This window comes from Streptomyces sp. NPDC048389 (assembly GCF_040706335.1).
Taxonomy (GTDB): Bacteria; Actinomycetota; Actinomycetes; order Streptomycetales; family Streptomycetaceae; genus Streptomyces.
This window is the reverse complement of sequence record NZ_JBEZKP010000008.1, coordinates 114,456-168,731: the sequence shown is the minus strand read 5'-3', so window position 1 is coordinate 168,731 and position 54,276 is coordinate 114,456. Positions and strand designations below refer to the sequence as shown.

The window sequence follows — 54,276 nt, the reverse complement described above, 5'->3', positions numbered from 1 at the left end:
CCGAGCCGCAGCGCCGCGTCCAAGAGGCTCCGTGCCCCAGCTGCCGCGCCTTCGCGCTGTTCGAGGAGGACTGGCAGACCTACCTCGACTGCGAGGCATGCGGGCTGCTCCTGACCCCCGCCGAGTACCGCGCGCACCACGCCGCGGTCATGCCCACCCTGTACCGGATCGGCGTCCTCATGGCCGCCGCCACCGCCGAGGAGACACCCCCGTCATGACCAATGCGACAGTGGCCGCCCGTCGCGCGACAGTCGCCCGCATGTCGCGCGACGGTGCATCCCTGCGCGCCATCGCAGCCCACCTGGGCGTCGGCAAGGACACCGTCCGCCGAGACCTGGCCGCAGCCAAGGGAGACACCGTGCGACAGCCTGACCAGCACATAGCAACAGACGAGACGCCGTGCGACACCGGCCGTGCGACAGGTGAGGCACCCGGCGAGACACCGCGGCCGAGCAGGGCCCAGCGCGTTGCTGAGGCAGACGCCGCGATGCGACAGCTCGGCCAGGCCGTCGCCGCGGCCGTCGCCGCCCGACCGTCCCACGTCATCGTGTGCGACACCGTCGCACGCGGCTGGGCCGACGGCTTGCGCCACCACGCGGCCGCCTTGGCGCGTCTCGCCGCAGCGTTCGACGAGTACTACCCGCCGCCGGCGGAACAGAAGAGCATGGACTCGAACAACCGTTCTACTGCATGATCGATGGCCACGGCATCGACTCGCTCGCCAGCAGCTGGCGTACGCGACCTGCCAAGGAGGCCACCATGCCCGATTGGACCCTGCACCACGGAGACGCACTCACGATCCTGCCGACGCTCACCACCCCCATCGACGCGGTGATCGCCGACCCGCCCTACAACAGCGGCGGCCGCACCATGACCGAGCGCACCAGCAAGACCGCCCGGCAGAAGTACCTCACCAGCGGCGGCCGCGAACACGGCTTCGACCTCGGTGACTTCACCGGCGACAACCGCGATCAGCGCAGCTACCTCACCTGGCTCTCTCTCATCCTCGCCGACTGCTACCGCCTCACCCGCCCCGGCGGCGCCGCGCTCGTCTTCACCGACTGGCGACAGCTCCCCACCACCACGGACGCGCTGCAGGCGGCCGGCTACACCTGGCGCGGCGTCGCCGTCTGGCACAAGCCGTCCGCCCGCCCGCAGCCCGGCCGCCTTCGCCAGGACTGCGAGTTCATCGTCTGGGGCAGCAAAGGCGCGATGATCCCCGGGAACGACCCCGTCTACCTGCCCGGGCACTTCACCGGCAGTCAGCCCCGCGGCAAGAACCGGCAGCACATCACGCAGAAGCCGGAAGACGTCATGCGAGAGCTGGTCCGCATCACGCCCAAGGACGGGACCGTACTGGACCCGTTCACCGGCTCCGGCACCACCGGAGCCGCCGCGCTCCTCGAGGGCAGGAACTTCCTCGGCATCGAGAGCTCCGAGCAGTACACAGCCGTCGCCCGGCAGCGCCTGGCAACTGCCGCGTAGGCACCCGGCCGGCCCAGACGTTCGCACACCCGTACGGCAAGCCGCTGGACAAAGATCACGACTTAGCGCAACACTGATGCCAGCGGCACACCTGTGCCCACAGCTACCCAGCGCAGTAACCGCCAGGAGTCGCGCCCTGGCCCGCAGCCCCGGACCACACCAGTCCGGGGCTGCGGCATTCCCCCGGTACCCGGAGGTGACATGGCCGGCCACTACACCACCGCCGAGGCAGCCGAGCAGGCCACCCAGTGGCGACGACTCCTGTCCGCTGGCGCAGCCGAGGTCACCCCCATCACCATCCGGTCATGGGCATTCCGCGGACACCTGCAGCCCTGCGGCCTCGACGAACACGGCCACCCCCTGTACGCGCACACCGACCTCGCCCGCGCCGAACTCGCCACCCGCAGCCGCGCCCTACGCCTCGTCGGCATCCCCGAGCAGACAGGAGCGCCCCGTGCTGCAGCCCACGCCTGACCAGGTCGCCCGCGTACGCGACGCCCAGCGCATCGAGCAGGCCGCGCACGCCGTACTCGCCCAGGCCCAGTACGAGCACACCGTGGCCCAACAGGACCTGTCCCGCGCGATCGAGGCCCTGCTACTCCCGGCCGAGCACGCTAGCGTCACAGCAGCATCACAGGATCTGCATACCGGAGAGCGGGCCCGTCCGCATCCGACACCCTGACCGGATGCGACCCAGACACCTCACCCCGGCCATCACCACAGCGCTGCTCCTCGCGCTCACCGCCTGCAGCAGCGACAGCGAAGGAGCCGAGTTCGTGGGCAAGCCCGCCGCCGACGCGCCGCCGTACAAGGTCGTCAAGCAAGACACCAGCGGCAACAGCCGAGACGTCATCGTCGAAGTCGACAGCACCCAGCGGCTCGAGGACGTCTTCACCGCCGTCGCCGACAGCCTCACCGAAGAGGCCGGCTACCACATCCAGATCAACTGCAGCACCGGCGGCACCGCCAGCGTCGACAACCGGCTCGGCAACGGCAAGAAGGCCGTCGGCAACATGGGCGAGGCCACCACCGGCCTCAAGGACGGCCAGACAGAGTTCAAGGCCAACGAGGGCCGCACCTGCCCCAAGCGCTGACCCACCCCGCACCGAGCCCGGCCCGCACCACGCAGGCCGGGCTCACCTATGCCCCGCCGTCCGGCGATGGGACCGAGGAGGTCTCCTCCGCGGGCGTAACAGCGTTCCCGGAGCGCGCGCAGCGACCGGACGGCGGACCACACCAGGAGAAGCACGTGCCCGAACCCATCGACGTCCAACTGCCCGTGATCCCGGACCACGTCCCCCACGCCGCGCTGCGCACCATCTGTGACGCGCTGGGGCTGCCAGCGCAGTACGTGCGAGAGATCCGCACCAGCTACTGCGAAGTGACCGCCACGCTGTACCTGCACGCCAGCGACGGCCACAAGGTCCGCTACGGGGACGACGCAGCCACCACCACCGTCACTATCCCCATCAGGTAGCCAGGCTTTGGCAGGAGGCACCCATGGCCACTGGCCGTCTGAAGGTCACTGTCGAGTGCCCCGAGTGCCAGCGCCCCATCGAACTCGCCACACGGGCCGTTCAAGAGCCTGGACGCTTGGAGCTCAGGTTCGACACTGCGCCCGTACGCGAGCACGTCGCCGAGTACCACGCCGAGGAGTGACCATGCCGACGCGAGCACCTCGCCGATGTACCACGCCAGGCTGCGCAGGGACCCCCCTCCCCCCTGCCTCCAAGTGCCCCCGGCACGACAAGCGCCGGCCCCGCCGCTCCGCTGCGGCGCAGGGCTACGGCCGCGAGCACGAGCAGCGGTTCCGTGCCGGCGTCCTCGAGCGTGACCCGGTGTGCCGGGTGTGCGGGCAGGCGCCGAGCACTCAGGCCGACCACTGGCCGCTGTCCAAGCGCGAGCTCAAGGCCCGCGGCCTGGACGACCACGACCCCCTCCGGGGCCGCGGCCTGTGCGCACCGTGCCACTCGAGCGAGACCGCCAAGCACCAGCCCGGAGGCTGGGCGGCCGGCCCGCGCTACTGACCGTGAGGGGGAGGGGGGCCTGGATCGCTGGCCCGGGGACCCGCGGAACGCGGGGGGGAGCCCAGCTGCGCTCTGACAGGTAACGGGATCCGCCGTATCGGGGCCCCCGCCGTAACGCACCGTGACCGGAGGTGAGTCCCATGGGCAAGCGCGGACCCGCTCCCAAGCCCACCGCCCTGCGCGTCCTGCACGGCGACCGCAAGGACCGGATCAACACGGCCGAGCCTCAGCCCGCCGAGCTCGATGTCGAGCCGCCGGCCTGGCTCAGCGAGCAGGCCCTCGAGGTCTGGCACGCCCTGGCCGACGACCTGATCGCCAAGGGCGTGCTCACCGCGTGGGACACCGAGGCGTACGCCAACTGGTGCGACGCCGTCGCCCGCCGGCGAGACGCCGCTCAGCACGTCGCTGACGAGGGCGCCGTCGTCGAGCACCCCGTCTACAACAAGAACGGCGACCTGACCGGCCACCGCCTCGGCAAGAACGCGTGGCTCCTGGCGCTCGACGCGGCCGACGCCCAGGTCCAGCGGTACGGCGCGCGGTTCGGTCTGACCCCGAGTGACCGAGCCCAGCTGAAGATCGGCGGCCAGACCGACCCGGCCGGTGCGGAGCGGCTGCTGTCCTGACGTACGGAGGGCGCCATGGCAGCGCGAACAACGGCACGCCCAGTCCGTAGCAAGGCGGCCACCCGCCCGCCCGGCCGCCGCCGCGCGGTCCGGTTCGACCACGCCAAGCGGTGGCGGCCGAACTCCCGCCGCGGCGGCCGCTGCGGGTACACCCTCGACGGCAAGACCTGCGCCCGCTCCGGCGCGCACTACTGCGAGCCGCGCGCCGACCGCGTGGTCAAGTTCTTCGCCGAGCTCCTGGTGCATCCGGCCGGCGCGATGGCGAACCACGCGTTCGTCCTCGCGCCGTGGCAGGAGCATGAGATCATCCGGCCGCTGTTCGGTGAGGTGATCTGGTCCGAGCAGTGGGGCCGGTACGTCCGCCGGTACACCCGTGCGACCGTGGTCATGGCGCGCAAGAACGGCAAGTCCGCGCTGCTGTCCGGCATCGCGCTCTACATGCTGTGCGGCGACGGCGAGGACTCGGCCGAGGTCTACGGTGCGGCCGCCACCACCCGCCAGGCGGGCAAGGTGTTCGAGCCCGCGACCAAGATGGTCAAGCGGTCGCCCATCCTGGCCAAGCGGCTGACGCACATCAAGAACGTGCGGCGCCTGGTCGACGAGCAGACCGGCTCGCACTACGAGATCATCCCGTCCGACGCGGACAACGAGCTGGGCCACAACCCGCACGCGTTCATCCTGGACGAGGTCCTCTCACAGCCGGACGACTCGCTGTGGAAGGCGATGCGTACCGCGGCGGGCGCGCGGCACCAGGCGCTCATGCTGGCGATCACGACCGAGACGAGCGACCAGGTGTCGTTCGGGGCCGACTTCATCGACGAGGCCGACCGCGTCGTGGAGCAGCCGCACCGGGCGCCGCACCACTTCGCGTTCGTCCGCAAGACGCCGCGGACCCAGGACGAGCTGGACCGGCTGCATCGCCTGTTCCCGGGCCGGCCCGATCTGCCGGTGTCCATCGATCCGTGGGACGAGGCGAACTGGTACTGGGCCAACCCTGCGCTGGGATCGTTCCTCTCGGTGCAGTCGCTGCGCGAGGAGGCCGAGGAGGCCCGGACTGATCACAAGGCGGAGAACGGTTTCCGGCAGTTCCGGCTGAACCAGCGGGTCTCGCAGGTGACGCGCTGGATTCCGATGGACCTGTGGGACATGAACGCCCGGGAGATCGCGCCGAGTCCAGGGTGGATCGCCGGCCGCCTCGAGGGCCAGCGCTGCTGGGCGGGGCTGGACCTCTCGAGCAAGCTGGACCTCACTGCCTGGGCGCTGTACTTCCCGGACGGCTCGATGCTCTGGCGGTTCTGGGCGCCGGAGTCCATCGCTCCGGTCCTGGACGAGCACACCAACGGTGCGTTCTCGGAGTGGGCCGACGACGGATGGGTCACCCTCACCGACGGCGACACGATCGACTACGACACGATCTACGACGACGTCGAGACCGACCACCAGCTGTACGGGATCGTCGACATCACGTACGACAAGTGGTGCGGTGAGCCGGTCCGGCAGGAGATCGAGAAGCGGACTCGGCTCAAGACCGTCGAGTCGGACACCACGTACGGGCGGATGACGCCGCCCATGGCCGAGTTCATGCGTGGGCTGAAGTCCAAGGAGTACGCGCACTACGGCAACCCGGTGGCCCGGTGGATGGCCGACAACCTCGAGTGCAAGAGCCCTCGCGACGACCCCGACCGCATCCGGCCGGTCAAGCCTGCCCGCGACAAGACCGGGAAGCGCATCGACGGCATGCCCGCGATGTTCTTCGCCGTCGACGGCGGCATGCGCGGCCTGCCGACCCCGTCCATCTACGAGTCCCAGGGCATGGCCCTGTAACCCCCAAGGAGGTGGCGCGGGTGGACCGCTGGGATGTCCTCGCCCTGCTCGGCATCGGCCTGCTCGGCACAGGCCTCGGCCTGGTCGAGCTCTGGCTGGGCATCGCCGTCGCAGGCCTCGCCCTGCTGACCATCGGCGTCAGCGGCGCGCTCATCGAGGAGCGCACCGCGGTGCCCGAGCCCGAGACCCCGAACGGAGGCGGCTGACATGGGCTTCATTCGCTCCGCAGTACGGGCCACCTCCGGCCCGCTGTCCGGCGTGGCCACCCCCGAGAAGTGGGTGGAGGACTGGTTCACGGGGGGCAGCGCGAACAGCGCCGGCGTCCGGGTCGACCACGAGACCGCGCTCACGTACTCGCCGTTTTTCGCCGGCGTCCGCGTCATCAGCGAGGACCTGGCCGGCCTGCCGCTGCACCTGTACGAGCGGCTCGAGCCCCGCGGCAAACGGCGCGCCAAGGCCCACTCGCTGTACCGGCTGCTGCACGACCAGCCCAACCCCATGATGACCTCGGTCCAGTTCAAGGAGACGATGCAGGGCCACGTCCTGATGTGGGGCAACGCCGTCGCCCAGGCCGTCACGAACAAGCGCACCGGCGCGATCGAGGAACTGTGGCCGCTGCGCCCGGACCGCCTGCAGATCTGCGTGAAGTACCTGGGCCCCGGCCGGTTCCGGCGGTTCTACCGATACCGGGACGACGTCAACGGCATCTACGCCACCCTGCTCGACGACGAGGTCCTGCACATCGGCGGCCTCGGGTTCGACGGGGTCCGCGGCTACTCGGTCGTCGAGCACGCCGCGAACGCCATCGGGCTCGGCCTGGCGACCGAGCACTACGGGGCCAAGTTCTTCAGCAACGGCGGCGCCCCGGGCGGCGCGCTGTCGCACCCGCAGAACCTGTCGCCCGAGGCGCGTAAGCGCATGGCCGACGACTGGGAGAACATCCACAAGGGCATCGACCGTGCGCACCGCGTGGCGATCCTCGAGGAGGGCGTGACCTGGCAGCAGGTCGGCATCCCCAACGACAACGCCCAGTTCCTCGAGACCCGCAAGCTGCAGGTCACCGAGATGGCCCGCTGGCTGCGCATCCCCTCGCACAAGATCAACGACCTCGAGCGGGCCACGTTCTCCAACATCGAGCAGCAGCAGCTGGACTACATCGCGAGCGCGCTGAACATCTGGCTGGTCCGGTGGGAGCAGGCGATCCTCACGCAGCTCCTGCTACCCGAGGAGCGCGAGCAGTACTACGCCGAGCACCTGGTCGACTCGCTGCTGCGCGGCGACACCCTGACCCGCTACCAGGCCTACGCGATCGGCCGGCAGTGGGGCTGGCTGTCCGCGAACGACGTGCGGGACAAGGAGAACGAGAACCCGGTCGACGGCGGCGACGCGTACCTGGTGCCGCTGAACATGGTGCCGGCGGGCCGGAGCGCTCCGGCGCTCGAGACGAAGGCGCGCCTCGAGCTCGAGTCGCCTGCAGGCCGCCTGGCTCGGATGATGCGCGGCCGCGGTTCCGTGCTGCGGGCGACGATCGCCGAGCAGTACGAGCCGAAGATCCGGGAGGCGGTCGCCGAGACGACCGAGCTCGAGGTGCAGCGCGTCACCGAGCTGGTGGCCCAGCACCTCGAGCCGGAGCGGGGCCGGCTGCGGACGCGGTCCGTGTCCTCGTTCATCGCGGCGCTCGGCGCGCTGTACGACCCGGACGGACCGGTCGCCGAGGCGATGTCCGCCCTGTGGGTTCCGCTGTTCACGCTGTTCGCCGCGGACATCGCGGAGGAGGCTGCCGACGAGGTCGGCAGCGAGGAGGAGATCGACCTCTCCGTGTGGGCCCGCGCGTACGCCGTGAGCCACGTCGCCTACCAGATCGCGTCCTCCTTCGGCCAGCTGCGGAACGCGACCGAGAAGGGCGACGACGCGGACGCCATCGTCGCGGAGGTGATGGCCCGGCTGACCAAGTGGCAGGAGGAGAAGCCCGACAAGGTCGCCAGCTGGGAGGGCTCGCAGCTGTCCAACGCCGCCGCGCGGGAGGCGTGGAAAGAGGCCGGCGTCAAGAAGGTGCAGTGGGTCGCCCGCGGCTCCGAGAACTGCCCGTACTGCCGGCGGCTCGACGGCGCGGTGCGGGAGATCGAGGCGCCGTTCATCGCCAAGGGCGACGAGGTCGACGGCGAGGAAGAGGGCGAGAAGTTGGTGGCCAAGCGGAACACCTTCCACCCGCCCGTGCACGCCGGCTGCCTGTGCCAGGTGGTGCCGGTATGAGCCGCGTACGGGACGGCGTGACCGGCTGCCGGTGCTGCGGACTGAAGTGCGTCGAGGAGAACGGCTTCTGCGAGCTGTGCAACAACCGCGGCCATGACGCGGACCCGCGGCCGCCCGCGCCGCCCGAGAGCGATCAGCGTGGGCAGGACGCGCCGCCGCGTGACCGCCAGATACGACACCCAGGGAGGGACCGATGAAGGGCCAGCGTCACTACCTGCGCGGCTACGTCCAGCGCGCCGACGACGGCGATGACGCGGGCAAGCCGCTCACGATCGTCGCCGCCACCGAGGGCCGCAAGGGCGACGGCCTGAACCTCACGATGAAGGGCGCCGAGCTCGGCCGCTTCGACGCCAACCCGGTGGTCGGCTACGGCCACAGCTACTGGGGCCGTGACGGCCTGCCGATCGGCCGGTCCGACAAGACGTGGATCGACGGCGACAAGCTGCGGATGAACATCGTCTTCGACCAGGACGACGACTTCGCAGTGACGGTCGAGCGCAAGTACCGAGCCCGGATGATGAACGCCTTCAGCATCGGGTTCGACGTCTGGAACATCGACGACTCCGGAACGCCGGAAGGCTGGGAGCTGTTCGAGGTGTCCGCGGTACCGCTGCCCATGGACCCCAACGCGATCGTCGAATCGGGCCGCAGCGCCCTCGAGCTCATGCGCGGCCTCGACGTGCGGCAGACCCCGGACGAGTTCGCGCAGGCCGTCATGGCCCAGCTCGCCGAGCTCGAGGCCGCAGGCGCCCGGGCCGGGGCGGTCCTCTCGAAGAAGAACAAGACGCTCGTGCAGAACGCGCGCGACGCGCTGCAGGAGCTCCTCGACGCCGCCGGCGGAAACGAGGACGACGACGAGCGCCAGGCGCCCGTCCCCGACTACGGCCGCAAGCGCCGCCTCGTCGGCATCTGACCCCCTCGCGCCGCGCAGCCGCGCGGGGCAACCCCGTCACACAGAAGGAGAAACCCCGATGCCCAACATCAGGGAGCTGCGCACCAAGCGCACGAAGATCGGCGCCGACGCCTCCGCGATCATGCGCGAGGCCGAGGAGGCTGGCCGCGCCATGACGCCGGAGGAGGAGACGAAGTTCGACCGGCTGATGGACGAGCGCGACCAGATCGACGCCACCATCGAGCGGGCCGAGCGGCTCCGCGAGGACGACCGCGAGGACGCCGAGCGGGACGAGCGGGAGCAGGAGGGGAAGGGCGGCCGCGGCGACGACGCGATGGGTGCCCTGCGCGCGTACTTCCTCGGCGGCCGCGCTGCTCTGTCCCCGGCGCAGGCCCGCGTGCTCAACGCGGGCAACGACCCGGAGGGCGGGTTCCTCGTCACGCCGGAGCAATTCGTCAAGCAGCTGCTCAAGGACGTCGACGACCTGGTCCCGATGCGCGGGCTGGCCACCGTGCAGCAGCTCACCATGGCCGAGTCGCTCGGAATCCCGACGCTCGACACCGACCTCGGTGACGCCGACTGGACCTCGGAGATCGGCACCGGATCGCAGGACGACGCCATGCGGTTCGGTAAGCGGGAGCTGACGCCCAACCCGATCGCCAAGCGGGTCAAGATCTCGCGCAAGCTGCTGCGCCGGAGCACCATGGGCCCGGAGGCCATCGTCCGGGAGCGGATGGCCTACAAGTTCGGCGTGACGCAGGAGAAGGCGTTCATGACCGGCGACGGCAACAAGAAGCCGCTCGGCATCTTCACCGCGTCAGCGGACGGTATCTCGACGGGCCGGGACGTCGACGTGTCCTCGGACGCGGCGACGCTGGTGAACACCGCGGCGGGCAACGCGGGTGACGACCTGATCACCGCGAAGTACACGCTCAAGGCGCAGTACTACCGCAACGCGCGGTGGATGTTCCACCGCCTGGTTCTCGCCTCCGTCCGCAAGCTGAAGGACGGACAGGACAACTACGTGTGGCGGGCCGGCCTCGCGAGCGACCGGCCGGACACGATCCTCGATCTGCCGTACGAGCTGTCCGAGTTCGCGCCGAGCTCCTTCGGGGACGGCGACTACATCGGCGTCCTCGGCGACTTCAAGCACTACTGGATCGCCGAGGCCCTGCAGTTCGAGGTCCAGCGCCTGGTCGAGCTGTACGCCGAGTCCAACCAGGTCGGCTTCATCGGCCGCGCCGAGGCCGACGGCATGCCGGTCCTCGAGGAGGCGTTCGTCCGGCTGAGGTCGAACGACGTCGTCGTCTGATCCGCCCCTGCCTGACACCGAGCTGACGGCCCTCGGGCCGGGAAGGAGTCCCCGATGAGGGGCGACATCAAGAACCATCTCGAGCCGGCGCAGTCGCTGGCTCCGGCTGCCCGCACCGCGAGCGCCAACGGCACCGGCGTGGACCTGGCCAACTTCGACGCGGCCGCGGTCGTCGTCGACGCCGGCGTCTGGACCGACGGCACCCACACCTTCGAGGTCCAGGACAGCGACGACAACGCGACGTTCGCCGCGGTCGCCGACGAGTTCCTCGACGGCACCGAGCCGGTGATCGACGCCGCGGACGAGGACGCGCAGATCTACACGGTCGGCTACCACGGCATCAAGCGGTACCTGCGGGTCATCGTCACGGTCGCCGGCGCGACGACCGGCGCCGCCTACTCGGCGGCCGTCTACCGCGGCAAGGGCCGCGTCAAGCCCTGACCCATCAACACGTGGCCCGCCCGGGCGCCCGCCCCGTGCGGACGCCCGGCCGCGTCCAGATACGGAGGCACCACCCATGAAGGTCAGAATGCTGCGGCTCATGTGCAACCCGACGTACGGCAACCACCAGCCGGGCGCCGAGATCGAGCTGCCGGACGACGTCGCCCGCAAGCGGATCGCGAACGGGGACTGCGTCGCCGTCGATGCGCCGAAGGCCTCACGGCTCCTGAGCAAGCTCGGCGCCCGCCGCAAGAAGGGCGACCCCCCGGCCGCGCCGAAGAACCCGCAGGACGTCGGCGAGAAGCCGCTCGAGCAGATGAAGCTCGACGAGCTCACCGCCTACGCCGCCGAGCACGACATCGACCTCGGCGACGCCATGCTCAAGGCCGACGTCCTGCGGGTCGTCGCGGCCGCGGTCGAGGCCCGCCGCGACCAGGACGAGGACGAGGACTGATGGCGTACGCATCGTCCGAAGATCTGCGGCGCCTGCTGCGGGAGGAGTCCTTCACCGCCGAGCAGACAGCCACGGCCGAGCTCCTGCTCGAGCTCGCCCAGGGTGTGATCGAGGAGGAGGCCGGCCAGGCGCTTGAGTCCTCGGAGGACACCGTCATCCTCGACGGACCGGCCGAGGACGACTCGCAGTACCAGGCCGGCACCGGCACACGGAAGCTGATCCTGCCGCGCTGGCCGGTCACGGCCGTCGCCTCGGTCACCATCGCCGAGGACGACGAGCTCCTGGTCTTCGGTAAGGACGAGGACTACACCTGGTCGGCATCGGGGATCCTGCACCGGCGGGGCGCCTTCTGGCCCAGCCACCAGCGGGCGATCGAGGTCGTCTACACCGCCGGGTTCACCACCGTCCCGCCGTCGCTGAAACGAATGGCTCTGCGCCTGGCGATGGTCGGCTGGTCCAACCCCGAGTTCCTCAGCGCCGAGACCCTCGGCGACCACTCCCGCAGCTTCAGCGCCGAGTCTCTCGGGATGGAGCTCACGAAGGCGGACAAGAGCACGCTCGGCAACTACCGGGCCAGGACATGAGCATCGGCCGCCGGCTGAACCGCACGCTCGAGGTCTACCGCCAGGCGCACACGGACGACGGCTACGGCGGCCAGACGACGATCTGGGTGCGGCAGGGCGAGGTGCGGGGCAAGGTCGACCAGCCGTCGGCCACGGACCGGATGCTCGCCAAGCAGGCGAACGCGGAGCACACCCACGATGTGTTCCTGCTGCCGACCGCGGACGTGGAGCGCGGCGACGAGCTCCGCGGCCGCGGCCAGGTTCTGCGGGTCAAGTCGGTCGTCGAGCCGTCGGCCACCCGCTACCGCAAGGCCGAGTGCCAACTGATCCAGCGACAAGGGGGCTGACATGGCCGGAGAGAGCGAGCCGCGGCCGCCGCTGCCGACCGAGGCGCAGCAGTGCCGACAGCACACCGAGCGCCTCCTGGGCGAAGGGACGCCAGGCGACGCGGCAGGCAGGCAGACCACGGCCCTGGTGTGGGCGGTCCTGGCCGTCGCCGCGGAACTGCACGACATCAACCGCAAGCTGCGGAAGGCGAGGTAGCGATGGCACGCCAGGGATACCGGGTACAGATCCTCGGGATCGCCCGGCTGCGGGGCCAGCTCGAGGACCTGTCGGACGAGATCCAGGCCGCGCTGAAGAAGGCCGTCAAGGAGTCGGCCCAGGCGGTGCTGGCCGACGCCAAGCGGGACGTCGCCCGCGACTCGAACAACCTGTTCGAGAAGCTGGACATCACGTACGACCAGGACGGGTTCACGGCCAACGTCGGCTGGCACGAACCCGAGGAGTACTACGGCCGGTTCCTCGAGTTCGGCACCCGCCGGTTCGAGGCCAAGCCCGCGCTGCGGCCGGCGCTCGAAGCGGAACGCGGCCGCTACCGGGCGCGGCTCACCGACGAGGTGCGGAAGGTCTTGCGCTGATGCCCGCGCCGCCCGTCTCGCCGATGCTCACCATCCAGGGCGCGTACGTCGACCTGTTCCGCGGCGACGCCGCGCTGCAGGCGATGACCGAGGCCGTTTACGACTACCTGCCGGAGGACGTGCCGTACCCGTTCATCGTCGTCGGCGAGGCCACCGAGGTCCCGGACAACAGCCATGACCGGTTCGGCTGGGAGACCGTGCCCACGGTGCACGTCTGGGACCAGTACCGCGGCTATGCGCGGGTGCTGCGGATCGGCGCCCGGATCACCGAGCTCCTGGACCACCAGCCGCTGACCCTGCCCGGCTACCACCACGTCGTGACCCGGCACGAGTACGCGCAGCCGCTGACCGACCCGGAGCCCCCGGGCGACGTCCGGCACCTCGTCCTACGTCAGCGGGTCGTGACCGAGCAGCTGGTCTGACCCGCCCCCAACGTTCCGCCCCGGCCTGCCTGGTCCGGGGCTTTCGCATGCACAGAGAGGAGCCCCGATGGCAGCCCTGGACGCCACGCCCGTCACGACTGTCGGCGGCCTCGCCGACGTCGCCGCCGCGGCCGTCGCCGCGGCCAGTCTCGGCGACACCGCCCCGGTCGGACCCGGCTACGCGCTGGTGATGTTCAACGACGACGCGGCCCCCCACACGGCCACGATCGCCACCCCCGGCACGGTCGACGGCCACGCCATCTCCGACGCGACGCTGGTCGTCGCCGCCGGCGACGTCGGCATGATCCCGCTGACCAAAATCTTCCGCGGCGCGAACGACCGCGCCGCAATCACCTACGACGCCGTCACCGCGGTGACCGTCGCCGTCATCAAGTTGGGAGCCTGACCGTGGCAGGTGTAGACGCATTCGGCACGCAGTTCCTCCGGGACTCCACAGGCGCCGGCGCGTTCGTGGCGATCGCCAACGTGACCGACATTCAGGAGCCCTCCCGATCCCGGGAGGCCATCGAGGTCACCGCCCACGACAGCCCGAACAAGTACCGAGAGTTCATCAAGGGGCTCAAGGACGGCGGCGAGGTGGAGATCACCCTCAACTACGCCCCGGGCAACTCCGGCCACCAGGCGCTCGACGACGACTTCGAGGAGGACGACCTGCGCGACTACCAGGTGATCCTCCTGCCCGACGACGTCGACGAGCACACCTGGCAGTTCTCCGGGCTGATCACCAACATCAGCGGCGAGATGCCCACCGAGGACAAGATGGAGCGCACCGTCACGGTCAAGATCTCCGGCAAGCCCACCCTCACCCCGACCGGCGCCTGAGCAGGAGCACCACGTGGCATCTCTGAAGGACCTCATCCGCAACGCCACCGACATCAAGCAGCAGGACGATGTCGAGATCCCGGAGTGGGCGCCCGGGCACATGTTCCGCGTCCGCGGCCTGCCCTCCGGGGACTGGGAGACGTACAACAACAAGCAGTCCAAGATGACCCGCCGCGACGAGAAGTCGGGCGTGGAAATGACCCTCCGCTCCTGCAAGGCCGAGATCGTGGCCAAGGCCTTGTACGACCAGGAGACCGACGAGCTGGTGTTCCCTGACGTCCGCGAGGGCATCTCGATCCTCAGCAAGCGCAGCGCGGGCATCGTGGGCGGTCTGTTCAACCTGGTGCGCCACCTGTCCGACGACGACAAGGACTTCACCCAGAAGGTCGCGGACGCGGAGGGAAACTCCGGCGGCGACCTGAACTGAGGCTCCTCTACGACCTGTCCGCCGCGTACCAGCTGCCGCCGGACGAGGTCATGGCCAGGTTCACCGAGGAGCAGATGATCTACCTGGTCGCCTACCAGAACCTCTACGGGCCGATCGGCCCCCAACGGTTCGATGTCCTCTTCGCGCGGCTCGGGATGGACGTGGCCGCCCCGCACATGAAGAAGGGCCGCCGGCCCAAGCTCCGGGACCACATCGTCGAGTGGAGCCGCAAGGCCCGCCCCCAGCGCACGGGCCGCGAGCTGCTCGCCGCGGTGAAGGGGATCCAGCGCGGCTTTGATCGGAAGAAGAAACGGGAGGGCTGACCCATGCCACTGCTCGATGAGCTCCTCGTCCGCATCGGCATGGACAGCTCCGGCGTGGACGAGGGGGCCGACCAGGTGACGTCCCGGCTGGACGCCCTGGGCGGCCCCGCCGCGCTGGCCGGTGCTGCGGCCGGCGGACTGTTCGCACTCGGCCTCAGCTCCGCGATGGACATCGCCGAGGCCCGCAGTGCCCTGTCGAACCAGCTCGGGCTGACGGCCGACGAGTCGGCCCTGGCCGGTGACGCGGCCGGTGACGTGTTCAGCGCCGGTTTCGGCGAGTCGCTGACCCAGGTCAACGACGCGCTCGGCGGCGTCCACACCGGAATCGGCGAGCTCAGCTCCTTCACCGAGGACGAGCTCGAGGACATGTCCCAGAAGGCCCTCGCCCTGGCCAAGACGTTCGAGGTGGACGTCACGGATGCGACCGGCGCCGTGGGCCAGCTCATGAAGACCGGCCTGGTCAAGGACGCGAACGAGGGCTTCGACCTCATCACCAAGACCTTGCAGGGCATTCCGGCCGAGCTGCGGGACGACCTGCTGCCCACCGTGCAGGAGTACTCGACGCAGTTCCGCCGTATCGGCCTCGACGGGCAGACGTCCATGGGGTTGCTGTCGCAGGCCGTGCAGGCCGGTGCCCGTGACCTCGATCAGGTCGCGGACGGGCTCGGCCAGTTCGGCGAGCGGGCACTCGCCGGCGGCGCCGAGGTCGAAGAGGCGTTCAAGTCCATCGGCCTCGACGCCAAGGAAATGTCGAAGCTCATGAACCAGGGCGGAAAGTCTGCGGAGAAGGCGCTGCAGATGACGACGGACGCCCTGCGGGGTACCGAGTCGGAGACGACCAAACTGAACGCGGCCGCGGCCCTGTTCGGCGACCCGGCCAACGTCATGGGGGAGGCGCTCTTCGCGCTGGACCCGGCGGCCGCTGCGGCCAGTGCCGGTCTCGACAAGACCGCCGGCGCTTCGGACAAGCTGACCGAGCACATGAAGGCCGACCCCGCGCAGCAGATGGACGCCGCCATGCGGCAGTTCCAGCAGACCCTCGGCGAGGCGCTGCTGCCGATCCTGCTGAAGGTCTCTCATTTCATGGCTGAGCACGAGGGCCTGATGAAGATCCTGATCCCGGTCGTGATCGGGCTGGGCATCGCCTTCGGCATCTTCGCGATCGCCGTCTGGGCCGTGAACGCCGCGATGGCAGCCAACCCCATCACGTGGATCATCCTCGGGATCATCGCGCTCATCGCCGTCGTCGCGCTGATCATCATCAAGTGGGACGAGATCAAGGAGTCCACGAAGCTGGTCTGGGGCTACATCGTCGACAAGCTCGGCGAGGCCTGGGGCTGGATCACTCGGAAGGCCTCAGAGTTCTGGGACTGGCTGTCCGGGATCTTCTCCGACGGCTGGGATTGGATCGTCCGCAACGTCTGGAATCCGGTGCGGGATTTCTTCACCAAGACGATCCCTGGCTGGGTCGACAAAGGCCTCGGCTGGATCGAAGACAAGTGGAACGACGCGATTTCGTTCTTCGCAGGCATCCCCGGCCGCATCGCGTCCGGCGCCCGCGGCATGTGGAATTTCGTCACCGACGGGCTGAAGAGCGCGCTGAACGGGGCGATCGGCCTGGTCAACTCCGGGATCTGGTTCATCAACGACAAGCTGATCTCCAACGCGAACCGGCTGCCCGGGGTCTCCATCCCGTACATCCCCTACATTCCGTTCCTCGCGGACGGCGGCATCACGACCGGGCCGACGCTCGCGATGATCGGCGAGGGCTCAGAGCAGGAAGCGGTCCTGCCACTGTCCAAGCTCGAGCAGCTGATCAGCGTGGGTGGCGGGGCCGAGATGCGGGCCCCGTCCGTCAGCAAGATGGAGCCGGCCCGCATGACCGTCTCCTACGAGGCCGGCGGCGGGGACAGCTTCACCGAGTGGCTCATGGAGACCATCCGCGTCCGGTTCGACGGCGACGTCAGCCGGCTCGGAGAGGAAGGGAGATAGACGTGGTCAGCCTCCCCCCGCCCCGCACCACCGAGCTGTTCTACGGCGGGCAGTGGAGCACGGTTCCGGTGCTCGAGCGGTCGTCGATCACCATCAGCCGCGGGGTGTCCTCGGAGGGCTCGCGGGCGACGCCGACGAAGGCCACCGGCGTCCTGATCGACAACCGGTCCGGCGACTACGCGCCGAGGAACCCGCTCTCGCCGCTGTACGGGGAGATCGGGCGGAACACGCCGTTCAAGTTCTCGATCGACGCCGGGTCGCCGTGGGTGGCGCTGCCCACGTCCACCGACAAGCTGACGACGCCGGACAACGCCCAGCTGGCCATCACCGGCGACGTGGACATCCGCATCGACGTCGCCCTGGACGACTGGCGCACCGCCCAGGAGCTCGCCGGGCGGTACGAGATCACGGGCGACAACCGGGCCTGGGCCCTGATCATCGCTTCGGACGGGTCCCCAGTGCTGCTGTGGTCGCCGGACGGCACCCTCGCGAGCCGGATCACCGCGGCCGGGACGGAGCCGGTCCCGGTGCACGCCGGGCAGCGTGTGTGCCTGCGCGCCACCATCGACGTCGACAACGGGGCCGGCGGCTACGACGTCCGCTTCTACACCGGCCTGACCGTCGATGACGACAACTGGCTGCAGTTCGGCGACACACTCACCGGCTCCGGCAGCACCAGCGTGTTCGACGGGACCGCGGGTGTGGAGATCGGGAACATCCCCGACCTGACCGACCCAGGCGCCGTCGGCCGCGTGTACGCCCTCAAGGTGCTGGGCGGCGGCGCCACGGTCGTCGACCTGGACCTGGGCCGCGACGCCGCCGTGGGCGAGGCGACCGTCACCGACACCACGGGCCTGGTGTGGACCCTGTCCGGCGGCACCTCGCTGACCAACAGTCACGTGCGGCTCGTCGGCGAGGTGCCCGCCTGGCCGCCGTCACGGGACCTGTCCGGGCAGGACCGCACCGTGGCGATCGAGCCGACCGGCATCATGCGCCGCCTCGGCGCCGGTAACAAACCGCTCGACTCGGCTCTGCGCCGCTACATCGCTGGGTCCACCGCTGCCGAGTGCTGGCCGCTCACCGACGGGCCCGAGTCGGCCCAGGCCGCCTCGCTGCTCGGCGGCGCCCCCATGGTCTACAGCCATGATGCCGACGACGACCCGCCCGAGTGGGCGAAGGGCACGGTGGCCGACTGGCTTGAGCCGGTCGTGCAGCTCCCGGGCAACGGGAAACTGATCGGCTCCCTGCCCTACCTGACGAGCATGGAGACCGGGTGGTCCGTCGACCACGTCCGCTCCGGGCCGGGCGAGACCGACCAGATCCACATGCACGACTGGGGCGCCGGCACCGACGAGGACAACAGGCACACGTTCGAGCTGTTCTTCCAGGCCCCGCTGGACCGGATCCTGGTGCTGCGCGAATCCGTGGGCGCGACGTCCTCCTCGGGCGCCTCGCTGGCCACGATCGACCCGGCCGGGATCTACGACGGCCGGCCGCACCACATCCGCTTCCGCGCGCTGCCTATCGGCGCCGATCTGTTCTGGTACGTCATCATCGACGGCGTCGTGGCCGCCTCCGGCGACATCCCCCTGACGATCAAGCCGCTGCGGCGTGTGGAGTACTGGTGGGGCGCCAACGAGGAGGACCTGGCGCTCGGCTACGTCACCTGCTGGGCGGAGGACCCGGTACCGCCGGACGCCTTCGAGGTGTACGACGCCATGATGGGCTTCCCCGGCGAGACCGCCGGAGAGCGGGCCCTGCGCGTAGCGGGCGAGCAGGGCGTGCCGCTGACCGTGGCCGGTGCCGTGGACGAACAGACCCGGCTCGGCACCCAGCGCCCGGAGAAGTTCCTCGACGTCCTGAACACCGCGGCCAAGTCCGACCTCGGCTACGTCCTGGAGCAGCGCGACGCCCGGGCCCTGGTCTACCGGGGACGGGCGACGCTCTACAACCAGACGCCGGTGCTCACCCTCGACTGGACCGACGCGATCGTTGCAGATCCGTTCGCGCCGACGGACGACGACAAGAACACCGAGAACGACGTTGCGGTGAAACGGGAGGGCGGATCCACCGGCTACGCGGTCCTCGAGGAGGGCCGCATGTCCGTCCTCGATCCGCCGGACGGCGTCGGCCGCTACGACAGGGCCCACACCCTGTCCCTCGAGGACGACGACCAGGCCCCGCAGCACGCCTACTGGCGCATGCACCTGGGCACGTTCGACGGCCTGCGCTACACGTCGATCACGCTGGACCTGGCCAATCCACGGGTCTACGCGCTGATCGACCAGATCATGCGTGCCGACGTCGGGCACAAGATCCGGCTCACGAACCTGCCTGCCGAGTACGGGCCGGACGACGTCGACCTCATCATCCGCGGCTACAAGGAGACCGTCAGCGACAAGAAGTGGCGACTCACCTTCAACTGCAGCCCGGGCGAGCCGTGGACTGTGGGTGTAGTCGGCGAGTCCCGCGTGGACACCGCCAAATCCGTGCTGGCGGCCGCCGTCGACGCGGACGACACCAGCCTCCTGGTGAACGCCACCCGCGGCTCCGGCTGGGTACGCAGCACCAAGCACCCGACCGACTTCCCCTTCGACGTCCGGGTGGGCGGCGAAGTCGTCACAGTTGCCGCGTGCACCGGCGTGGCCGAGGACAGCTTCGAGCGCACGGTGGCCCCCGGATGGGGCACGGCCGACTCAGGCCAGGCGTGGACCACCTCCGGCGGCGCGGTCGCCGACTACGAGGTCACCGGCACCGGACGTCACGTTCTCAACAGCAGGGGGGAATTCCGGATCGCGACCGTGCCCGTGTTGACCCCTGATGTGGACCTGCAGTTCGACTTCTCCCTGGACGCGGCGCCCGCCGGCGACTCGGCTTACGTGTACGCCCCCATCCGGTACACCGACGACACGCACTTCTACTTCGCACGGGTGCAGATCTCGTCCGGCGGCGCGTTCTCGCTGTCCCTGCGGAAGCGCAACGGCAGCGAAACGCTGCTGACGAGCGTGTCCCCAGGGATCACGCTGGTCGCTGGCACCTGGTACACCCTGCGGGTCGCCATGACCGGCAGCACCCTCACCGCGAAGGTCTGGCAACGGGGCAGCACAGAGCCGGACTGGCAGCTGTCGACGACGGACACCGACCTGACCGCCGCGGGCTCCGTCGGCGCCCGCTCGTTCCTGGGCCCGTCGACCACCAATCCTCTGCCGGTCACGCTGCAGGTCGACAACCTGCTGGCCGGCCCACGGCTGTTCACCGCGACCCGCTCCGTCAACGGCGTCTCCAAGAGCCACGCAGCGGGCGCGGACGTCCGGCTCGCCCACCCGACGATCGTCGCCCTGTCGTCATAGGAGGACCCATGGAATGGGAAGCCGGGATGCGGATCACGGACGAGCGGATGAACGACCACACCCCCGTAGCGCTCACTTCCAGCCCGACCCCCGCGGCCAACTTCAGCGTCGGCTCCTTCACCGCCTACAAGAGCAGCGGGGTCACAGTCTTCACGGTCACCCTGAACTACTCAGGGTCGACAATCACCGCCGACGCTGCCGGCAACATCGCGGACACCGCCTGCTGCACCCTTCCATCGGACTGCCGGCCGCAAGCCACCATGAACACGGCCTGGGACAAGTCGGGTGCAGCAGTCGGGGCCGTCCGTATCCAACCGTCCGGGCTGTGCCAGATCACCAGCCTCGATCCGAACGCCACGCTCGCCAGCGGCAACACAGTCAATTTCTGCGGCACCGTCGCCACCGGCTGACCGCCGGCCCTTCTCATCTGGAGACACCATGCCCATGCCCGAAGGCGCCCGGAACGTCGCCTACCGAATGACCCAGTACGGCGGCGGCGCCGAGGTCAACGTGCTCGTCCAGTTCGAGCTGAACATCTCCGCCGACCTGGTCGACGCCGCAGCGGCCGCCGCCATGGAAGCGTTCGCCGCCAAGCTCGAGGAACTCACACCCGGCGTCCCCGCAGGAGCATCCCGCGCCTACGACGTCAGCCTCCCCGGCGACCCCTGGCCCCCGCCGGCCGCATAGGCCACACCACCCGACCACGGCCCCGCCAGGGGCCTTTCTCATGTCTGGAGGCCCCATGGCCAAGACCGGGCCGCAGAAGTACCCGGGCGCATCGACGGCCTACTGGTACCAGTCGAAGTTCGGCGGCTCCGCAATGGAGTCGAACGTCGGCGTCATGCACACCACGGAGGGACGCACCCTGCCCTCCTACGGTGGCGGCGCATCGGCACCGAACTTCACCGCCGTACCCGACATCCCGAACAAGCGGCTCCGCTGGTACCAGCACTTCGACTTCGACGTCTCGAGCCGGGCCCTGGTCAACCGGACCGGCGGCGTCCAGACGAACACCGCGAACGCCGTGCAGATCGAACTGGTGGGCACCTGCGACGAACGCCACGCCACCAGCTGGGACGGCAAGCGCGCCGGCCTCGACTACCTCTTCTGGCCCGCCGCCCCTGACTGGGCCCTGGCCGAACTCGCCAAGTTCGTGAAGTGGGCACACGACGCGCACGGCATCCGGCTCCAGTCGACCGTGACCTGGAAGCCCTACAAGAAGGGGCAGGTCGGCGGCTCCTACGGCGCCAACGGCGTCCGCCTCACCGGCACCCAGTGGAACGCCTACCACGGCTGGCTCGGCCACCAGCACGTACCCGAGAACGACCACGGCGACCCCGGCGACCTCGACTTCGCCCGGGTCCTCGCCCACGCCACCGGCGTCAAGAACACCAGCCCCGAGGAGGACGACATGCCCACCGCACGCGAAGTCGCCGAAGAGGTGGTCGAGCTCCTCGCCACGAAGGACGGGCACTTCCCCGCCCCGCGCGACGCCGCCGACTACAGCCCCGACCCGGAGAACCCCAAGCATTACTGGGCGCTCGGCACCCACGAGCGAGCCCAGACCGAGGGCATCCGCGCGGTGCGGCGCGAGCTCGCCGCACAGACCGCCGCGATCACCGCCCTCGCCCACCTCGTCGGCACCGGCGCCGACACCGACACCATCGTCGCCGCCGTCCGCCAGGAGATCCGCGACGCGGTCATCACGGTCGACGTCGACATCACCGGCACCCCCGCCGCCTGACACAGAACGGACCAGCATCATGACCAGCTTCCCCACCGGCCAGACCGTCGTGAAGACCGCCGCCACCTACGGCAAGGATCTCCTCGAGCGAGTCCTCGCCACGTTCCTGCAGAGCTTCCTCGCCGGGATCGTCGTCACCCAGCCCCTCGACGGGAGCATGTGGTACGCCGCACTCGCCGGCGGTGTCGGCGCCGTACTCGCCCTGGTGAAGGGGCTCATCGCCCGGGTGCGCGACGTGACCAACAGCGCCAGCCTCGCCAAGGGGGTGTAGATGAGCGAGAGCACGGGTGTCCCCGCTGTCGACAGCCTGGTCGTCTGGTCTCTCGCCGCGGTCGCGATCTGCGCGGGGCTCGGCCTGCTGTGGCGCCTCGTCCGCGGCGTACGGCGCATCGCCACCCGGGTGGACGACTTCGTCGACGACTGGCAGGGCACACCGCCACGCCCCGGGGTCCCCGGCCGGGCGGGCGTGATGGAGCGCCTGGACGGGATCGAGGCGCGCGTGACCCGCATCGAGCACGAAGTGCGGCCCAACTCCGGCCTGTCCATGCGGGACGCGGTCGACCGCGTCGACGTCGCCCTGAACGGGCCGCCCCCTGCCGCACCACCCTGATCGCGGGCTGCGCCCACGCCTCCGCTGACGCCCTCTCATGACGACGCCCCCTCTTCTGCCTGATGGTGGGAGAGGGGGCGCTTTCGTCATCTCCCCGACGCGAAAGGGGAGTAACGTCCTGAGTGTCTAGGTCAGAACGGAGTCCAGTATGCCCCAGCAGCCCGACGCCGCACCCGCACCTCTCACCTTTGGACAGCGTGTCCGTATCGCCCGCGACCGAGCCGGGCTGACACGCCCCGTCGTAGCCGGCCTCATGGGCCGCTCGCCGGACTGGGTCAAGTACATCGAGAACGGCAGCATCGCCATGCCCCGATTTCCCATGCTCATGCGCCTGTCCCAGGTCCTGAACTGTGACCTCACCGACCTGGTCGGAGACGAGCGCATCGCCGCCGCCACGTACACCAAGGCCCTGCACGGCGATCTGCCCACAATCAAGCGGGCTCTCACCACGTACCGCCTGCAGGCCGCCGACGCCGAGCCGGAGTCGGCGGACGTTCTGGCCGCGCGCGTCCGTACAGCCTGGACCCTGTGGCACAGCAAGGGCGACCACCGATCGCGCATCGCCGCGCTACTGCCGGACCTGCTTACCGACACACAGCACGCCGCCCGGGCCCTCGAGGGAACGGCTCGCCGGCGCGCCCTAGTGCTTCAGGCGCAGACCTACCACCTGGCACAGCTGTTCCTCAGCTTCCAGCCCGCGCCCGAGCTGGTCATGCTGGTCGGCGACCGCTCGATGGCAGCCGCGCAGGATGCTGACAGCCCGAAGGCGATCGCCGCGGCTGCCTGGTACATGAACCACGTCTACCGAGACGCCAACGAGGCTGCCGAGGCCCGCGTCGACCTGGCCGAGCAGGCGGCCGCGCTACTCCGCGACGACGCCGAAGAGGACATCGCCCGCCGCGGTCTGCTCTGGCTCGCGGTCGCCCTCTCCTTCGCGAAGGTCGGCAAGGCAGGGGACGCGTGGCGGTACTGGGACAAGGCCAACGCCGCGGCTGGCCTTCTTGGCGACGACTACGCCCACCCCTGGCTCATCTTCGGCAAGGGCATCGTCGACGCCTACCGGCTCACTATGCACAACGATCTTCATCAGCCCGTACAGGCGCTCGAGGTCGCTGAGGCGCTGGACCTATCCATGGTCCCGTCGGCAACTCGCCGCTCCTATCACCTGATCGAGACCGCCCGGGCGCACGGCATGCAGGATGAAGGCGTGGCCACCGTGAGCCTGCTGCAGAAGGCGTTCAAGGAATCTCCCGAGACGATCCAGTTCAACATCCACACGCGGATGGTGCTGCCGGAGCTGGTGAAGACCGGCCCCCGGATGGTCCGCGAGGACGCCCAGGAGCTTGCCACGGAGCTCGGCGTACCGGTCTGAGACGACAGGGAGGATTCCTCCCCCTCAACAAGGGGGGAGGAATCCTCCCCCTACCCCCGCCTGCACGGTCCTACGGTCGGTGATGACGCGATCACCGAGACAGCCAAGGCGGGGACGATGGCACTGGACCGCAGAGGAACGCTCGACATCGACACCGCGGAAACGAGACCGGTCGACGTCGCCACCATGCGCGACACCGCCCGCAGGCTCCTCAGCCTCGAGGAGCCGCCGCTGCGCGAGGACCTCGATGTGGTGACCGACGCGCTGCGCGGGCACGTGCAGCTGCTGGTTCCGGAGATCCGCGCCCTCATTCGCGCACAGCCCGCCGGCGACCTGCACGCTGGGATCGCCCAGGTCGGCATCGAGGAGGCGTCGCGCAGGCTCACCACGCCGCTCGGCTTCGGCCCGGATGCCGCCTACCGGCGCGCCCGGAAACTCGCTCTGTCGGTCTGCTCGCTGTGCGACCACTACGAGCACCTGAGCCCTTCGGCCCGTTGAACCGGCCGCGCACCACACCCATGGCGACCGCATCGGGTTAAGGGTCGCACCCCATGACGCTCGCCCCGGCCGGTGTGCCGGAGGCCCCCGCCGGGGCGAGCACGCATGCTCCCGCCCCGGGCCGATCCCCGGCAGGACCGTGTCCGAGGCGGGTCCGCCCCTTCCCGACCGGGGAGGCGGCGAGGACGATGAAGCAGGACGCAGAGGAGACAACATGAGGAACACGGCTTACGGAGTGCTGGCGAACGGTGGCGGCGGGGAGGGCGGCGACAGCTTGCCGGGTCAGCCCTGGCCCGGCCCGCCGGTCCCCCCGTCGCCCGACGGCGGGCCGAAGGCCGTCCAGGCGTGACGCTCACAGAGCTCGAGGGGGAGCGGTCCACGCTGGGCCGTCTCCTCCTCTCACGCAAGGACCTGTCCTCGGACTGGGTCCCGTCGTTCGCGGCCGTGCCGCGAGCCCCCTTCCTGCCCGATGTGATGTGGCCGTACGACATGGACGCCGGCACCACGGTCGCCGTCGACCGGCACGAGGACCCGGACACCTGGCACCGGTACGCCAACGCCAACGCTCCCATCGTCACCCAGTGGGACGACGGCACCACCGATGGCCAGGGCACCGTGTCTACGTCGTCCGCGTCCATGCCCTCCGTTGTCTTCGGCATGCTGCGGGACCTCGACGTGCAGGCCGGGCATCGCGTCCTCGAGATCGGCACCGGCACCGGATGGAACGCCGCCCTCCTGGCGCACCGCCTGGGGAAGTCCCGCGTGGTCAGCATCGAGGTCGACCCTCAGGTGGCCGACCAGGCGCGGGCCTCCCTCGAGGCATTCGGGCTGCCTGTCAGGGTGGTGACCGGCGACGGCGCCCTCGGGTACGCCAAGGGCGCACCGTACGACCGGATCATCGCGACAGCCGGCCTGCGCCAGATCCCAGCCGCGTGGCTCGAGCAGACCCGGCCGGGCGGCGTGATCGTCGCCCCATGGGGCACCCACTTCAGCCACCAGGACGCCGTCGCCCGCCTGGTCGTCTCCGAGGACGGCGCCAGCGCGGCCGGCCACTTCACCGGGCCGGTGCAGTTCATGAAGCTGCGCTCCCAGCGGACGGCGTTCGACGGGCACGCCGCCTACGTGCCGGAGCGGCTGGAAGGCGCAGAACGGTTCACCACCCATGTCCAGGAGGACGCGCTGCTGCGCGGCGGCCGGTTCAGCGCGGCACTCTTCGCGATCGGGCTGCGGGTGCGCGACTGCTGGCACCAAGTAGCGCCGAAGCAGGACGGCGCCCGGCCGGTCTGGTTCTACAGCCTGAGCGACCGATCGTGGGCCTGCGTCATGTTCCGCGACGGCGCCAAGGCGGACGTGTGGCAGGCCGGTCCGCGCGGGCTCTGGACTGACGTGCTCGATGCGCTCGCCTGGTGGGAGTTCGAGGGCGAGCCGGGATACGAGCGCTTCGGGCTCACGGTCACAGCCAAGGGCCAACACGCCTGGCTCGACAGGCCGCGGAGCAGCTGGCCTGTGTAGCCGCCAGATACCGCCCCGCTCACTCCTCGTCCCCCGTCGTGGAGCGAGCGGGGCTCACCCGTGTCAGGTCCGCCAACCGCACGCCGACCGCGTCGGCGATCTGCAGCAGCAGCCCGAGCCCGGGATCGCTGGTCCCCGTCTCGATTCGGTGGATCGTCTTGCGGTCCGCGCCGACCAGCTCGCCGAGGCGCTCCTGGCTCAGGCGCGCTCGCAGCCGCGCCTCACGGAGGCGCTCGCCGATCATCTGGCGGCGTACGAGTACCCAGGCGGGCGGCGGGTCAGAGGGCACCCAGCCACGCTCTGTTGATCATGAGTAGATGTCTGTACCTGGCCAGGTACTTTTACGGAAGCCGGAACCGGCCCGTCCACCTCATCTGGGATGACGCGGTTTCACCCAGAAATCCCTGGCCAGATAGGCAACCCTAAGCGATTCGAAACTTCATTCGAATTACTGTCTGTACTCTTGAAAATACGTTTCGGCCACGTAATGTACGTACTTCAAGTAACGGCTGGCATATGCCTGCGCCCCCTTGGCGCGCCCCCACGGCATCCTTGCATGATCGGGAGGTCTGATGTCCGAGCTGCTGTACGGCATCGTCCTGGGGGTGATCCTCGCCCTCATCGCAGGTATCTACATGTCGGCCAGGGCGCTCAGAAGCCAGGTCGACGCATTGCGGGGCGAGATAGCCCTGGCTCGGATCGAGGGCGTGCTGAACCGACCGCCCGACAGCAACGGCCCCACGCCGACCATTCGCCGTCGCCGCCGGCACCTGGGCGTCGTTTCAGCCGTCTCCGGCGTGACCGTGGGCACAGTCGCCTGGTTCCGCTCGCATCGCGGAGCCAGCGTCGGCCTGGCAGCCACTGCCGCCCTGGTCGCCGGCGGCTCCCTGTACCTCGATGGCCGCGACACCCGGGAGAACGGTCCGGCCGCGCCGTTGCCGACTGCCAGCGTCTCGACGTCGCTCCTGCCGACGGCGGCCAGCTCGAGGAGCAACACGGCGACGCCGACCGGCGCCCGGCTCGCCCCCTCACCCTCCCCGCGCTCCGCGGCCCGTGACGTCGTGCTGCGGTCACCGAGCCCGCCGGTGACGGCGCCCGGCCCGACAAGGACCCGGCCCGGCCCGACGCCCCCACCCGGTCCTCCAGTGCCGTCTCCGGCCCCGGAGATCACCGTCCCGCCCGTACAGACGGGCAGCAGCGCGCCGCCGGCCGAGCGGCCCGGCGACGATCCGCACTGCCTGAGCCTCGAACTGCTCGGCCGGATCGCCGCCGGGACCTGCGTCAGCCTGTAAGTGCGTCGGGCACCGCGTGCAGCCGCGGCCGCCGTGTGCCCGCCATCGCCGCCTCGATCGTCTCCATGGCGTCGTCATCCGCCTCGGGCAGCAGGTGCCCGTACAGGTCCGACGTCGTCTTGATGGACTCATGACCGAGGCGGCGCTGCACGTACGTCGGTCCATGGCCGGCCGAGATGAGAGCGGCCGCGTGGCTGTGCCGGAGGTCGTGGGGGGTCGGGTGCTTGTAGACGGGCAGGAGGCCGGCCTTCTTGGCCCTGCGGATGGCCCGGTGCCAGTGGTTGCCGAAGGTGCTGTAGTGCAGCCGCTGCCCCTTGTCCCCGGTGAAATAGAGGTCGTCCGGGCCGAGGCTTCCGAGGTCCTGGAGCTCGTCGAGCGCGGCCCGGACGCTGGCGCTGATCCGGATCACGCGCCTCGAGCGCTTCGTCTTGGGCTTGCCGATGTAGTACTGGCCCTCCTCGTCCCGCTTCCATGCGCGGCTGACGCGCAGCCGCGGGTGCATGCCCGCCTCGATGAGCAGGGACTTGGGTGCGAGCGCGGTGAGCTCGGAGTACCGCAATCCGGTCCCGTACGCGACGTCCACCATCAGCTGATCCTGCAGCGAGGTGAAGGAGGCCCGGAGGCCGGCCACCTCCTGGGGCGTCAGGAACTCGATGTCCTCGTCGTCGTCCGCGCCGTGGTCGTCGATCCGGGGCAGCCGGGTCCGCTCGCACGGGTTGCGGCCGCGCAGCGGCGGCTCGGCGGTCACGGCCTCCTGCAGGATGCTGGAGAGCAGCCCGTGCAGGTTCCGAATCGTCTTGGGGCTCATCGGCCGCCACTTCGGCTCGCCGACCTTGGGCCGTTGCCCGCTGAAGACCTTGGCCTGCTCGAGGTAGCGGACCCAGGCCCTGATGGTGTCCGTCGAGAAGTGCTCGGTCGACCGGACGTCGCACTCGCCGAAGTGCGGGTAGATCCACCTCTCGAGCTCGCCGTGGCACGCCCCGCGGTAGCGCTCCTCGATGCCGGTCCGGTGGTCGATGGCCCGCTTGGCGTAGTTGCGGAACCTGTAGCGCTCCTCGTCGGCGCCGGCGCCTGGGACGATGAAGCCGCGGCCCTTCACCCAGCCGGGCGGCCAGTGCTGCCCGGCGTCGTTGACCGCGTCCTTGAAGAACTCGGCCGCCGTCTCGTCCTTGAAGGATTCGGACTGCGGGTCGCCGCCGCGGCCGCCGCCGTTGCGCCACTTCACCTGGTAGCTGGTGATCTCTCCATCACGGTTCTTCCGCGGGTGCACGCTTGCCATGGGTGTGACGCTAAACCATGGTGTTCCCGATGTGTTCCCACGGGACGAAAGGATCTAGGCGGGAACCCGCCGTGTGCGCAGGTCAATCGCCATGTGCCGAGTGGTGCCCGGAGCCGGACTTGAACCGGCACGCCCCGAGGGGCAGCGAGGTTTAAGCTCGCCGTGTCTGCATTCCACCACCCGGGCGTGGCGCGAGGGCTCCCCGTCGGATCACGAGCCTATCGGTGCGGATCACTCCTCCTTCTGCGCGATGGCCCGATCTTGACTTGTTCCAGGGGCTTCTGAGGGTGCGTCAGGCCAGGTAGGAGGGCATTCGAGCCGTCCTGGTGGCGTACGCGGGCACCGCCTCGGGCACCCGGGATTGACGGAAAAGCGCCGTCCGTTCCCCGATGGGCCATCAGGGAACCCGTCATCCCAAAGGAGGAGGCACGTGCCGCGCGGTCCGACCCGAGAGGGCCCTGGGAACGGGTACCGGGACTGACGACTCGCGGCGCCGCCGCGTACAGGATGGTGTCGTCCCCACAGACCACCCCCGACAGGAGCTCTTCTCGTGACCACCACCCCCATCGCTCACCGCGCCACCGCAGTGGCGGCCCGCGCCACGGACCTGTCCAAGGTGTACGGACAGGGCGAGACACAGGTGGTCGCGCTGGACCATGTGAGTGTCGACTTCCGGCAGGCCGAGTTCACCGCGATCATGGGGCCGTCCGGCTCGGGCAAGTCGACGCTGATGCACTGCGTCGCGGGCCTGGACAGCTTCAGCTCCGGCTCCGTACGCATCGGCGACACCGAGCTCGGCACCCTCAAGGACAAGCAGCTGACGCAGCTGCGCCGCGACAAGATCGGCTTCATCTTCCAGGCGTTCAACCTGCTGCCGACGCTGACCGCCCTGGAGAACATCACGCTCCCGATGGACATCGCGGGCCGCAAGCCCGACCAGGAGTGGCTGCAGCGGGTCATCGACATGGTGGGCCTGCGGGACCGGCTCGGTCACCGGCCGACGCAGCTCTCCGGCGGCCAGCAGCAGCGCGTCGCCGTGGCCCGCGCCCTGGCGTCCCGCCCGGAGATCATCTTCGGCGACGAGCCGACCGGAAACCTGGACTCCCGCTCGGGCGCGGAGGTGCTCGGCTTCCTGCGCAACTCCGTGCGCGAGCTCGGCCAGACCGTGGTCATGGTGACGCACGACCCGGTGGCCGCCTCCTACGCGGACCGGGTGATCTTCCTGGCGGACGGCGCGATCGTCGACGAGATGCACAGCCCCTCGGCTGACGGCGTCCTCGACCGCATGAAGGCGTTCGACGCCAAGGGCCGCACGAGCTGACGCCCGCCGGGGCCGCACCGCCCCGCCCCCAGGGCCCCTCGTTCGGACCTTGCCGGGCTCGCGTGCCCCGGCACCGCACCCCGCTGCGTCGTCGTCTGTCGCCGACTCCCCCGTAGCCCTTCGGGCACGGGAGGTGCCCCCACCGCGTGGGCTCCTCCCCCCCCGCCTTGCGATGCCCGGCACCGGACCCGCTCGCTGATCCGGCCTGATCCGAACGAAAGACCCCAGACCTCCCTCTCGTCACTGTCCGGCCTCGCGGCCGGCCCACCGGGCCGGCCGTCGTGCCCCGGACGCCCACTTCCAGGACACCCACATGTTCCGTACCGCCTTGCGCAATGTGCTCGCGCACAAGGCCAGGCTGCTGATGACCGTGCTCGCCGTGATGCTCGGCGTGGCCTTCGTCTCCGGCACCCTGGTCTTCACCGACACCCTCGGCAACGCCTACCGCAACCAGTCCGCCAAGAGCTACGACAACGTCGCGGTCGCCGTGACGACCTACGCCGACCCGAGCGACGCCGAGAAGGACGCCGGCGTCGACGAGAAGACCCTGGAGAAGATCCGGGGCATCGACGGCGTGGCATCGGCCGCCGGGCGGGTCTCCGGATTCGCCGGCGTGGCCGACCAGGACGGCAAGCTCATCGGCAACGGCTGGTCCAACACCGGGGCGAACTACTCCCCCGGCAAGGACGGCAAGGACCCCGCGTACGCCTTCACCGACGGTGCCGGGCCGCGTGAGGCCGACGAGATCGCCCTCGACAAGGACTCCGCCGCCAAGGGCGAGTACAAGATCGGCGACACCGTGCGGGTGGCGACCAACGGCCCGGTGAAGGAGTACACCCTCGCCGGTGTCTTCACCACCGACGACGGCGCGGTCAACGCCGGCGGCAGCCTGGTCCTCTTCGACACCGCCGTGGCGCAGAAGCTCTACCTGCAGCCCGGATACTTCGCCGACGTCACCGTGACCGCCGAGCCCGGCGCCTCCGACGCGAAGATCCTCGCCGCCGTGGAGCCGCTGCTGCCGAAGGACTCCGTGGTGCAGACGGGCAAGGAGCTCGCGGACGACCAGGCGAAGCAGATCGAGAGCGGCCTGTCGAACCTGAACACGATGCTGCTCGCCTTCGCGGCCATCGCACTCTTCGTCGGCGTCTTCCTGATCGCCAACACCTTCACCATGCTGGTCGCCCAGCGGACCAAGGAGCTGGCGCTGCTGCGTGCCGTCGGCGCCTCCCGCCGGCAGGTCAAGCACTCCGTGATCCTGGAGGCGCTGGTCGTCGGAGCGGTCGCGTCGGTGGTCGGCTTCCTGCTCGGCCTGGGTCTCGCGACGGGGCTGCGGTCGGCGATGAGCACCTTCGGCGCGAAGGTGCCGGCGGGGCCGCTGGTCGTCTCGCCCACCGCGGTGGGCGCCGCCCTGGCCGTCGGCGTGCTGATCACGGTGCTGGCGGCGTGGCTGCCCGCACGCCGGGCCGCGAAGATCCCGCCGGTGGCGGCGATGAGCAGTGTCCACGGCGTGGCGACCACCAAGTCACTGGTACTGCGGAACACGATCGGCGGCGTGCTCACGCTGCTCGGGGCGGCCGCGATCGTCGCCGGTGCGGCGGCCGGCTCCGACGGGCGGATGATCATCGGCGGCGGCGCGTTCCTGGCCCTGGTCGGCATCATCGTCCTGATCCCGCTGCTGTCCCGGCCGGTGATCGCACTGGTGCGCCCCCTGCTGAAGGGCGTCTTCGGAGTCTCGGGCAAGCTCGCCGGGCAGAACGCGGTGCGCAATCCGCGCCGTACGGGGGCCACCGCCTCCGCATTGGCGATCGGTCTCACCCTGGTCACCGGGATCTCGGTGCTCGGTGCCACGATGGGCCGGGCCGTGGACAAGATGACCACGGACAACATCAGGGCCGACTACATGGTCTCGATGGCCGGCGGCGGCGCACTGGACAGGTCGGCGCTCGACGCGATCGAGAAGGCCAAGGGTGTCAGCGCCGTGTCGCCGCAGCAGGCGTCCTCGATGGAGATCAAGGGCGAGTGGCACTCGGCGTCCGCGGTCACCCCGGGCGACGTGGAGAAGGTCTTCGACCTGAAGACGGTCTCCGGCTCACTCACCACCCTCGGCAAGGGACAGATCGCGGTCGCCGAGGACACCGCGAAGTCGAACGGCTGGAAGACCGGTGACACCCTGCCCGCCGAGTTCGGTGAGGAGGGCAAGGAGGAGACGAAGAACCTGACGGTCGGCGCCGTCTACAAGGGCAACGAGTTCCTCTCCCCGATCCTGGTCGCCACCGACGTCGTCGCCCCGTACGAGACCAGGCCGTACATCCGCGAGATCTGGGTGGCGATGGACGGCGGCGCGACCGAGGCGAACGAGCAGGCGCTGGTCGACGCGCTGGGTGACAACCCGGCGATGAGCGTCATGGACCAGCAGGACATCCGGAACGTGTTCGGCGGATTCATCAACACGGCGCTGAACATCATGTACGGGCTGCTGGCGATGGCCCTGATCATCGCGGTGCTCGGCGTCATCAACACCCTGGCGATGTCCGTCTTCGAGCGTCAGCAGGAGATCGGCATGCTGCGGGCGATCGGACTCGACCGCGGCAAGGTGAAGCGGATGATCCGCCTGGAGGCGGTGGTGATCTCGGTCTTCGGCGCGGTCGTCGGCATCGGCCTCGGCTCGTTCCTCGCCTGGGCGATCGGCGAGACGATCCGGGGGGACATCCCCGGGTACGTGCTGGTCATGCCGTGGGACCGGATCGGGATCTTCCTGCTGCTCGCCGGTGTGGTGGGCGTGCTGGCCGCGATGTGGCCGGCGCGCAGCGCGGCGAAGCTGAACATGCTCACCGCGATCAAGACGGAGTAGCGGGCCCCGTGAACGGACCGAAGGCCCCGTGGCGTGAGCGGTACGCACGCCACGGGGCCCTCGGCCGTGGTGCGGTCAGCGCCAGTCGCGGGTTCGCAGCGGCACTCCCGAGCTGCCGCTTTCGGGGGTCTTCACCGCGAGGATCTGATTGACCCCGATCCTGTTGCGTTCGAAGGACACCGCGGAGGCGGCCATGTAGAGCCGCCACACCCGGGCGCGGCCGGCCGAGGTGAGCCGGGCGGCCTGCGGCCAGGCGCTCTCCAGGTTCGTGACCCAGGCGCGCAGGGTGCGGGCGTAGTGCTCGCGGATGGCCTGGACGTCGCGGACCTCGAAGCCCGCTTCCTCCAGCGTGGCGACGGTACGGCCCAGGGGCGCGAGTTCGCCGTCGGGGAAGACGTAACGGTCGATGAACTCGTCGATCCGGTAGGCGGTTTCGTCCTTCTCGGGGCGGCGGGCGATCTGGTGGTTCAGCAGCCGACCGCCGGGCGCGAGGAGGGAGAACAGCTGGTCGGCGTACTCGCGGTAGCGGACCTGCCCGACGTGCTCGGCCATCCCGATGGACGAAATCGCGTCGTACGGCCCGTCCCTGACGTCGCGGTAGTCCTGGACCCGGATGTCGACGCGGTCGATGAGTCCCTCGTCGGCGATGCGCTTGCGGGCGTAGACGGCCTGCTCGCGGGAGAGTGTCACGCCGGTGACGCGGGCGCCGTACTCACGGGCCGCGTGGACGGCCATGGAGCCCCAGCCGCAGCCCACGTCGAGCAGCCTCTCGCCTTCCCCCAGCCCGAGCTTGCGGCAGACCAGGTCCAGCTTGTCGCGCTGGGCCTCCTCGAGGGTGCCCGCGTCGTCCCAGTAGGCGCACGAATAGACCATGGACGGCCCGAGCACGAGCCCGTAGAAATCGTTGCCGACGTCGTAGTGGTGGCTGATGGCCTCCTTGTCCCGCCGCCTGGTGTGCAGCGGACCGCTGCGGCGACGGACCTCCTCCGGCGGCGGGGGCGGGGGCGGCAGGAAACCGCCGAGCTTCAGCAGACCGCGGGCGGCTGCCCGCAGCCGGGGGTCGCGTACCGGGTGGACAGCGGTCTTCTGGTCGACTCCCCGTCCCCAGAGGAGCCCGGCGAGCACATCCAGCGCCTCGTACAGATCGCCGTCGATGTCGATCTCCCCGGCGACCCAGGCCCGCGCGAGCCCCAGCTCACCCGGCCGCCACAACAGCCGCCGCAGGGCGCGCCGGTGGCGTACGACGAGAGTGGGCGCGCCCGGCGGCCCGGACTCGCTGCCGTCCCAGGCGCGGATGCGTACGGGGAGGGGATCTCCCAACAGCTCCTCGGCAAGAGTGGTCAGCCGCAGCGCGGCATCGGCCATGGCACACACCTCCGTGACGGTGGTTCCCGCTGACGCCCGGCAACCCCGCGCGCAGGCGGGCTTGCACGGTGCACTTCCCTCAACAAGCGAACACCGTGTGTGCTTCCCCGCACTACGCGGCGCACAGGCGAATCCCCCGCGGATGACACCTGGTCGGAGTCAGCCCGGTGGCTCGCCTGCGTCGGGTTGTTTTCCCCTCCCGCCCCTTCCCGAACCGGGCTCCACCCGGAACCGGACCGGGCACCGCACTCCGCACGCCCGCGCAACCCGGACCCACCCGGACCGGGCACCGCACTCCGCGCAGTGCCGGGGGCTCCGCCCCCCGACCCTCCGCGCCTCAAACGTCGGCGAGACCGGTTTCGTCTCCGTCCGGCGGGCCGGTTGCCGTGCAGCGGCGAATCAAGCCCGGCCCGGCGGCACCCTCCTACGGCCGCCAGGCCGCAGGAGGGGAGGCCGCAGGAAGGTAGGCCGCAGGAGGGCAGGCCGTAGGAGGGGAGGCCACCACGCGGAGCGCGGTACCGGGGCGGGCGCGCGCAGCCCCGAGACACCGGGCGAAGCGGTGTGGGGCCCGGGCGAGGCCCGGTGTGCGGCCCAGGCGAAACCTGGCACGAGACCCGAACCAGACCCGAGCCAGATCCGGCACGAGACCCGAGCCAGATCCGGCACGAGACCCGAACCAGACCCGGCACGGGGCCCGAGCCGGACCCGGGCCGGGGCCCGAGCCGGACCCGGGCCGGCCGCCCGGCGGGCTGGGCCGGTGGGGTCCGGGGCTTGCCCCGTTTTCGGGAAGGGGCGGGGAGGCGAGGAAAGCAGCCGCCGGGCACGGCGAAGGGGCCGCCCGCACCACGGATGGCGGGCGGCCCCTTCGCAGAGCGAGCAGTACCTCTAGGAGGCCCTGGCCTTCTCGGACTCCGGCTTGGCAGCGGCCGGGGCCGGCTTGGCCGCCTCGTAGAACTCCTCGCGCGGGGACTCCATCGCGCCGAGGGAGACGACCTCGCGCTTGAGGAACATCGCCAGCGTCCAGTCGGCGAACACGCGGATCTTGCGGTTCCAGGTAGGCATGGCCATGCCGTGGTAGCCACGGTGCATGTACCAGGCCAGCCGGCCCTTGAGCTTGATCTTGACCTTGCCCATGACGATCATCGCGACGCCCTTGTGCAGGCCGAGACCGGCCACCGCACCCTTGTTCGCGTGCTCGTAGGACTTCTGCGGGAAGCCGCGCATCCCGGAGATGACGTTGTCGCCGAGGACCTTGGCCTGGCGCAGCGCGTGCTGGGCGTTCGGCGGGCACCAGGCGTTCTCGACGCCGGCCTTGCGGGCGGCCATGTCGGGGATCTGGGCGTTGTCGCCGGCGGCCCAGATGTAGTCGGTGCCGTTGACCTGGAGGGTCTCGTTGCAGTCGACGTGGCCGCGGGGGCCGAGCGGCAGGCCGTAGCGGGCCAGCGCCGGGTTCGGCTTCACGCCGGCCGTCCACACGATGGTGTTGGAGTCGACCTCGAGGCCGTTCTTCAGCACCACGTGGCCGTCGACGCAGGAGTCCATGGAGGTGGAGAGGTAGACCTCGACCCCACGGCCCTCGAGGTGCTCCTTGCCGTACCTGCCCAGCTTCGGGCCGACCTCGGGAAGGATCTTGTCGGCGGCGTCGACCAGGATGAAGCGCATGTCCTCGCGCTTCACGTTGTTGTAGTACTTGGCCGCGTCACGGGCCAGGTCCTCGACCTCGCCTATGGTCTCGGCTCCGGCGAAGCCGCCGCCGACGAAGACGAAGGTGAGCGCCTTGCGGCGGACGTCCTCATCGGTCGTCGAGTCGGCCTTGTCCAGCTGCTCCAGCACGTGGTTGCGCAGGCCGATGGCCTCTTCGATCCCCTTCATACCGATGCCCTGCTCGGCGAGGCCGGGGATCGGGAAGGTGCGCGAGATCGCGCCGAGCGCGACGACCAGGTAGTCGAAGGGCAGCTCGTACGCCTCGCCGACGAGCGGCGAGATCGTGGCGACCTTGCGGTCCTGGTCGATGGTCGTGACCCGGCCGGTGAGAACCTCTGCCTTGGGCAGCACGCGTCGCAGCGGGACGACGACATGCCGAGGCGAGATGCTGCCGGCGGCAGCTTCGGGGAGGAAGGGCTGGTACGTCATGTACGACCGCGGGTCGACGACCGTGACGGTCGCCTCGCCGTAGCGCATCTTCTTGAGAATGCGCCGAGCTGCGTACAGGCCTACGTACCCACCGCCTACAACGAGGATCCTGGGACGCTCCGTGGTGCTCATGCCATCGAGTATCCACCCCCCTCGGAGGGGGTGCTCGTGAGCCCCTTCACAAGGTCTGCGCCCTACTCTGCTACACTGCCCCGCCCACGTGACCGAGGTCATGGCCTGCACGGGGAACCGGAGTGCGGCGGAGAGCGTTCACCACCCCTCTGAGCTGGCCCCTAGGGCCTACGGGCGAGTACACCAGCGCCCCTTGCGCCCTGGGGGCGCAGACATCCACGCACCTTCGAATGTGCTGCTTCGATCCCAACAAGCGGGCATGAGAGGGCTTTCGAGGCTCCGATGGGCCCATCGGCACGCTTTTCCTTGTGAAGAACTTCACGAACTTTCCCGAGGAGCCGCCGAGCCGGTCCACAGAGCGGCCCCGAAGCAGCAGCGCGGGGTCGACGCGCGAGGGTCCGGGCGCGGTGTCAGGCTGGCCACAGGATGTGACACATCCCCGTAAACCCGGCCATGACCGGGTGAATCACGGAGAAAGGGAATCGAGTGATCACCACTGACTTCGTCCCCGGCTCCCCCGCCTGGATCGACCTGGGGGCCCCGGACATCGACGCGGCCGCCGCCTTCTACGGCGCCGTGTTCGGCTGGCAGGCCCAGGCGTTCGACGAGGAGATGAGCAGTTACAAGGCGTTCCGCCTCGACGGCAAGACGGTGGGGGCGGTCGGGCAGCTGACCGAGGAGGGTGCTCGACCGGCCTGGATGATCTACTTCCACACGCCGGACGTCGAAGCCGCCGTCAGGGCCGTCGAGCAGGCCGGCGGCGCCGTCCGCACCCCGCCCTCCGATGCGTCGGACGAGGGCCGGTTCGCCCAGGTCACCGACCCGCAGGGCGCCCAGTTCGCGCTCTGGCAACCCGGCAGCTACCCCGGCATCGAGGCCGCCGACGGGCCCGGCAGCCTCGGCTGGATCGAGCTCTACACCACCGACTCGAAGGCCGCCCAGGACTTCTACCGCAGCGCCTTCGGCTGGACCGGACAGGACATGCAACTCCCCGGTGGCGGCGGTACGTACACGATGGTGACGCCGAAGGGCAGCCCGCCGGAGCGGATGTTCGGCGGTGTCATGGCGGTCCCCGACATGTTCGCGTCCGGAAAGACGCGGCCGTACTGGCACCCGGTCTTCGGTTCCGCCGACTGCGACGCCACGATCGCCCTCGTGCGGGAGAACGGCGGCTCGGTCTCGATGGGCCCCGAGGACGCGGAGGGCGTCGGCCGGCTGGCGGTGTGCAACGACCCGGCGGGGGCGGAGTTCGTGGTCCTCACCCCGGCCCCGGAGCCGGCGCCCGCGACCTAGCCAGGGTCTTTCGTTCGGATCAGGCCGGATCGGCGAGCGGGGTCCGGTGCATGGGGTCTCCCCAGGCCCGCCAGGGCCGAGGGGACGCATCGCCAGGCGGAGGAAGGAGCCCACGCGGTGGGGGCACCTCCCGTGCCCGAAGGGCTACGGGGGAGTCGGCGACGGACGACAACACGGCGAGGTGCCGCACCAGGGCACACGAGCCCGGCAAGAGCCGAACGACAGACCCTGGCCGCGGTCCGCGTCCCCGCGCTCGCCGGCGACGCTGTAGGCGATGCCGTCGAGGATTGCTCCCGTATGCGACCCCGGCCCGTGTACACGTAAGCGCGTACACTGACGTCATGACCGAGAACACAGTGACCGTACGGGAAGCCCGCGCGCACCTCGCCGACCACATCAACCGGGCCGAGGAAGGCGTTCCGACGGTCATCACGCGCAACGGCGCTCCGGTGGCCGCCGTGGTGCCGATCGCGGACTTCGAAGCGCTGGAGGAAGCGGCCGACGTGATGTTGGCGCGCGAAGCCGAAGCAGTCCTGGCCGAGGGCGGTCCCACCGTGACAATGGCGGAACTACTGGCGGATCTGTTCACCGAGCATGACGGCGAGGCGGCGTGACGTACGCCTTCCGGTTCACCACGGCGGCACAGCGGCAGCTCCGGGCCATCAGCCGGCCAGACGCCATGCGCATCCTGACCGCGCTCACCGCACTCGGCGACGACCCGTACCGCGAGGACGCCGACGTCAAGAAACTCACCGGCCCGTCGGGACTCTACCGGCTCCGGGTCGGAAGCTACCGGGTCGCCTACCAGATCAACGACGGCGAACTCGTCATCCTCGTCGTCAAGGTGGGCGACCGGCGGGACGTCTACCGCAACCTGTAGTACGTGGCAAACGCCACCGCCGTCACCAGCCGAGGAGTGCCGCTGAACGCTATGGGGCGTCCTCTGCCGCTTTGATCGCGATGCCGTCGAGGATGTCGTGTTCGCTCACGACCACCTCGCGGGCGCCGATCCGCCGCATGACCGTGAGCAGCACCAGCGCCCCGGCCGCGATGACGTCGACGCGGCCGGGGTGCATCACGCCGATGGCCGCGCGCTCGTCGTGCGTGGAGTTCAGCAGCATGGTGGTGACCTCTTCGACCTGTTCGAAGGAGATCCGCGAGTGATGGATGGCCTCGGAGTCGTACGCGTCGAGGCCGAGCGCGATCCCGGCGACCGTGGTCACCGAGCCGGCGAGCCCGACGAGCGTGTGGACCTGCCGGATGGGCACGGTCTTCTCGACCTCGTCGAGCGCCGCCTCGATGTCCGCGGTGATCGCGGCGATCTGCTCCGGCGTCGCCGGGCTGTCCGGCGCGTGCCGCTCGGTCATCCGTACGCAGCCGATGTCGACCGAACGGGCCGCCCCGGCGTGCTCCTCGCCCACGACGAACTCGGTGGAGCCGCCGCCGATGTCGACGACCAGATACGGCTTGCCGATGTCGGAGCGGCCGTCGAGGGACTTCGTGGCGCCGGTGAAGGAGAACTCGGCCTCCTCCTCGCCGCTGATCACCTCGGGCTCCACACCGAGGATGCCGAGCACCCCGGCGACGAACTCGTCCCGGTTCTCCGCGTCCCGGGACGCGGACGTGGCGACGAAGCGCAGGCGGTGCGCGCCGTGCTCCTTGATCGCGGCGGCGTACTCGCGGCAGGCGGCGAACGTGCGCTCCAGTGCCTCCGGGGCGAGCCGGCCGGTGCGGTCGACGTCCTGGCCGAGGCGGACGATCGTCATCCGGCGGTCGAGGTCGACGAGTCCGCCGGTGGCCGGGTCGACGTCCGCGACGAGCAGGCGGATGGAATTGGTGCCGCAGTCGACGGCGGCGACGCGGGTCATTCGGCGGCGTCCTCTCCCTGTCCGCACGGGGTCACGCACGGGGTCACGCACGGGCCCTTCGCCCACCACTCGGGCAGCATCGCGATCGCCTCGTCGCCCAGCGGGTTCACCCCGGGGCCGGCCGCCAGCGAGTGGCCGACCAGGACGTGCAGGCACTTCACCCGGTCCGGCATGCCGCCCGCGCTGGGGAAGCCCTCCAGGACCTCGATGGCGTCACGGCGGGCGATGTAGTCCTCATGGGCGGCCCGGTACGCGGCGGCGAGTTCCGGGTCTGCGGCCAGGCGTTCGGTCATCTCCTTCATGACCCCGTTCGCCTCGAGCGTTCCGATCGCGGAGGCGGCTCGCGGACACGTCAGGTAGTACAGCGTCGGGAAGGGGGTCCCGTCGGGGAGCCGCGGCGCGGTCTCGACCACGTCGGGCTGCCCGCACGGGCAGCGGTGCGCGATCGAGCGCAGACCGCGCGGCGGCCGGCCGAGCTGCTCCTTGAACGCGGCGACGTCCGCGTCCGTGGGCTCGGTGGATTCGGTGGTGGGAGGAGGGGTTTCCATGCCTGCCTTGTTCGGTGACTTCTGCTGCTGCGCTTGATTCTGCCGGTGCGCTTGCTTCTGCTGCGGCTTCTGCTGCGGCTGCTGCTTCTGCTGCGCCTACTTCTGCTGCGGACCGTCGGCGCTGTCCACGCCGTTCCATACGTTCGAGTACCACGGCCGTTCGGCCGCGCCGCCCTCTTCGCGGCGGCGCTCCGCGGCCTCGGGGTCGATCATGGTGTAGCCGGTCTCCCCCGGGACCACGTAGTGCAGATGCTCGCGGGCGAGCCGCCGGATGTACATGTCGTCCTGGAGGCGCGCCTTCTCGTCCTTGAGCTGCTCGACCTGTGCGCGTGCCTCGTCCAGGAGGCGCTCCTGCTCGGCGATGTCCGCCCGCTGGGAGACGTACTGGCGCATCGGGTAGGCGAGCGCCACGACGAGCGAACAGACGACGAGGGCGAGGAAGGCCGCGCGGCCGGTGAGCCGGGAGCGGCGGGCCTGGCGGCGGTTCTGGGAGCGGTAGACGCGGGCGGCGGTCTGCTCGCCGAGCAGCCGCAGCCTGGTCGCGGTGGAGAACCTGTCCGCTTGCGGCCTGCGCGCCATTCCCTCGCCTCCCCTTCACACGCCGACGTCCCCGGACACGGTACGGGACCGTGGCCGGGGACGTACGGACGACAGGGCGTCAGCCGGTGATCAGCCCTCGTGCCCGCTGCGCTTACTGGTCCGCGAAGCGGAACCGCGGGAACGCGCTGCGGCCCGCGTACACCGCCGCGTCGTCGAGGATCTCCTCGATGCGCAGCAGCTGGTTGTACTTGGCGACGCGCTCGGAGCGGGCCGGGGCGCCGGTCTTGATCTGGCCGCAGTTGGTGGCGACGGCCAGGTCGGCGATGGTGACGTCCTCGGTCTCGCCGGAGCGGTGGGACATCATGCACTTGAACCCGTTGCGCTGCGCGAGCTCGACGGCGTCGAGGGTCTCGGTCAGCGAGCCGATCTGGTTGACCTTGACGAGCAGCGCGTTGGCGGCGGCTTCCTCGATGCCGCGGGCCAGACGCTCCGGGTTGGTGACGAAGAGGTCGTCGCCGACGATCTGGACCTTGCTGCCCAGCTTCTCGGTGAGGACCTTCCAGCCGTCCCAGTCGTCCTCGAACAGCGGGTCCTCGATGGAGACCAGCGGGTAGGAGGCGACGAGCTCCTCGTAGTACTCCGTCATCTCGGCGGCCGAGCGGGACTTGCCCTCGAACTCGTACGAGCCGTCCTTGTAGAACTCGGACGCGGCGACGTCGAGCGCGAGCGCGATGTCCTTGCCCGGGGCGTAACCGGCTTCCTTGATCGCCTCGAGGATGAGGTCGAGGGCGGCGCGGTTGGAGTCGAGGTTCGGCGCGAAGCCGCCCTCGTCGCCGAGGCCGGTGGACAGGCCCTTCTGCTTCAGCACCTTCTTGAGGGTGTGGTAGACCTCGGTGCCCCAGCGCAGCGCCTCGGAGAAGGACTCGGCGCCGATCGGCGCGATCATGAACTCCTGGATGTCCACGTTGGAGTCGGCGTGCGAGCCGCCGTTCAGGATGTTCATCATCGGAACGGGCAGCAGGTGCGCGTTCGGGCCGCCCAGGTAGCGGAAGAGCGGCAGGTCGGACGCCTCGGAGGCGGCGTGCGCCACGGCGAGGGAGACGCCGAGAATGGCGTTGGCGCCGAGGGAGGACTTGTCCGGGGTGGCGTCCAGGTCGAACATCGCCTGGTCGATCAGGCGCTGCTCGGTGGCGTCGTAGCCGACGAGCTCCGGGCCGATCTGCTCGATGACGGCGAGGACGGCCTTCTCGACGCCCTTGCCCTGGTAGCGGTTCTTGTCACCGTCGCGGAGCTCGAGAGCTTCGAACGCACCGGTGGAGGCGCCGGACGGAACTGCAGCACGACCCGTGCTGCCGTCGTCGAGGCCAACCTCGACCTCGACCGTGGGGTTGCCTCGGGAGTCCAGGATTTCCCGGGCTACGACGACGTCGATGGACGGCACGAGCATCTCCTTCTGGGATGTGACGCGAGAAAAGGTGCAGAGGTCTGCTTGGCCTTGCGGCAAGAGCCTAACCGCCCTGGCGGCAAAGGCCCGGCCCATGCCCGCCCCCTGGGACGAAAAAGGGCATCAAGACCCTTGGGACCGGACAAACGGGGCGGTTTCTACCCGCGGGTAACCGGCGTCCCGGGCGCCGGCCCCCGAACGGACCGAGCCCCGGCCCGGCGCGTACGGGGGGAAGGCGCGCCGGGCCGGGGTGCTCGGATTCCGTTCGGAGACGGGTGCCCCCCACGACCGCCGGACCGCGGGGGGAGGGGGTCAGCTCAGGTGGAGCTGCTGACCCGGGTAGATCACGTCGGCGTCCTCGACGATGTCCTTGTTCAGCTCGAACAGCTTCTCCCAGCCGCCCTTGACCTTCTCGGCCTCGGCGATCTTGCTCAGGGTGTCGCCGGCCTCGACCTTGTACTCGCCGTCGCCCTTCTTGAAGCCCTTGGCCTCGGGCGCGGCGGCGGCAGGCTTCTCGGCCTTCTCCGCGGGGGCGGGGGCCTCGGCACGCTCGGAGCGCGTGGTGGGGGCCTCGGCGCGCTCCCGAGACGGCTGGGCGGGCTCGGTGTCGGCGGAGCCGCCGTCGTAGGAGGCGCCGGACAGGCCGACGCCGCAGCTCGGCCAGGCACCCTTGCCCTGACCGGCCAGGACCTTCTCGGCTATCTCGATCTGCTGGGCCTTGGACGCCTGGTCGGCGGTCGAGGCGTAGGCGGTGCCGCCGTACGCGGCCCAGGTGGAGGCGGAGAACTGCAGGCCGCCGTAGTAGCCGTTGCCCGTGTTGATGGACCAGTTGCCGCCGGACTCGCACTGGGCGACGGCGTCCCACTCGGAGGCGGTGGCGGCGGAGGCGGAGGTCGCGCCGAGAACCGGGGCGGCGATGGCGGCGCCGGCGACACCGGCGAGCGCGACGAGACGGGTGATCTTCGACGGGCGACGGTGCTTGGCCTTGCCGGAAGAACGCAGCATGGAACTTCTCCTCACCGACGCCTACGAGGTGAGCTGTCGGGTTCGGGCCTGTGAGTTGCCCGGCCGCACGTCCGTGGGACGCGCGGGCTTCACCCCCAGCCGGCTCCGGTCCGCGGATCTCTCGATCCGGACGGACGGTCCCGGCGCTTACCTTGGGTCCCCCGCTCCTGCCTTCGGCGCTCTGAGCGACGACTGTTCCCCCCGACCGACGGCAGGATTCGGCGTATCGGTCGACGGTGCCCGCGGTGGCGAGCAGTTCAGACCGTAGACACAGGACTCCCCGATGTTCAAAGTCGAACATCGGGGAGAAAACGCCCGAACCGACCACCCATGGATGTCCGTTTTCGCAGGTGGGGGGCGGAGTGGCCGAATTCGCGGGACGTTGTGCCCCAGTTGGGGCAAAGAGACCCTTGTCTCACTCGAACGAAGCGGACATAAGCCTACGAACCACCGCCTGAACTAGCGCCGCTCCAGGCCCAGATCGAGCGTCTGACCGGGAAGGATGAGGTCCGGGTCCGAACCGACGGTCTCCTCGTTCGCCTCATAGAGGGCGGGCCACCCGCCGGGCACCTCCTGCGCGGCGGCGATGTCACACAGGTTGTCGCCGGGCCGAACGGTGTACGCGCCGGGGCCGGTTGCCGCGACGTCCCCCTTCCGGCCGGAGGCGTCACCCCGCGAGGCATGGCGGCCGCCTTCGCGGATCTCGCCCGGCTCGCCCGCGCCCGCCTCGTCGCCGGCGGACGCACCGCGGTGCTTGCCGGCGCCGGTCACAGCCTCTTCGGACGGGGTCGGCTCGGTGGCACCGTCCGCCGGCGCCGCCCCGGTGTCGTCGCCCTTGGGGGCCGGCCGGCCGGCCGCGTCACCGGACGGCGCAGCGGCGTCACCGGCGTCCGGTGCGCCGGAGTCCTCCGCGGAGCCCGAGGCGTCCGACGAGCCCCCGGCGGGCAGGCCGGCTTCAGGGTCGGCCGGGTCGAGAACGCCGAGGGGGTCGGAGGCGTCCGACGACGGCTCACCGGCCGGCGCTTCGCTCTGCCGCGGCAGCGGGAGGATGCCCGGGTCGACGCCGGTGTCCGCGCCGTCGTCCTTCAGTCCGGCGAGCGGACCGCAGGCGGGCCAGGCGTCGGGCCCCTCGGCGGCGAGCACCTTCTCCGCGACCGCTATCTGCTGCGAGCGGCTCGCGAGGTCGGCGCTCGGCGCGTACACCGTGCCGCCGTAGGTGTCCCAGGTCTCCTGCGAGAACTGCAACCCGCCGTAGAAGCCGTTGTCGAAGTCGGCGCTCCAGGCCCCGCCGCTCTCGCACTCCGCGACGCGGTCCCAGGTGCTCGCCTCCGCCGCGGAGGCCGAGCCCGCACCGAGCAGCGGGATGGCGATGGCCGAACCGGTCACCCCTGCCGCGACGATGAGGGCCGGAGCCTGGCGGGGTCGGCGGTGTCGTCCGTTCCCGGAGAGCATGCGGTTGCCTTTCGCGTGACGACGGTGGTTCTTGCGGCCTGCTGACGCCTGCCGAATGACGGTGAACGTAGCCGCATTCGAACGTAAGTCACAAGTCGATGCAGCGGAGATCACGTGAAAGTCACAGAGTTGATGTGGCGTCAGCTTGTTTGAACTGTGAACTCAACGGGCAGAGTGCGCAATCCACGCATGATGAGCCCCCCACGCCAGCGCAAATCGTCCGGATCTCCCGCAAGCCGCAAGTCCGGCATTCTGCGGAGCAGAGTGGCCAGTGCGGTCTGCCCCTCGAGCCGGGCGAGCGGGGCGCCGAGGCAGTAGTGGATGCCGTGGCCGTACCCCAGATGCTGGTTGTCGGTCCGTGACAGGTCGAGCGTGTCGGGGGCGTCGAAGCGTTCCGGGTCGCGGTCGGCGGCCGCGAGGACGACGAGTACGGGGTCGCCCGCCGCGATCCGCTGCCCGCCGAGTGTCAGCGGCTCGGTGGCGAACCGCCAGGTCGCGAGCTCCACCGGCCCGTCGTAGCGCAGCAGTTCCTCCACCCCGGTCGCCAACAGGCCGCTCTCCCCGGCCGCCAGCGACGCCTGGAGGCGCTCACGCTGCCCGGGGTGGCGCAGCAGCGCGTAGACACCGTTGCCGATGAGGTTGACGGTGGTCTCGAAGCCCGCGAAGAGGAGGATGAAGGCCATCGCGGCGGCCTCGTTCTCGGTGAGGTGCTCGCCGTGGTCGGACGCCCTGATGAGCCCCGAGATGAGGTCGTCCCCCGGCTCCCGCCGCTTGCGGTGGATCAGTTCGGCCAGGTAACCGCGCATCTTCTTCACCGAACGGGCCACTCCGCCGCGCGGGCCGCCGCCGTGGCGGATCATCATCCCGGCCCAGTCACGGAAGTCGTCCTGGTCCTCGCGCGGGACGCCGAGCATGTCGCAGATGGCGTAGATGGGCAGCGGGAACGCGAACTCGTGGATGAGGTCCGCCTCCCCCTTGTCCGCGCTGTGCTGTTTTTCGAAGATGTCGTCGATGAGCCGGTCCGTCAGCTCCTGAACCCGCGGCGCGAACTCCGCCACCCGCCGCGGGGTGAACGCCTTGGAGACGAGGCGGCGCAGCCTGGTGTGGTCCGGCGGGTCGATGTTCAGCAGATGCGTCATCAGCTCCGCCTTGCGTTCGCCGGGGATGCCCGTCTTCCCCTTCGCGTGCGCCGGCTCGGCGTGATGCGCCGGGTTCTTCGACAGCCGCTGGTCGGCGAGCGCCTGCCGGGCGTCCGCGTAGCGGGTGACCAGCCAAGCCTCGACCCCGCTGGGCAGCCGGGTCCGGTGCACCGGCGAGTGCTCGCGCAGCCATGCGTAGGCGGGGTACGGGTCGGTCGCGAACTCCCAGGTGAAGAGCTCGGGCGCGGTGTTCGGGTCGTTCACCCCTCGACGTTACCGGGCCGGCCCTCCGCCGCCCGGATCGCGTCCCGGTAGGCCCGTGCCGCCGCTCGCAGCGCCGCCTCGGGGTCGACGCCGTCCGCCTCCGCGCGTACGGCGAGGGCCAGCAGCTCGTACCCGATGCCCGCTCCGGCCGGGAGGTCCACGTCGAGGCCGGCCGTACGCACCCGGGAGGCGAGCTTCGCCGCCAGCGCGAGACCCGGCTGGCCGAGCGGCACACCGTCGGTCACCGACGCGCGCTGCTTCTCGATCGCCTTGGTACGCAGCCAGTGCGCCTTGACCTCCTCGGGCGTCGAGGCGGTCTCCTCACCGAAGACGTGCGGGTGCCGGTGGATCAGCTTCTCGACGATCGTGCCCGCGACGTCGTCCACAGAGAAGGGCTCCTGCGCGTCCTCCTCGGCGATGCGGGCGTGGAAGACGACCTGGAGCAGTACGTCCCCCAGTTCCTCGCGCAGCTCGTCCCGGTCGCCGTCCTCGATGGCCTCGACGAGTTCGTACGCCTCCTCGATGCCGTACTTGGCCAGACCCTTGTGGGTCTGCCGCGACGACCAGGGGCATTCGCGGCGGATGCGGTCCATGACCTCCACGAGGTCCAGCAGCCGTGCTCCGGGCAGGTCGTACGCGCCGGGGAGCAGTTCCAGGTCCGGCATCGCCATGCGGCCGGAGCCGCCGAGGCGGGCCAGACCGTCGGTCAGCGCCGCCTCGCCCTCGCCGGAGGCCAGCACGACGACCGTGCGGCCGCCGGCCGCGCAGTACTCCACCAGCTCCTCGGCGGTCGGCGCGGCGTGCTCGACGGTGATGCCCGCCTCCCGCAGGTAGGCCGGCTGCCGGTGCGCCGCGTCGGCGCACACCACCCGGTCCGCGGCGCGCAGCGTCTGCCACGCGGGCCAGGACAGCAGCCCGGGCGCGACGCGGTGGCTGGCGGTGAGCAGGACGATACGGCCGGCGGTGGATGCTTCGGTGGTCACGCCCCGAACCTACCGCCCGCCGTCACGCACCCGTCTCGACGGGCTCCGGGACCTCGGACACCTCGGTGATCCAGGGTGCCCGGTACGTGCCGAGCTCGAGCTTCGTGTCGTCCCAGGCGCCGTAACGCGGGTTCACGTCGATGTCCAGGGACTTCGCCGCGGCGGTGAACGTCTCGTTCAGCTTCTGCTGGCCCTCGGGGCTGTTGGCCGCGCCGATGGCCGTGGCGATCTTGCCGACCAGAAGGTCGCGGCGCACGGCGTCGTCGACCTGGTCCGGGGCGACACCGCGCTGCTGCAGATACACGGCGACGAGCTGGTCCTCGCCCCCGGACTGCCGCACGAGCTCGTACCGCCCGTCCTGGATCTCCTTGCGGCTGACGCTCACCCCGGCGTCGTCGGCGGCACGCTGCACGACCCTGTCGACGATCAGGTCGTACAGCTTGGCGCGGCCGAGCTGCCCGGTGTCCTTGATCAGCTGCGCGGACTGGGGCGAATCCTGCTGCGCGTCGCGCACGTCCCGGACCTTCGCCTGGACTGCGGACACCTCGATCCGCTGCCCGCCGACCACGGCGGCGGCGCCGGGGTGGGCCTGGTCGCCGCAGGCGGCGAGAAGCGGCACGCCGGCGACGAGCGCGGCGGAGAGGATGAGCGCGGTACGACGGCGGCGGTGCAAAGGAGCCTCCCGGGGCGAGATTGTGCATCGGTGCACAAAGCCTTGCGGTGATCGATGTTAGGCAGTCGGAGTGCCGTGGGCCACTGATTCGCCAAACGATTCGCCAGGCGGTCGGGATGCGACGGCGCAGGCCGGACCCCGGGCGCCGCCCCTGCGCGGCACCCCGACGCTCATCCCACGTTCACCTTCCGCTCACGCCCACGTCCCGGAACGCTCCACCGGGCGCCCATAGCCTCCCCCGGTGACCACGCTCTCTGTCATCGTCCCCTGCTACAACGTCTCGGCGTACATCGCCGACACCGTGGCCGGTCTGGCGAACAACGCGAGGGAGGACTTCGAGTTCGTCTTCGTCGAGGACCGCTCGACGGACGACACCTTCGAAGCCCTCACCGCGCTCAGCGCACGCCTGCCCAACAGCGTCGTCGTACGCCACGAGGAGAACCAGGGGCTCGCCTCGGCACGCAACACCGGCATCGACCGGGCCGAGGGGCGCTTCCTCACCTTCCTCGACGGCGACGACTGGCTCGGACCGGGGCATCTGGCCGGGCTCGTCGACGCCGTCCAGCGGCTCAGCGTCGACTTCGTGCGCACCGACCACGTGCAGGTCACGGGGGTGCAGCGGACGCTGCAGCGCGCTCCGGAGGGACGCCGGGACGAACCGCTCGACCCCCGCTCCTCGATCCTGCCGGTCGGCGAGTCGAGCATGGTCGACTACCCGTACGCCTGGGCCGGCATCTACGACGCCACGCTTCTCGACCGCGGCATGCTGCGGTTCACGGACGGGCTGCGCACGGCGGAGGACCGGCCGTGGATCTGGCAGCTGCACCGGGGTGCCGACTCGTACGCGGTCACCTCACTGCACCAGATCTTCTACCGGCGGGGCGTGGCCACCTCGCTCACCCAGATCAAAGACGTACGGCAGCTGGACTTCGTGAAGGCGTTCGACCAGGTCCTGGCCGAGCTCGCCGACGACCCGGAGCGAGACCTCCTGATGCCGAAGGCGATCCGCAGCTACTGCGTCGTCATCGCGCACCAGCTCCGCGACCGGCAGCGCTTCAGCCGCCCCGTCGCCCGGGAGCTCACGTCCCTCACCGCCGGGGCCCTGCGGCGGATCCCGGGCGCCGAACTGGAGGCCGTCCTCGCCGGTCTGGACACCGAACGGCGCACCATCATCCGAAAGGCCGCTGCATGACCACCCAGATCTTCTGCGCCGCCACCCAGTACGCGGCGGCCACGATCACCGCCGCGATCCGGGCCGGACTGTTCGGGCCGCGGCCGCGGCACCGCCGGATCCTGCTGGTCAGCGACACCTCCGCCGCCCCGGAGGTGAGCGTGTCGCTGGACCGGATGTCCGGGTTCGAGGCGCTGCGGGGGGAATTCGACGAGGTCCGCTCCTGGAACGAGACCATCCGTCCCCACCACCCGGCCGGCTGGGCGCCCCGCGCGCAGGACGTCGTGCTGTGGGAGAAGGCCCTCCGGCTCGCCTGGGACCTGGGCGACGAGAAGGTCGAGATCGCCTGCGAGTCCATCCAGGCCAACCCCTCCCGCGCCATCGCCGCGATCTTCGCCGACAGCCCGATCCACGTGTACGCCGACGGGCTGATGAGCTACGGGCCCACGCGCAACCACATCGCGCTCCCGATGAGCAGCCGGATCCGCCGTCTGATCCATCTCGACCTGGTGCCGGGCCTGCGCCCGATGCTGCTGTCCGAGCACGGGGTGGAGCCGGTGGCCGTCCCGGACGCCGAGTTCCGTGCCGTGCTCGGCGCGATCGGCGCGGCGGCCGACATCGGCGAGGAGCGTTCCACGGCGCTGCTGCTCGGCCAGTACCTCGCCGCGCTGCAGCTCATCAGCAGCGCCGAGGAGCAGGAGCTGCATCTGCGGATGCTGCGCGGTGCGGCAGCCCTCGGGCACCGCGCGATCACCTTCAAGCCGCACCCGAGCGCGCCGGCCGACTCCACCCGCGCGCTGGAGGAGGAGGCCGCCGGGCTGGGGGTCACACTGCACGTGCTGCGCGCGCCTGTACTGGCCGAGACGCTGTACGAGCGGGCGCGGCCGGAACTGGTCGTGGGCTGCTTCTCCACGGCGATGATCACGGCGGCCGCCTTCTACGGGATCCCGGCCGCCCGGGTGGGCACCGAACTGCTGCTGGAGCGGATCACGCCCTACCAGAACAGCAACCGCATCCCGCTGACGGTCGTCGACGCGCTCGTCCCCGATCTGACCGACCGGGAACGCGCCGGCCGGCCGGCCGACCTGACGGCGGACATCGACGGCCTGGTGCGCGCGGTCGGCTACTGCATGCAGTCAGCGGCACATCCTGAGCTGCGTGAACGGACGGCGTCGCTGCTCGCCTCGATGCCGCAGGAGCGGCTCACGCGCTACTTCAAGCGGCGCAGGCTCGCCGGCCTCGGGCTGCCCGGCGCACCCGCCCCGGCACGTGGCCAGGCCCTGCGGCGCAACCCGGTGGTGCGCAAGGTCGTCCGCCGGCTGCGCTGAGGCGCGGCACGGGGCCGCCTCCCGCCGAGCCCGGCAGAGGCGGTCAGCGGACCGGTGCTCGCTCCGCCTCCGGGGCGTGCCCGGCCCGGTCGGGCCGCCGCCCGTCCGGGCGGAGCATGATCGTGCGGGACACGACGAACGTGACCGGGATCGCGGCGGCCGCCGCGACGAGCGGCGCGTACGTGCTGTCGAAGCCGCCCACCCCCACCAGCAGGTACACACCGGCCGTGGTCACCGCGAAGTTCGCCGCGTTGGTCAGCGGGAACAGCACGAACTTCCGCCAGGTGGGCCGGGTGCGGTACGTGAAGTACGACGTCAGGAAGAACGACCCGACCATGCTGAGCAGAAAGGCGCACACGTGTGCCGCCACGTACGGCAGCACGGTCAGCAGCGCCAGGTACAGGCCGTAGTACGTCCCGGTGTTCACCCCGCCGACCAGGGCGAACCTGACGATCTGGCCGCGTACCGTCATTGCCTTGCCCGTCCCCCGCGCGCCGGTTCCGCTGGTCGTCGGCGGCGACGACCGCCACGAGTAGGGTGACACACCGGGAACCGTCCGACCCGTTCACCGGGGCCGCGCCGCCGAACGGCCGGCTCGGATGCGGACCCCGTCCCCGTCGTCGCCTCCGCCTCCGACGCCGTCACGGCACCAAGCCTTCGTCTTCCCGGCATTGCCGCTCGGTGCGCCGACGGGGTGTCCGCGCGTACGACATCGCCGCCCGCGGCGGGACCGTGGTCCTCGACGACTACGGCGACACGAAGTGGCCGAGCGTGCAGGGCGCGCCGGACAAGCGCCTGGCCGGCGGCGCGTCCCGGCTGCGGATGCCGGGACGGGTGTCGCGAGCGGCGCTCGCAAGGGCCCTCCGCGTTCCTGCGGGCGGACTGAGCCCGGGGCCTCCTCGGCGCCCGACCTCGCTCAGCCCGTGCGGAACTGCAGCCACCGGCGGGCAGTTCCGTGCGTCCGTCCACGTCCACGTCCACGGCCGGCGGCACGCCGAACGCCCGCGCCACGACCTTCCCTCCGGGGTCCGTCGCCACCAGCACGTACTCGGGCAACTCACCGACGATCCGGCCGGTGTTCGCCCAGCCGACCGGGTCGTTGACGATGAACTCGTCCCAGGTGTCGAGCATCGACCACATCGGGTCCTGCGGTTCGGGGCGTTCGGCGAGAGTGGTGATCTCCAGTTCCATGGCGGCAGGCCAATCAGGCCCGATCATGCCCCCACCCGATTTTCACCGCCGTGCGGCAGCTCGGGCCCGCCCGGCCCCGGGGCCGCCTTCGGGGCCTCCGATCCCCGGCCCGCCTTCGGGGCCGCCGACAGCCGATTGGCCTGCTTCTCCATGGCCCGGCGCATCCGCGGCCCGAAGGGCTTCTCCACGAGCCGGTGGATGAACCAGGCGAGCAGCAGCATCGCGGCCACTGTCGCCACCAGTGTCGGCCAGGCCCCCAGTCCGAACTTCCGGTGCAGCACGGCGATGGCGAACCAGCCCAGATGCTCGTGCACCAGATAGAACGGGTAGGTCAGGGCCCCCGCCACCGTGAGCCAGCGCCAGTTCGCCCACCGCAGCCACCCGAGCGCCACCGCGGCGACCAGCCCGAAGGCGACCGTCACGACCGCGAGGATCACGTGCGGGCTGCGCTCCAGGTAGACGTTCGTGGCGTCGGGGCTCCACAGCGCGGTGGTGGAGTAGCGCTGGCCGAGCGCCCAGCTGACGCCGACGATGCCCCACAGCAGCAGATCGCCGCCGTACCGGTGGATCAGGTAGAGCGCGAGACCGCCGATGAAGAAGGGGGCGTGGTCGCGCATCACGATCTCGTCGGTGAGGGGGTGGTCGGCGACCCGTGCGAGCACCCCGGCGACCAGCCACAGGCAGCAGAAGACGACGACCCGCCGGTAGGTGACCCCCTTCCACACCACGAACAGAGCGAACAGCAGATAGAACCGGGCCTCCACCCAGAGCGTCCAGCACACGCCGAGCACCCGCTCCGCACCCATGGGCTGCTGAAGCATCGTCAGGTTGACCAGGACCTCGTCGAGCCGCAGCGGCTCGATCACCGACGGCAGCGCCACGCACGCGGCCGTGGTCAGCGCGATCGCCACCCAGTACGCGGGGTAGAGGCGCGAGACCCGGGAGCGGAAGAAGTGGCCGAGCGACTTGCCCCAGCTGCTCATGCAGATGACGAAGCCGCTGATGACGAAGAACAGCTGGACGCCGAGGGAGCCGTAGGCGGCCGCCGCGGACAGGCCGGGAAAGAGTTCCTTGGGGGAGTCGCCCCAGGCGTGACCCACCGACGACTTGCCCGCGTAGTGGAACACGCACACGGCGAGGGCCGCGAGGATGCGCAGACCGTCGAGGGCTCGCATCCTGTGGTGGGCGGGCAGCGGTGGGATCTCCACCACGGGCCGCCGCGCCTTCGGCGCCTTCGTCCTCGGCGCTTCGGCCACGGCACCACTGCTCATCGACGTGTCTCCTGATCGGTCCGGCGTCGATGCACCCTAGGCAGAGGAAATGCCGGAAAGGCGGCCCGGGCAACCGCCTTTCGCCACTGTTCACTTCCTGCTCATCCGCCCGTCGGCGAACCGGTCCGCAGCGGCGATTGCCCGGCCTCCGTTGTCGTCCTGGGCCCCGCTAACCGCCGCACTGCGCCAGCATGATCCGCTTGTCGGCGGTCGTCACCGGCAGTTCGTACTTCACGGCGACCTGCGCGAAGCGCACCGCGTACGAGCAGCGCACCGCCTTGTTCGGCGGCAGCCACGACGCCGGACCGGAGTCGCTCTTGGCGCTGTTGGCCCGGCCCTCGACCGGCAGCAGGTTCAGCGGGTCGTTGGCCAGCTGCCGGCGCTTGGCCTCGTTCCAGCGGGCCGCGCCCATCTGCCAGCTGTACGACAGCGGCACCACGTGGTCTATCTGCACCTCGGCGGCCTTCTGCTTGCGCCACTCGATGGTCCTGCCCGTGTACGGGTCGTGCACGGTCATCTCGACGACGACGCAGTCGGAGCCGGCGCGGTAGGCGAGGTCCCGCCCGTCGCGGGCGAGCATGTCGTTCCGGGTGTCGCAGCCGTTGCGCGCCAGTGGCACACCATCCGCCGTGTCCATCCAGGCGTAGCCGAACTCGTCCCGGTCGTAGCCGGTCTTCGGGCCGCGGCCCTTGGTGGCCACCTTCGCTATCAGCGCGCGGGCCGCGGACCTCTCCCGGTCGCCGGCGAGGGCGGCCAGCCCCGGTTCCGTACCGTGCGGGTTGGCGAGCGGACTCGTACCGCCACCGGGCGGGGCGCCGCGCGTCGGGCCTCCGTCGCCGTCGGCGCCGCCGCCCCCGTCGAGGCCGACGCCGTCGCAACCGGTCACCAGCACCGCCGCGAGCAGCACCGCCGCTCCTCGCCCGACCATCCCACGTCCGTTCACCGTCCGTACGGTACCGCCGGGCTCGGACCTTGCCGATACCCGGGGTGGTCCGCGCGGGCAGCGGACCGGCGCCGAGCATCGCGACCCGGTAGGGGCCGACCGGTTCGGACAGACGCGCCGTGTCGCCGGGGCCGAGCGCCGCCCACGGTGCGGCGGCCGTTTCGTCCGTACGCCGCTCGACCGCCCGTGGGCGGTGGCACTGCCGTCCGCCTCCCGCAGGCGGCGTGCCATGAGCCGTTCACGGGCCACCGCCCACTCCGCCTCGCTCCCCCGTGAGCCGCTGACGCCCCGGCCCGGCCGTCAGCAGCCCTCCGTAAGCACCCCCTCGGCCCTGCGAGCCGAGGACAAGCGCCCCTCGGCCCTACGAACCGAGGATCGTCGTCAGGAACTCGCCCGTCCACGACAGCAGTTCGCGGCCCACCACCGGCTTGCCGCCGATCCTGCCCGCCGTCGGGCGCGGGACCATGATCTGGTGGGCCGCCGGCTTGATGACCGTACGCGGGTACAGGCGCTTCAGGCGCAGCTCCTGCGACTCGCGCAACTCCACCGGCGCGAAGCGGATGTTCGCGCCCTGGAGCACGATCTCGCCCACACCGCACGCCCGTGCCAGCATCCGCAGGCCGGCCACCAGCAGCAGGTTCTCCACGGGCTCCGGCAGTTTGCCGTAGCGATCGGTGAGTTCCTCGCGGACCGCCTTGATGTCCTCCTCCGTGTTGGCGGAGGCGATCGCCCGGTACGCCTGGAGCCGCAGCCGCTCGCCGGGGGCGTAGTCGTGCGGGACGTGCGCGTCGACGGGCAGCTCGATCTTGACCTCGAGCGGCGGCTCCTCCTCCACACCGCCCTCCAGCGACGCGCGGTAGTCGGCGACCGCCTCGCCCACCATGCGGACGTACAGGTCGAAGC

General features: G+C 70.6%; 62 protein-coding genes, 1 tRNA gene, 1 pseudogene and 1 riboswitch (2 of these 65 running past the window's edge). Of the genes and pseudogenes, 45 read left to right on the top strand and 19 right to left on the bottom strand.

Annotation, left to right across the window (positions count from 1 at the left end; all coding sequences use genetic code 11):
* The 37 genes from AB0903_RS09140 to AB0903_RS08960 form a co-directional block, all read left to right on the top strand.
* Nucleotides 1-218: the end of a hypothetical protein gene (locus AB0903_RS09140; RefSeq protein ID WP_366700557.1), read on the top strand. The gene continues 484 nt to the left of window position 1, outside the view; the window shows 218 of its 702 coding nt (coding positions 485-702); its start codon lies off the left edge, out of view; the stop codon is at nt 216-218.
* Entirely contained in the window at nt 215-694 is a 480-nt protein-coding gene (locus tag AB0903_RS09135) for a helix-turn-helix domain-containing protein (RefSeq protein ID WP_366700555.1), read from the top strand. Before AB0903_RS09140 ends, AB0903_RS09135 begins: the two co-directional genes overlap by 4 nt.
* A 65-nt stretch (nt 695-759) precedes the next feature.
* On the top strand, nt 760-1,485 hold the full coding sequence (locus AB0903_RS09130; RefSeq protein ID WP_366700553.1) for a site-specific DNA-methyltransferase: 726 nt from the start codon (nt 760-762) through the stop codon (nt 1,483-1,485).
* Nucleotides 1,486-1,686: 201 nt separating this feature from the next.
* Entirely contained in the window at nt 1,687-1,959 is a 273-nt protein-coding gene (locus tag AB0903_RS09125) for a MerR family transcriptional regulator (RefSeq protein WP_366700551.1), read from the top strand.
* On the top strand, nt 1,940-2,167 hold the full coding sequence (locus tag AB0903_RS09120; protein ID WP_366700549.1) for a hypothetical protein: 228 nt from the start codon (nt 1,940-1,942) through the stop codon (nt 2,165-2,167). Before AB0903_RS09125 ends, AB0903_RS09120 begins: the two co-directional genes overlap by 20 nt.
* A gap of 4 nt (nt 2,168-2,171) precedes the next feature.
* A complete protein-coding gene (locus tag AB0903_RS09115) occupies nt 2,172-2,579 on the top strand; it encodes a hypothetical protein (protein WP_366700548.1) in 408 nt (135 codons plus the stop codon).
* A 155-nt stretch (nt 2,580-2,734) separates the two neighbouring features.
* Complete coding sequence (locus tag AB0903_RS09110; protein ID WP_366700546.1) at nt 2,735-2,962, top strand: hypothetical protein; 228 nt, start codon at nt 2,735-2,737, stop codon at nt 2,960-2,962.
* A gap of 23 nt (nt 2,963-2,985) precedes the next feature.
* Complete coding sequence (locus AB0903_RS09105) at nt 2,986-3,144, top strand: hypothetical protein (RefSeq protein ID WP_366700544.1); 159 nt, start codon at nt 2,986-2,988, stop codon at nt 3,142-3,144.
* A 2-nt stretch (nt 3,145-3,146) separates the two neighbouring features.
* Entirely contained in the window at nt 3,147-3,512 is a 366-nt protein-coding gene (locus AB0903_RS09100) for a holin (protein WP_366700542.1), read from the top strand.
* Between the two features lie 140 nt (nt 3,513-3,652).
* Nucleotides 3,653-4,135, top strand: coding sequence for a phage terminase small subunit P27 family (locus tag AB0903_RS09095; protein ID WP_366700540.1), 483 nt, complete (start codon nt 3,653-3,655; stop codon nt 4,133-4,135).
* A 15-nt stretch (nt 4,136-4,150) separates the two neighbouring features.
* On the top strand, nt 4,151-5,959 hold the full coding sequence (locus AB0903_RS09090; RefSeq protein WP_366700538.1) for a terminase TerL endonuclease subunit: 1,809 nt from the start codon (nt 4,151-4,153) through the stop codon (nt 5,957-5,959).
* Between the two features lie 20 nt (nt 5,960-5,979).
* Nucleotides 5,980-6,165 (top strand): hypothetical protein, encoded by a 186-nt coding sequence (locus AB0903_RS09085; RefSeq protein ID WP_366700536.1) that lies wholly within the window; start codon nt 5,980-5,982, stop codon nt 6,163-6,165.
* A gap of 1 nt (nt 6,166) precedes the next feature.
* On the top strand, nt 6,167-8,212 hold the full coding sequence (locus AB0903_RS09080) for a phage portal protein (protein ID WP_366700534.1): 2,046 nt from the start codon (nt 6,167-6,169) through the stop codon (nt 8,210-8,212).
* A gap of 193 nt (nt 8,213-8,405) precedes the next feature.
* Nucleotides 8,406-9,125, top strand: a complete 720-nt coding sequence (locus AB0903_RS09075) for a hypothetical protein (RefSeq protein ID WP_366700532.1) — start codon at nt 8,406-8,408, stop codon at nt 9,123-9,125.
* Nucleotides 9,126-9,183: 58 nt separating this feature from the next.
* Nucleotides 9,184-10,416: a phage major capsid protein gene (locus AB0903_RS09070; RefSeq protein ID WP_366700530.1), complete on the top strand. Its 1,233-nt coding sequence runs from the start codon at nt 9,184-9,186 to the stop codon at nt 10,414-10,416.
* Between the two features lie 54 nt (nt 10,417-10,470).
* Nucleotides 10,471-10,857 (top strand): hypothetical protein, encoded by a 387-nt coding sequence (locus tag AB0903_RS09065; protein WP_366700528.1) that lies wholly within the window; start codon nt 10,471-10,473, stop codon nt 10,855-10,857.
* Between the two features lie 76 nt (nt 10,858-10,933).
* Nucleotides 10,934-11,311 (top strand): hypothetical protein, encoded by a 378-nt coding sequence (locus tag AB0903_RS09060; RefSeq protein ID WP_366700526.1) that lies wholly within the window; start codon nt 10,934-10,936, stop codon nt 11,309-11,311.
* Nucleotides 11,311-11,895 carry a hypothetical protein gene (locus AB0903_RS09055; RefSeq protein WP_366700524.1) on the top strand — a complete coding sequence of 195 codons (585 nt, stop codon included), beginning with the start codon at nt 11,311-11,313 and terminating at the stop codon, nt 11,893-11,895. Before AB0903_RS09060 ends, AB0903_RS09055 begins: the two co-directional genes overlap by 1 nt.
* The gene (locus AB0903_RS09050) at nt 11,892-12,221 is read left to right on the top strand and encodes a phage head closure protein (RefSeq protein ID WP_366700522.1); all 330 of its coding nucleotides are present in this window, start codon (nt 11,892-11,894) and stop codon (nt 12,219-12,221) included. The genes AB0903_RS09055 and AB0903_RS09050 overlap by 4 nt, the downstream gene beginning before the upstream one ends.
* Before the next feature lies 1 nt (nt 12,222).
* A complete protein-coding gene (locus AB0903_RS09045; RefSeq protein WP_366700520.1) occupies nt 12,223-12,417 on the top strand; it encodes a hypothetical protein in 195 nt (64 codons plus the stop codon).
* A gap of 2 nt (nt 12,418-12,419) precedes the next feature.
* Entirely contained in the window at nt 12,420-12,794 is a 375-nt protein-coding gene (locus tag AB0903_RS09040) for an HK97-gp10 family putative phage morphogenesis protein (protein WP_366700518.1), read from the top strand.
* Nucleotides 12,794-13,216 (top strand): DUF3168 domain-containing protein, encoded by a 423-nt coding sequence (locus AB0903_RS09035; RefSeq protein ID WP_366700516.1) that lies wholly within the window; start codon nt 12,794-12,796, stop codon nt 13,214-13,216. Before AB0903_RS09040 ends, AB0903_RS09035 begins: the two co-directional genes overlap by 1 nt.
* Nucleotides 13,217-13,283: 67 nt before the next feature.
* Nucleotides 13,284-13,622 (top strand): hypothetical protein, encoded by a 339-nt coding sequence (locus AB0903_RS09030; protein ID WP_366700514.1) that lies wholly within the window; start codon nt 13,284-13,286, stop codon nt 13,620-13,622.
* Nucleotides 13,623-13,624: 2 nt separating this feature from the next.
* Entirely contained in the window at nt 13,625-14,059 is a 435-nt protein-coding gene (locus AB0903_RS09025) for a phage tail tube protein (protein ID WP_366700512.1), read from the top strand.
* Between the two features lie 13 nt (nt 14,060-14,072).
* Nucleotides 14,073-14,486 carry a hypothetical protein gene (locus AB0903_RS09020; RefSeq protein WP_366700510.1) on the top strand — a complete coding sequence of 138 codons (414 nt, stop codon included), beginning with the start codon at nt 14,073-14,075 and terminating at the stop codon, nt 14,484-14,486.
* A 50-nt stretch (nt 14,487-14,536) separates the two neighbouring features.
* Nucleotides 14,537-14,809: a hypothetical protein gene (locus AB0903_RS09015; RefSeq protein WP_366700508.1), complete on the top strand. Its 273-nt coding sequence runs from the start codon at nt 14,537-14,539 to the stop codon at nt 14,807-14,809.
* A gap of 3 nt (nt 14,810-14,812) precedes the next feature.
* Entirely contained in the window at nt 14,813-16,801 is a 1,989-nt protein-coding gene (locus tag AB0903_RS09010; RefSeq protein ID WP_366700506.1) for a phage tail tape measure protein, read from the top strand.
* A gap of 2 nt (nt 16,802-16,803) precedes the next feature.
* On the top strand, nt 16,804-20,151 hold the full coding sequence (locus AB0903_RS09005; RefSeq protein WP_366700504.1) for a hypothetical protein: 3,348 nt from the start codon (nt 16,804-16,806) through the stop codon (nt 20,149-20,151).
* An 8-nt stretch (nt 20,152-20,159) separates the two neighbouring features.
* Nucleotides 20,160-20,561, top strand: a complete 402-nt coding sequence (locus AB0903_RS09000) for a hypothetical protein (protein WP_366700502.1) — start codon at nt 20,160-20,162, stop codon at nt 20,559-20,561.
* Between the two features lie 28 nt (nt 20,562-20,589).
* A complete protein-coding gene (locus AB0903_RS08995) occupies nt 20,590-20,838 on the top strand; it encodes a hypothetical protein (RefSeq protein ID WP_366700500.1) in 249 nt (82 codons plus the stop codon).
* Between the two features lie 55 nt (nt 20,839-20,893).
* A complete protein-coding gene (locus AB0903_RS08990; protein ID WP_366700498.1) occupies nt 20,894-21,895 on the top strand; it encodes a hypothetical protein in 1,002 nt (333 codons plus the stop codon).
* 19 nt (nt 21,896-21,914) lie between these two features.
* Nucleotides 21,915-22,166 (top strand): hypothetical protein, encoded by a 252-nt coding sequence (locus AB0903_RS08985; protein ID WP_366700496.1) that lies wholly within the window; start codon nt 21,915-21,917, stop codon nt 22,164-22,166.
* The gene (locus AB0903_RS08980) at nt 22,167-22,505 is read left to right on the top strand and encodes a hypothetical protein (RefSeq protein WP_366700494.1); all 339 of its coding nucleotides are present in this window, start codon (nt 22,167-22,169) and stop codon (nt 22,503-22,505) included.
* A 148-nt stretch (nt 22,506-22,653) separates the two neighbouring features.
* The gene (locus AB0903_RS08975) at nt 22,654-23,877 is read left to right on the top strand and encodes a helix-turn-helix transcriptional regulator (RefSeq protein WP_366700493.1); all 1,224 of its coding nucleotides are present in this window, start codon (nt 22,654-22,656) and stop codon (nt 23,875-23,877) included.
* A 117-nt stretch (nt 23,878-23,994) separates the two neighbouring features.
* Complete coding sequence (locus AB0903_RS08970) at nt 23,995-24,375, top strand: DUF6415 family natural product biosynthesis protein (protein WP_366700491.1); 381 nt, start codon at nt 23,995-23,997, stop codon at nt 24,373-24,375.
* A gap of 214 nt (nt 24,376-24,589) precedes the next feature.
* Nucleotides 24,590-24,724, top strand: coding sequence for a hypothetical protein (locus AB0903_RS08965; protein ID WP_366700489.1), 135 nt, complete (start codon nt 24,590-24,592; stop codon nt 24,722-24,724).
* Nucleotides 24,721-25,887, top strand: a complete 1,167-nt coding sequence (locus tag AB0903_RS08960) for a methyltransferase domain-containing protein (protein ID WP_366700487.1) — start codon at nt 24,721-24,723, stop codon at nt 25,885-25,887. Before AB0903_RS08965 ends, AB0903_RS08960 begins: the two co-directional genes overlap by 4 nt.
* Nucleotides 25,888-25,906: 19 nt before the next feature.
* Here the strand turns inward: AB0903_RS08960 and AB0903_RS08955 are convergent, their stop codons facing one another.
* The gene (locus tag AB0903_RS08955; RefSeq protein WP_366700485.1) at nt 25,907-26,176 is read right to left on the bottom strand and encodes a helix-turn-helix transcriptional regulator; all 270 of its coding nucleotides are present in this window, start codon (nt 26,174-26,176) and stop codon (nt 25,907-25,909) included.
* 283 nt (nt 26,177-26,459) lie between these two features.
* On the opposite strand from AB0903_RS08955, the gene AB0903_RS08950 reads away from it, so the two are divergent.
* Complete coding sequence (locus tag AB0903_RS08950; protein ID WP_366700483.1) at nt 26,460-27,179, top strand: hypothetical protein; 720 nt, start codon at nt 26,460-26,462, stop codon at nt 27,177-27,179.
* Here the strand turns inward: AB0903_RS08950 and AB0903_RS08945 are convergent.
* Nucleotides 27,169-28,458 carry a site-specific integrase gene (locus AB0903_RS08945; RefSeq protein WP_366700481.1) on the bottom strand — a complete coding sequence of 430 codons (1,290 nt, stop codon included), beginning with the start codon at nt 28,456-28,458 and terminating at the stop codon, nt 27,169-27,171. The genes AB0903_RS08950 and AB0903_RS08945 overlap by 11 nt on opposite strands.
* Before the next feature lie 101 nt (nt 28,459-28,559).
* Nucleotides 28,560-28,644 (bottom strand) — tRNA-Leu (locus AB0903_RS08940).
* 364 nt (nt 28,645-29,008) lie between these two features.
* Between AB0903_RS08940 and AB0903_RS08935 the strand changes: the two genes are divergently transcribed.
* Nucleotides 29,009-29,779: an ABC transporter ATP-binding protein gene (locus AB0903_RS08935; RefSeq protein ID WP_366700479.1), complete on the top strand. Its 771-nt coding sequence runs from the start codon at nt 29,009-29,011 to the stop codon at nt 29,777-29,779.
* Between the two features lie 313 nt (nt 29,780-30,092).
* Nucleotides 30,093-32,630, top strand: coding sequence for an ABC transporter permease (locus tag AB0903_RS08930; protein WP_366700477.1), 2,538 nt, complete (start codon nt 30,093-30,095; stop codon nt 32,628-32,630).
* 75 nt (nt 32,631-32,705) lie between these two features.
* Here AB0903_RS08930 and AB0903_RS08925 read toward each other — a convergent pair whose 3' ends face one another.
* Together AB0903_RS08925 and AB0903_RS08920 are read right to left on the bottom strand one after the other, a co-directional pair.
* Nucleotides 32,706-33,995: a cyclopropane-fatty-acyl-phospholipid synthase family protein gene (locus AB0903_RS08925; protein ID WP_366700475.1), complete on the bottom strand. Its 1,290-nt coding sequence runs from the start codon at nt 33,993-33,995 to the stop codon at nt 32,706-32,708.
* Nucleotides 33,996-34,880: 885 nt separating this feature from the next.
* A complete protein-coding gene (locus tag AB0903_RS08920; protein ID WP_366700473.1) occupies nt 34,881-36,260 on the bottom strand; it encodes an NAD(P)/FAD-dependent oxidoreductase in 1,380 nt (459 codons plus the stop codon).
* 486 nt (nt 36,261-36,746) lie between these two features.
* On the opposite strand from AB0903_RS08920, the gene AB0903_RS08915 reads away from it, so the two are divergent.
* From AB0903_RS08915 to AB0903_RS08905, 3 genes are all read left to right on the top strand, one after another.
* The gene (locus AB0903_RS08915; RefSeq protein WP_366700471.1) at nt 36,747-37,553 is read left to right on the top strand and encodes a VOC family protein; all 807 of its coding nucleotides are present in this window, start codon (nt 36,747-36,749) and stop codon (nt 37,551-37,553) included.
* Between the two features lie 341 nt (nt 37,554-37,894).
* Complete coding sequence (locus AB0903_RS08910; protein ID WP_018385071.1) at nt 37,895-38,167, top strand: type II toxin-antitoxin system Phd/YefM family antitoxin; 273 nt, start codon at nt 37,895-37,897, stop codon at nt 38,165-38,167.
* Nucleotides 38,164-38,433: a type II toxin-antitoxin system RelE/ParE family toxin gene (locus AB0903_RS08905; protein ID WP_366700469.1), complete on the top strand. Its 270-nt coding sequence runs from the start codon at nt 38,164-38,166 to the stop codon at nt 38,431-38,433. Before AB0903_RS08910 ends, AB0903_RS08905 begins: the two co-directional genes overlap by 4 nt.
* Before the next feature lie 49 nt (nt 38,434-38,482).
* Here AB0903_RS08905 and AB0903_RS08900 read toward each other — a convergent pair whose 3' ends face one another.
* From AB0903_RS08900 to AB0903_RS08860, 9 genes are all read right to left on the bottom strand, one after another.
* Complete coding sequence (locus AB0903_RS08900; RefSeq protein ID WP_366700467.1) at nt 38,483-39,421, bottom strand: Ppx/GppA phosphatase family protein; 939 nt, start codon at nt 39,419-39,421, stop codon at nt 38,483-38,485.
* Nucleotides 39,418-39,969, bottom strand: a complete 552-nt coding sequence (locus tag AB0903_RS08895) for a DUF501 domain-containing protein (protein WP_366700465.1) — start codon at nt 39,967-39,969, stop codon at nt 39,418-39,420. The genes AB0903_RS08900 and AB0903_RS08895 overlap by 4 nt, the downstream gene beginning before the upstream one ends.
* 96 nt (nt 39,970-40,065) lie before the next feature.
* Nucleotides 40,066-40,548: a septum formation initiator family protein gene (locus AB0903_RS08890; protein WP_366700463.1), complete on the bottom strand. Its 483-nt coding sequence runs from the start codon at nt 40,546-40,548 to the stop codon at nt 40,066-40,068.
* Nucleotides 40,549-40,660: 112 nt separating this feature from the next.
* Entirely contained in the window at nt 40,661-41,956 is a 1,296-nt protein-coding gene (gene eno, locus AB0903_RS08885) for a phosphopyruvate hydratase (RefSeq protein ID WP_366700461.1), read from the bottom strand.
* A 309-nt stretch (nt 41,957-42,265) separates the two neighbouring features.
* On the bottom strand, nt 42,266-42,955 hold the full coding sequence (locus AB0903_RS08880) for a transglycosylase family protein (RefSeq protein ID WP_366700606.1): 690 nt from the start codon (nt 42,953-42,955) through the stop codon (nt 42,266-42,268).
* Between the two features lie 6 nt (nt 42,956-42,961).
* Nucleotides 42,962-43,147: riboswitch (cyclic di-AMP (ydaO/yuaA leader) on the bottom strand.
* A gap of 270 nt (nt 43,148-43,417) precedes the next feature.
* On the bottom strand, nt 43,418-44,410 hold the full coding sequence (locus AB0903_RS08875) for a transglycosylase family protein (protein WP_366700459.1): 993 nt from the start codon (nt 44,408-44,410) through the stop codon (nt 43,418-43,420).
* A gap of 140 nt (nt 44,411-44,550) precedes the next feature.
* Nucleotides 44,551-45,813 carry a cytochrome P450 gene (locus tag AB0903_RS08870; RefSeq protein ID WP_366700458.1) on the bottom strand — a complete coding sequence of 421 codons (1,263 nt, stop codon included), beginning with the start codon at nt 45,811-45,813 and terminating at the stop codon, nt 44,551-44,553.
* A complete protein-coding gene (locus AB0903_RS08865) occupies nt 45,810-46,796 on the bottom strand; it encodes a nucleoside triphosphate pyrophosphohydrolase (RefSeq protein WP_366700456.1) in 987 nt (328 codons plus the stop codon). Before AB0903_RS08865 ends, AB0903_RS08870 begins: the two co-directional genes overlap by 4 nt.
* A 22-nt stretch (nt 46,797-46,818) precedes the next feature.
* Nucleotides 46,819-47,469, bottom strand: coding sequence for a SurA N-terminal domain-containing protein (locus tag AB0903_RS08860; protein WP_366700454.1), 651 nt, complete (start codon nt 47,467-47,469; stop codon nt 46,819-46,821).
* A 241-nt stretch (nt 47,470-47,710) separates the two neighbouring features.
* Here AB0903_RS08860 and AB0903_RS08855 point away from each other — a divergent pair, with 241 nt between their 5' ends.
* Both AB0903_RS08855 and AB0903_RS08850 read left to right on the top strand, forming a co-directional pair.
* Nucleotides 47,711-48,661 carry a glycosyltransferase family 2 protein gene (locus tag AB0903_RS08855; RefSeq protein WP_366700452.1) on the top strand — a complete coding sequence of 317 codons (951 nt, stop codon included), beginning with the start codon at nt 47,711-47,713 and terminating at the stop codon, nt 48,659-48,661.
* Complete coding sequence (locus tag AB0903_RS08850) at nt 48,658-49,968, top strand: polysialyltransferase family glycosyltransferase (protein WP_366700450.1); 1,311 nt, start codon at nt 48,658-48,660, stop codon at nt 49,966-49,968. The genes AB0903_RS08855 and AB0903_RS08850 overlap by 4 nt, the downstream gene beginning before the upstream one ends.
* 43 nt (nt 49,969-50,011) lie before the next feature.
* Here AB0903_RS08850 and AB0903_RS08845 read toward each other — a convergent pair whose 3' ends face one another.
* The 5 genes and pseudogenes from AB0903_RS08845 to mfd all read right to left on the bottom strand — a co-directional run.
* A complete protein-coding gene (locus AB0903_RS08845; protein ID WP_366700448.1) occupies nt 50,012-50,440 on the bottom strand; it encodes a GtrA family protein in 429 nt (142 codons plus the stop codon).
* A gap of 464 nt (nt 50,441-50,904) precedes the next feature.
* Nucleotides 50,905-51,159 (bottom strand): annotated as a pseudogene (locus tag AB0903_RS08840) (N-acetyltransferase); the annotation flags it as partial.
* Nucleotides 51,160-51,182: 23 nt separating this feature from the next.
* The gene (locus tag AB0903_RS08835; RefSeq protein WP_366700446.1) at nt 51,183-52,430 is read right to left on the bottom strand and encodes an acyltransferase; all 1,248 of its coding nucleotides are present in this window, start codon (nt 52,428-52,430) and stop codon (nt 51,183-51,185) included.
* Nucleotides 52,431-52,599: 169 nt separating this feature from the next.
* On the bottom strand, nt 52,600-53,358 hold the full coding sequence (locus AB0903_RS08830) for an HNH endonuclease family protein (protein WP_366700604.1): 759 nt from the start codon (nt 53,356-53,358) through the stop codon (nt 52,600-52,602).
* Nucleotides 53,359-53,734: 376 nt separating this feature from the next.
* Nucleotides 53,735-54,276: the final stretch of a transcription-repair coupling factor gene (mfd, locus tag AB0903_RS08825; protein WP_366700444.1), read on the bottom strand. 2,992 nt of this gene lie beyond the right edge of the window; only the last 542 of its 3,534 coding nucleotides appear in the window; its start codon lies beyond the right edge, outside the window; its stop codon occupies nt 53,735-53,737.

What these genes read in the sequence shown, in the direction of transcription:
- AB0903_RS09080 (WP_366700534.1), top strand. Translation starts at nt 6,167, where the DNA reads ATGGGCTTCATTCGCTCCGCAGTACGGGCCACCTCCGGCCCGCTGTCC.
- eno (WP_366700461.1), bottom strand. Translation starts at nt 41,956, where the DNA reads ATGCTCGTGCCGTCCATCGACGTCGTCGTAGCCCGGGAAATCCTGGAC.
- AB0903_RS09135 (WP_366700555.1), top strand. Translation starts at nt 215, where the DNA reads ATGACCAATGCGACAGTGGCCGCCCGTCGCGCGACAGTCGCCCGCATG.
- AB0903_RS09030 (WP_366700514.1), top strand. Translation starts at nt 13,284, where the DNA reads ATGGCAGCCCTGGACGCCACGCCCGTCACGACTGTCGGCGGCCTCGCC.
- AB0903_RS09035 (WP_366700516.1), top strand. Translation starts at nt 12,794, where the DNA reads ATGCCCGCGCCGCCCGTCTCGCCGATGCTCACCATCCAGGGCGCGTAC.
- AB0903_RS08965 (WP_366700489.1), top strand. Translation starts at nt 24,590, where the DNA reads ATGAGGAACACGGCTTACGGAGTGCTGGCGAACGGTGGCGGCGGGGAG.
- AB0903_RS08970 (WP_366700491.1), top strand. Translation starts at nt 23,995, where the DNA reads ATGGCACTGGACCGCAGAGGAACGCTCGACATCGACACCGCGGAAACG.
- AB0903_RS09090 (WP_366700538.1), top strand. Translation starts at nt 4,151, where the DNA reads ATGGCAGCGCGAACAACGGCACGCCCAGTCCGTAGCAAGGCGGCCACC.
- AB0903_RS08995 (WP_366700500.1), top strand. Translation starts at nt 20,590, where the DNA reads ATGCCCATGCCCGAAGGCGCCCGGAACGTCGCCTACCGAATGACCCAG.
- AB0903_RS08925 (WP_366700475.1), bottom strand. Translation starts at nt 33,995, where the DNA reads ATGGCCGATGCCGCGCTGCGGCTGACCACTCTTGCCGAGGAGCTGTTG.
- AB0903_RS09050 (WP_366700522.1), top strand. Translation starts at nt 11,892, where the DNA reads ATGAGCATCGGCCGCCGGCTGAACCGCACGCTCGAGGTCTACCGCCAG.
- AB0903_RS09125 (WP_366700551.1), top strand. Translation starts at nt 1,687, where the DNA reads ATGGCCGGCCACTACACCACCGCCGAGGCAGCCGAGCAGGCCACCCAG.
- AB0903_RS08950 (WP_366700483.1), top strand. Translation starts at nt 26,460, where the DNA reads ATGTCCGAGCTGCTGTACGGCATCGTCCTGGGGGTGATCCTCGCCCTC.
- AB0903_RS09015 (WP_366700508.1), top strand. Translation starts at nt 14,537, where the DNA reads ATGGCCAGGTTCACCGAGGAGCAGATGATCTACCTGGTCGCCTACCAG.
- AB0903_RS09105 (WP_366700544.1), top strand. Translation starts at nt 2,986, where the DNA reads ATGGCCACTGGCCGTCTGAAGGTCACTGTCGAGTGCCCCGAGTGCCAG.
- AB0903_RS08945 (WP_366700481.1), bottom strand. Translation starts at nt 28,458, where the DNA reads ATGGCAAGCGTGCACCCGCGGAAGAACCGTGATGGAGAGATCACCAGC.
- AB0903_RS08845 (WP_366700448.1), bottom strand. Translation starts at nt 50,440, where the DNA reads ATGACGGTACGCGGCCAGATCGTCAGGTTCGCCCTGGTCGGCGGGGTG.
- AB0903_RS09095 (WP_366700540.1), top strand. Translation starts at nt 3,653, where the DNA reads ATGGGCAAGCGCGGACCCGCTCCCAAGCCCACCGCCCTGCGCGTCCTG.
- AB0903_RS09045 (WP_366700520.1), top strand. Translation starts at nt 12,223, where the DNA reads ATGGCCGGAGAGAGCGAGCCGCGGCCGCCGCTGCCGACCGAGGCGCAG.
- AB0903_RS08895 (WP_366700465.1), bottom strand. Translation starts at nt 39,969, where the DNA reads ATGGAAACCCCTCCTCCCACCACCGAATCCACCGAGCCCACGGACGCG.
- AB0903_RS08980 (WP_366700494.1), top strand. Translation starts at nt 22,167, where the DNA reads ATGAGCGAGAGCACGGGTGTCCCCGCTGTCGACAGCCTGGTCGTCTGG.
- AB0903_RS08975 (WP_366700493.1), top strand. Translation starts at nt 22,654, where the DNA reads ATGCCCCAGCAGCCCGACGCCGCACCCGCACCTCTCACCTTTGGACAG.
- AB0903_RS08985 (WP_366700496.1), top strand. Translation starts at nt 21,915, where the DNA reads ATGACCAGCTTCCCCACCGGCCAGACCGTCGTGAAGACCGCCGCCACC.
- AB0903_RS08875 (WP_366700459.1), bottom strand. Translation starts at nt 44,410, where the DNA reads ATGCTCTCCGGGAACGGACGACACCGCCGACCCCGCCAGGCTCCGGCC.
- AB0903_RS08900 (WP_366700467.1), bottom strand. Translation starts at nt 39,421, where the DNA reads ATGACCCGCGTCGCCGCCGTCGACTGCGGCACCAATTCCATCCGCCTG.
- AB0903_RS09100 (WP_366700542.1), top strand. Translation starts at nt 3,147, where the DNA reads ATGCCGACGCGAGCACCTCGCCGATGTACCACGCCAGGCTGCGCAGGG.
- AB0903_RS09075 (WP_366700532.1), top strand. Translation starts at nt 8,406, where the DNA reads ATGAAGGGCCAGCGTCACTACCTGCGCGGCTACGTCCAGCGCGCCGAC.
- AB0903_RS09070 (WP_366700530.1), top strand. Translation starts at nt 9,184, where the DNA reads ATGCCCAACATCAGGGAGCTGCGCACCAAGCGCACGAAGATCGGCGCC.
- AB0903_RS09130 (WP_366700553.1), top strand. Translation starts at nt 760, where the DNA reads ATGCCCGATTGGACCCTGCACCACGGAGACGCACTCACGATCCTGCCG.
- AB0903_RS08930 (WP_366700477.1), top strand. Translation starts at nt 30,093, where the DNA reads ATGTTCCGTACCGCCTTGCGCAATGTGCTCGCGCACAAGGCCAGGCTG.
- AB0903_RS09060 (WP_366700526.1), top strand. Translation starts at nt 10,934, where the DNA reads ATGAAGGTCAGAATGCTGCGGCTCATGTGCAACCCGACGTACGGCAAC.
- AB0903_RS08990 (WP_366700498.1), top strand. Translation starts at nt 20,894, where the DNA reads ATGGCCAAGACCGGGCCGCAGAAGTACCCGGGCGCATCGACGGCCTAC.
- AB0903_RS08830 (WP_366700604.1), bottom strand. Translation starts at nt 53,358, where the DNA reads ATGGTCGGGCGAGGAGCGGCGGTGCTGCTCGCGGCGGTGCTGGTGACC.
- AB0903_RS08920 (WP_366700473.1), bottom strand. Translation starts at nt 36,260, where the DNA reads ATGAGCACCACGGAGCGTCCCAGGATCCTCGTTGTAGGCGGTGGGTAC.
- AB0903_RS09040 (WP_366700518.1), top strand. Translation starts at nt 12,420, where the DNA reads ATGGCACGCCAGGGATACCGGGTACAGATCCTCGGGATCGCCCGGCTG.
- AB0903_RS08890 (WP_366700463.1), bottom strand. Translation starts at nt 40,548, where the DNA reads ATGGCGCGCAGGCCGCAAGCGGACAGGTTCTCCACCGCGACCAGGCTG.
- AB0903_RS09115 (WP_366700548.1), top strand. Translation starts at nt 2,172, where the DNA reads ATGCGACCCAGACACCTCACCCCGGCCATCACCACAGCGCTGCTCCTC.
- AB0903_RS09055 (WP_366700524.1), top strand. Translation starts at nt 11,311, where the DNA reads ATGGCGTACGCATCGTCCGAAGATCTGCGGCGCCTGCTGCGGGAGGAG.
- AB0903_RS09065 (WP_366700528.1), top strand. Translation starts at nt 10,471, where the DNA reads ATGAGGGGCGACATCAAGAACCATCTCGAGCCGGCGCAGTCGCTGGCT.
- AB0903_RS09000 (WP_366700502.1), top strand. Translation starts at nt 20,160, where the DNA reads ATGGAATGGGAAGCCGGGATGCGGATCACGGACGAGCGGATGAACGAC.
- AB0903_RS09010 (WP_366700506.1), top strand. Translation starts at nt 14,813, where the DNA reads ATGCCACTGCTCGATGAGCTCCTCGTCCGCATCGGCATGGACAGCTCC.
- AB0903_RS08835 (WP_366700446.1), bottom strand. Translation starts at nt 52,430, where the DNA reads ATGAGCAGTGGTGCCGTGGCCGAAGCGCCGAGGACGAAGGCGCCGAAG.
- AB0903_RS08910 (WP_018385071.1), top strand. Translation starts at nt 37,895, where the DNA reads ATGACCGAGAACACAGTGACCGTACGGGAAGCCCGCGCGCACCTCGCC.
- AB0903_RS08850 (WP_366700450.1), top strand. Translation starts at nt 48,658, where the DNA reads ATGACCACCCAGATCTTCTGCGCCGCCACCCAGTACGCGGCGGCCACG.